General features: G+C 56.9%; 38 protein-coding genes and 3 pseudogenes. 7 read left to right on the top strand and 34 right to left on the bottom strand.

All coding sequences use genetic code 11. The annotated features are described in order from the left end of the window. From PSSD_RS13370 to PSSD_RS13245, 26 genes and pseudogenes are all read right to left on the bottom strand, one after another. A partial coding sequence (locus tag PSSD_RS13370) for a DUF4123 domain-containing protein (RefSeq protein ID WP_058972565.1) occupies positions 1 to 734 on the bottom strand: 734 nt, incomplete at its 3' end. Next, positions 731 to 3,055 (bottom strand): type VI secretion system Vgr family protein, encoded by a 2,325-nt coding sequence (locus PSSD_RS13365; protein ID WP_058972564.1) that lies wholly within the window; start codon positions 3,053 to 3,055, stop codon positions 731 to 733. The genes PSSD_RS13365 and PSSD_RS13370, both read right to left, overlap by 4 nt. Before the next feature lie 5 nt (positions 3,056 to 3,060). Next, positions 3,061 to 3,585, bottom strand: coding sequence for a type VI secretion system lipoprotein TssJ (gene tssJ / locus PSSD_RS13360; protein ID WP_058972563.1), 525 nt, complete (start codon positions 3,583 to 3,585; stop codon positions 3,061 to 3,063). Positions 3,586 to 3,607: 22 nt separating this feature from the next. After that, a pseudogene (gene tssG, locus PSSD_RS13355) lies at positions 3,608 to 4,689 on the bottom strand (type VI secretion system baseplate subunit TssG). Continuing rightward, positions 4,653 to 6,422, bottom strand: coding sequence for a type VI secretion system baseplate subunit TssF (gene tssF, locus PSSD_RS13350; protein ID WP_058972562.1), 1,770 nt, complete (start codon positions 6,420 to 6,422; stop codon positions 4,653 to 4,655). Before tssF ends, tssG begins: the two are co-directional and overlap by 37 nt. A 28-nt stretch (positions 6,423 to 6,450) precedes the next feature. Then, positions 6,451 to 8,013 carry a type VI secretion system protein TssA gene (gene tssA / locus PSSD_RS13345; protein WP_058972561.1) on the bottom strand — a complete coding sequence of 521 codons (1,563 nt, stop codon included), beginning with the start codon at positions 8,011 to 8,013 and terminating at the stop codon, positions 6,451 to 6,453. 67 nt (positions 8,014 to 8,080) lie between these two features. Beyond that, positions 8,081 to 11,472 (bottom strand): annotated as a pseudogene (locus PSSD_RS13340) (ImcF-related family protein). Continuing rightward, positions 11,465 to 12,670: a KPHS_23130 family T6SS system protein gene (locus PSSD_RS13335; protein WP_058972560.1), complete on the bottom strand. Its 1,206-nt coding sequence runs from the start codon at positions 12,668 to 12,670 to the stop codon at positions 11,465 to 11,467. The pseudogene PSSD_RS13340 and the gene PSSD_RS13335 overlap by 8 nt, the downstream one beginning before the upstream one ends. Positions 12,671 to 12,672: 2 nt before the next feature. Continuing rightward, complete coding sequence (locus tag PSSD_RS13330; RefSeq protein WP_058972559.1) at positions 12,673 to 12,936, bottom strand: PAAR domain-containing protein; 264 nt, start codon at positions 12,934 to 12,936, stop codon at positions 12,673 to 12,675. 59 nt (positions 12,937 to 12,995) lie between these two features. Next, on the bottom strand, positions 12,996 to 13,763 hold the full coding sequence (locus PSSD_RS13325) for a lysozyme inhibitor LprI family protein (protein WP_058972558.1): 768 nt from the start codon (positions 13,761 to 13,763) through the stop codon (positions 12,996 to 12,998). A gap of 249 nt (positions 13,764 to 14,012) precedes the next feature. Further along, positions 14,013 to 14,444, bottom strand: coding sequence for a hypothetical protein (locus PSSD_RS13320; RefSeq protein WP_058972557.1), 432 nt, complete (start codon positions 14,442 to 14,444; stop codon positions 14,013 to 14,015). 2 nt (positions 14,445 to 14,446) lie between these two features. Continuing rightward, positions 14,447 to 16,669 carry a glycoside hydrolase family 24 protein gene (locus tag PSSD_RS13315; RefSeq protein WP_201023816.1) on the bottom strand — a complete coding sequence of 741 codons (2,223 nt, stop codon included), beginning with the start codon at positions 16,667 to 16,669 and terminating at the stop codon, positions 14,447 to 14,449. Positions 16,670 to 16,678: 9 nt separating this feature from the next. After that, positions 16,679 to 19,033, bottom strand: a complete 2,355-nt coding sequence (locus tag PSSD_RS13310) for a type VI secretion system Vgr family protein (protein WP_058972556.1) — start codon at positions 19,031 to 19,033, stop codon at positions 16,679 to 16,681. Then, positions 19,026 to 21,659, bottom strand: coding sequence for a type VI secretion system ATPase TssH (tssH, locus tag PSSD_RS13305; protein WP_058972555.1), 2,634 nt, complete (start codon positions 21,657 to 21,659; stop codon positions 19,026 to 19,028). Before tssH ends, PSSD_RS13310 begins: the two co-directional genes overlap by 8 nt. 343 nt (positions 21,660 to 22,002) lie before the next feature. After that, positions 22,003 to 22,494 carry a type VI secretion system effector Hcp gene (gene hcp, locus PSSD_RS13300; RefSeq protein WP_058972554.1) on the bottom strand — a complete coding sequence of 164 codons (492 nt, stop codon included), beginning with the start codon at positions 22,492 to 22,494 and terminating at the stop codon, positions 22,003 to 22,005. Between the two features lie 3 nt (positions 22,495 to 22,497). Further along, positions 22,498 to 24,165, bottom strand: coding sequence for an OmpA family protein (locus tag PSSD_RS13295; protein ID WP_064511462.1), 1,668 nt, complete (start codon positions 24,163 to 24,165; stop codon positions 22,498 to 22,500). Continuing rightward, entirely contained in the window at positions 24,165 to 24,848 is a 684-nt protein-coding gene (gene tssL, locus PSSD_RS13290) for a type VI secretion system protein TssL, short form (protein WP_058972553.1), read from the bottom strand. The genes PSSD_RS13295 and tssL overlap by 1 nt, the downstream gene beginning before the upstream one ends. Then, positions 24,845 to 26,194 carry a type VI secretion system baseplate subunit TssK gene (gene tssK, locus PSSD_RS13285; protein ID WP_058972552.1) on the bottom strand — a complete coding sequence of 450 codons (1,350 nt, stop codon included), beginning with the start codon at positions 26,192 to 26,194 and terminating at the stop codon, positions 24,845 to 24,847. The genes tssL and tssK overlap by 4 nt, the downstream gene beginning before the upstream one ends. A 13-nt stretch (positions 26,195 to 26,207) precedes the next feature. After that, positions 26,208 to 27,755 (bottom strand): type VI secretion system contractile sheath large subunit, encoded by a 1,548-nt coding sequence (gene tssC, locus PSSD_RS13280; protein WP_058972551.1) that lies wholly within the window; start codon positions 27,753 to 27,755, stop codon positions 26,208 to 26,210. 32 nt (positions 27,756 to 27,787) lie between these two features. After that, positions 27,788 to 28,285 carry a type VI secretion system contractile sheath small subunit gene (gene tssB / locus PSSD_RS13275; protein ID WP_058972550.1) on the bottom strand — a complete coding sequence of 166 codons (498 nt, stop codon included), beginning with the start codon at positions 28,283 to 28,285 and terminating at the stop codon, positions 27,788 to 27,790. Between the two features lie 363 nt (positions 28,286 to 28,648). Further along, entirely contained in the window at positions 28,649 to 29,425 is a 777-nt protein-coding gene (locus tag PSSD_RS13270; protein WP_058972549.1) for an ABC transporter ATP-binding protein, read from the bottom strand. Then, a complete protein-coding gene (locus PSSD_RS13265) occupies positions 29,422 to 30,108 on the bottom strand; it encodes an ABC transporter permease (RefSeq protein WP_039330279.1) in 687 nt (228 codons plus the stop codon). Before PSSD_RS13265 ends, PSSD_RS13270 begins: the two co-directional genes overlap by 4 nt. A 9-nt stretch (positions 30,109 to 30,117) precedes the next feature. Beyond that, on the bottom strand, positions 30,118 to 30,837 hold the full coding sequence (locus PSSD_RS13260; RefSeq protein ID WP_039330277.1) for an ABC transporter permease: 720 nt from the start codon (positions 30,835 to 30,837) through the stop codon (positions 30,118 to 30,120). Positions 30,838 to 30,849: 12 nt separating this feature from the next. After that, on the bottom strand, positions 30,850 to 31,698 hold the full coding sequence (locus PSSD_RS13255) for a transporter substrate-binding domain-containing protein (RefSeq protein ID WP_235589232.1): 849 nt from the start codon (positions 31,696 to 31,698) through the stop codon (positions 30,850 to 30,852). Between the two features lie 22 nt (positions 31,699 to 31,720). Further along, entirely contained in the window at positions 31,721 to 32,908 is a 1,188-nt protein-coding gene (locus PSSD_RS13250) for a M20 metallopeptidase family protein (protein WP_082672313.1), read from the bottom strand. Positions 32,909 to 33,173: 265 nt separating this feature from the next. After that, positions 33,174 to 34,061: a LysR substrate-binding domain-containing protein gene (locus PSSD_RS13245; RefSeq protein WP_058972548.1), complete on the bottom strand. Its 888-nt coding sequence runs from the start codon at positions 34,059 to 34,061 to the stop codon at positions 33,174 to 33,176. A gap of 106 nt (positions 34,062 to 34,167) precedes the next feature. Between PSSD_RS13245 and PSSD_RS13240 the strand changes: the two genes are divergently transcribed. Further along, on the top strand, positions 34,168 to 34,872 hold the full coding sequence (locus PSSD_RS13240) for an SDR family oxidoreductase (protein ID WP_058972547.1): 705 nt from the start codon (positions 34,168 to 34,170) through the stop codon (positions 34,870 to 34,872). Positions 34,873 to 35,053: 181 nt separating this feature from the next. Further along, positions 35,054 to 35,185, top strand: a complete 132-nt coding sequence (locus PSSD_RS28365; protein ID WP_268810637.1) for a hypothetical protein — start codon at positions 35,054 to 35,056, stop codon at positions 35,183 to 35,185. Position 35,186: 1 nt separating this feature from the next. On the opposite strand, the gene PSSD_RS13235 is transcribed toward PSSD_RS28365, so the two are convergent. After that, positions 35,187 to 36,119: an AraC family transcriptional regulator gene (locus PSSD_RS13235; protein ID WP_058972546.1), complete on the bottom strand. Its 933-nt coding sequence runs from the start codon at positions 36,117 to 36,119 to the stop codon at positions 35,187 to 35,189. A gap of 155 nt (positions 36,120 to 36,274) precedes the next feature. On the opposite strand from PSSD_RS13235, the gene PSSD_RS13230 reads away from it, so the two are divergent. Then, entirely contained in the window at positions 36,275 to 37,006 is a 732-nt protein-coding gene (locus PSSD_RS13230; RefSeq protein ID WP_058972545.1) for an SDR family oxidoreductase, read from the top strand. A 21-nt stretch (positions 37,007 to 37,027) separates the two neighbouring features. Here PSSD_RS13230 and PSSD_RS13225 read toward each other — a convergent pair whose 3' ends face one another. Continuing rightward, positions 37,028 to 37,873, bottom strand: coding sequence for an AraC family transcriptional regulator (locus PSSD_RS13225; protein ID WP_235589231.1), 846 nt, complete (start codon positions 37,871 to 37,873; stop codon positions 37,028 to 37,030). A gap of 96 nt (positions 37,874 to 37,969) precedes the next feature. Here PSSD_RS13225 and PSSD_RS13220 point away from each other — a divergent pair, with 96 nt between their 5' ends. From PSSD_RS13220 to PSSD_RS13205, 4 genes are read left to right on the top strand one after another with little or no spacing between them, the layout of a single operon-like run. Then, on the top strand, positions 37,970 to 40,096 hold the full coding sequence (locus tag PSSD_RS13220; protein ID WP_058972544.1) for a TonB-dependent siderophore receptor: 2,127 nt from the start codon (positions 37,970 to 37,972) through the stop codon (positions 40,094 to 40,096). Continuing rightward, positions 40,090 to 40,962: an ABC transporter substrate-binding protein gene (locus PSSD_RS13215; protein ID WP_058972543.1), complete on the top strand. Its 873-nt coding sequence runs from the start codon at positions 40,090 to 40,092 to the stop codon at positions 40,960 to 40,962. The genes PSSD_RS13220 and PSSD_RS13215 overlap by 7 nt, the downstream gene beginning before the upstream one ends. Continuing rightward, positions 40,959 to 42,938: a Fe(3+)-hydroxamate ABC transporter permease FhuB gene (fhuB, locus tag PSSD_RS13210; protein ID WP_058972542.1), complete on the top strand. Its 1,980-nt coding sequence runs from the start codon at positions 40,959 to 40,961 to the stop codon at positions 42,936 to 42,938. The genes PSSD_RS13215 and fhuB overlap by 4 nt, the downstream gene beginning before the upstream one ends. Before the next feature lie 8 nt (positions 42,939 to 42,946). Beyond that, entirely contained in the window at positions 42,947 to 44,530 is a 1,584-nt protein-coding gene (locus tag PSSD_RS13205) for a cyclic peptide export ABC transporter (RefSeq protein WP_058972541.1), read from the top strand. Here the strand turns inward: PSSD_RS13205 and PSSD_RS13200 are convergent. From PSSD_RS13200 to PSSD_RS13175, 6 genes and pseudogenes are all read right to left on the bottom strand, one after another. Beyond that, a complete protein-coding gene (locus PSSD_RS13200; RefSeq protein ID WP_058972540.1) occupies positions 44,520 to 45,215 on the bottom strand; it encodes a DJ-1/PfpI family protein in 696 nt (231 codons plus the stop codon). The genes PSSD_RS13205 and PSSD_RS13200 overlap by 11 nt on opposite strands. A gap of 63 nt (positions 45,216 to 45,278) precedes the next feature. Further along, positions 45,279 to 46,805 (bottom strand): sodium:solute symporter family protein, encoded by a 1,527-nt coding sequence (locus PSSD_RS13195; RefSeq protein WP_058972539.1) that lies wholly within the window; start codon positions 46,803 to 46,805, stop codon positions 45,279 to 45,281. Next, positions 46,802 to 47,071 carry a hypothetical protein gene (locus tag PSSD_RS13190; protein ID WP_064511461.1) on the bottom strand — a complete coding sequence of 90 codons (270 nt, stop codon included), beginning with the start codon at positions 47,069 to 47,071 and terminating at the stop codon, positions 46,802 to 46,804. Before PSSD_RS13190 ends, PSSD_RS13195 begins: the two co-directional genes overlap by 4 nt. Positions 47,072 to 47,290: 219 nt before the next feature. Beyond that, positions 47,291 to 48,229, bottom strand: coding sequence for a choline kinase family protein (locus PSSD_RS13185; protein WP_058972538.1), 939 nt, complete (start codon positions 48,227 to 48,229; stop codon positions 47,291 to 47,293). Next, entirely contained in the window at positions 48,226 to 49,161 is a 936-nt protein-coding gene (locus tag PSSD_RS13180) for a phosphotransferase (RefSeq protein ID WP_058972537.1), read from the bottom strand. Before PSSD_RS13180 ends, PSSD_RS13185 begins: the two co-directional genes overlap by 4 nt. Further along, positions 49,155 to 49,351, bottom strand: a pseudogene (locus tag PSSD_RS13175) (Zn-dependent hydrolase); the annotation flags it as partial. The pseudogene PSSD_RS13175 and the gene PSSD_RS13180, both read right to left, overlap by 7 nt.

The following is a 49,351-nucleotide window of genomic DNA, read 5'->3' as shown; positions in this document are numbered from 1 at the left end:
AGCAACGCTTTTCCCCCGCCAAGATAACAAAGTGCATAAAACGTTCGGTCATAGCTTGTCAGCATTCCGGCTTCTTCGGCTTTATTTAGCGCTTTAATCACAAGCAAACGTTGCGTGCAGGATGAAAAACCCTGCGCTTCTGGTCGTTTCTGCCACTCCGCGAGCACGTTCTGAATGATGGGCGAATCCGAGATAGCATTCCAGGCACGCCTGTTTAAACGGACAGTCACAGGTAACCCGAGGTGTACATGTTGTGATGTGATATCTATCTGCTGCCACCCACTCAGACCGGGCATCCACCACAGGGCAATATCCTTGAACAATTCAGGATGCCAGTTGCTCTGTTTTTCTGCCGCCAGTACGGGTAATGCGTGGCTGGCATAAAAACGCACCAGCATAGCTTTATCATCAGGCGTCAGAATCACACACCCTCGTGATAGCTGGATGGCCAGCGATTCCAGGGGCCGTTCGGACACCAGCACCCCCTGACATGCGGACAAAGTAGACAGATGTTCGCGCAGTTGCTGCTTACTGGCTGTCTGTAGCAACCAAGGTCCATAATTTTGAAAAGGCACCAACTGCGGGTGCTGGTAAAGTGAGTAAAGGCTGGCGGCATGTTGTGCATAGAACCTGGCAAAAAGCTCTGGCTCCATGGCGCCAGCCTCAAACAGTATAAAGAGATGTTGCTTGGGGCAATCAGGCAAAGTGCTGAACATTAGCGTGTTATCAATCATCCAACCCCCTGTACAACGGCATCGTTAGCACGTATCGCATTTAGCAAACAAGGGAAGCAGACTTCCTGGCTCATTACTGGCTGAACCCTCGTTAACTCAGGTTGTTCACTTTGAATCCCACCCTTCATCACCGCCTTCACCTTGCCGATATACCGCCCGACGGTGCCGTACTCAATTTTCCCTGCCTCGATCTTCAGGTAGCTGCCGCCACCAATCAGCGTGATGCGCTTTTTCGCGGCAAAGAGCACGTCCTGCTCGGCACTCATGCTGAGTTTCTTCTCCGACAGCAACTGCATCGCCGCATTCTGCGCCTGCATCACCAGCGGCCCTTTACTTGCTATGAGGCTCAGTCTGCCGCTGCGGGCAAACAGTCCGGCACTTTCTCCGGCCATAAGGCTGACATCCTCCATCGCACCTGCGCTGATATCCCCGCCCGCGTTGATCGCCACATTCTCCGTTGCTGCCATCAGCAGATGTTCACCGCTGGCAAACGCCATACCCTCCGGCGCGGCAAAGTGGACAAGTTCATTGAGTGGCTTCAGACGTTCATTAAACATCGCCAACTGCGCACTGAGGTCCGCACGCAGCGCCTGCGCCTGCTGCATCGCCGTGTCCAGCTGTTTCATCAGTTCAAGGCACAGTTCGATTTCCCGCAGCGCGGCGTCCATCTCCAGCACCTCACCCACCGCTTTCTGCTGGCCGTCTGCGGTGACAAACAGCCCCTTTGCCACGCGGATCACGCCGTGCTCGTCGGTTCTCAGTTCAAAACCCGCACCGCGCTGTTTCCCCTGCGCATCCGTGATGTGCCCCTGGTTAAGCTGGGTTTTGCCGTATTCGGTGGAGAGCACTACGTGCTCGCTGCCGCGCTTGTCCTCCATACGCAGCTCATTACGCGCAGGGGTGCGCAGGATGTTCTGGCTGCGGTTGTCACGGCTGACAATGTCGGGATGTTCAGAGTCGTGGAGGGCGTGCGCAATATAAGGCCGGTCCGGGTCGCCGCCGTCAAAGGCGATGGCGACTTCTGTGCCCTGCACCAGCGGCGTATGCCAGCCGTGCGTATCACCGGCATAAGGTTTCGCCTGTCGCAGCCACAGGTAGCTGTAGCCGGACTCGCTGATGTCGCGGTCCATGTCGAGCTTCACCCTGTAGCGGCCTTGCGCATCCAGCCACGCGTAAATATCGTCCCCGTGACGGCTCTCAACGCGGGCGGGCAAGGTTCCGCTGATAACCGGGCGCGAAAGAGGTGCAGGCCGCATGACATACTGTTCGCTGTACGGAATGCCCCACAGCGATACCTGAAGCTTACGGTCACGCGCGCCGTGAAAGGTGGCAAGGCGAATCACCATGCCGTCGGCCAGTTCTCCGCTGCTATCATCGCTGACGTTCAGCAGTTGCCCCGGCGAAAGCGCGTCGCTGTTGCTGAACAAATGCAGGCGCGCGGCATGGTTCAGCGACCGCTCATGATGTAGCCGGGCGAAAAATGCACCGCTCTCGGGTTCTGCCGTAGCATCGTCGCCCGCCATCGCAAACGGCTCCGCGTAGCGATAGTGTTCGCCGGTAGTGATGGCGTGGCTGCGCACGGCGGCTTTTGCCTCGCCCGGTTCTGCCGCCTGACGGTAGTTATAATCCTTCACCGCCACGCCGCCGGTCACCACGTCATGCCAGCTGCGCAACCCCCACACTGCTTCCCGCCCGGCGTCATGCAGGCCGGACAACTCGCGGCACAGCAGCGTGACGCCTTCGGTATATCCCTGCTGGCTGTCGGAAAAAATCAGGGTTTCTGTTTCGGTGGCAGAATTCATCTCGCTGCGGAACCAGATGCCGGTTTCCGCCAGGATGCGGCGCAGAAAGTCGAGGTCGCTTTCGCGCCACTGGGTTATCAGTTCGCGCGTTGGCAGCGGCTGCGTCAGACGGAACTCGAATTCAGGACCCTCATAGCCGTGTTCGCGCAACAGTTGCTCCGCCAGCTCCGGCACGCTCAGGTTCTGAAACACGCGGCTGCGGCGGGTGCGGGACAGCAGCGCCAGACGGGATTCCAGCCGGATACGGTAGTGCGACTGGTCCACTGTAGTGGCAAGCCAGTCAAATCCGGTGATCACGCCGTACACCCGCTTGCCGCTGCGCATGCTGAAGCTGGCAAACTCCATCAGCACATCCTGCATCGCCATCGCCTGCGCGCAGGTAAACTCAATGTCCCAGCGGAACGGCTCGCTCAGGGCTTCACGCCCATAAAACTTCAGCACGTCCGGCTGAAGAGCACAGTTGTGAATGTCGAGGCGGTAAGGGTTCTGACGGGGGAACAACTCTGACCACGTTTCCATGTGCATTACTCCTTCACCGATAGCAGGCTCAGTGTCCCGCTGCCAAGCTCAATAACGCGCGGATAGTCGGGGTCGATGTCATTACGCTCCAGCACCAGTCGCCAGCGGTTGTTGACCAGGTCAGGCTGGTTAAACAGTGCAATCACCGCTATATACTTCGCCTCTTCATCCATCGGCACGTTGAGGCTGGCATGACCGCCCGGCATTACCAGCAGTGAACGTGACAGCAACACATCCTCTTTCAGCACCCGATCGCCATCGCGCAGCAGTGAGGCATAATCAGCTGCTTCAATCGCCTGTTTGTCTTTCAGCTGATAGACACGCACCATGGTAGCAAGCGGTGTCTGGCCGCCATCGGCGTTAACAGCAGCACGTGGCACGAAGTCGAGGTGTAGCACTTTGATCTTTTTGTAGAAGATCGATTTAGTCACGTTAACCGTTCCGTCAGTGACGGTCTGGGTCAGGCCACAACCCGCGAGCAGACCGCAGACAGAGAGCAGCAGAATGCGCCATCCGGAGCACACAAACATAGTCAGATTCCTTTCACAGGGGTTATTCGAAACGGTAATGACCGCTGGTAGCGGGCTGGCTCCTGGAGAGCAACATCCCTTCGTAGCATCCGAGGTTGATAGTCAGCTGCTCTGGCTGGTTATTCAGCCTGCCGGGTTTTAGCCCCAGAACGCTGGTTCGCCCGAGGATCAGGCGCTGTTTTCTGTCGAGGCGCGACTCGGGAAGCAGTGACCTCGGAATAGTCAGTTGCAGACGTGCGTCGCTGCGGTAACCCATATAGACACGCAGCAGCGCCAGCAGGTCGGTATGCAGATGATTTCCAGGTAGCCAGCCCTGCGCCTCAGCAGGGTCTTGAGTGAACAGTGAAATCCGCACCCGGCTGTTACCCTCACGGGCGGATTTGCCCAGCACCGCCCGTTGCGACAGTGACACCTGGTTTTTTTACTGAGGCCGCTGCGGTTATGCATCGGGATAATCACCGGATCGTGCTCAGAAATGCGAGCTTCCGTCGCTGGGGCCAGCAAACGGACCAGCGCCTGGATCCCCTCCGCGTTGCGCGTCGGCAGCCGCATGGTGCCGAGCAGTGCCAGAAAGCGCGACACCGGCGTGGCCACGTGCTGTGCAGTACCCGGTATACCGAGCCCCACCAGCCCCAGCAGGCACTGCGAGGTTTTATCCGTGCCGCCCGCTTCAAAGGAGGCCGGATAGGCGTATTTTCGCCAGATGCGGTAATACTGCGTGGTGATGCGGTGGCTGAAAATATCCAGAAACGCGGTGAGCGCCTCGTGCCCTTCGCGCCGCTGGGCAATATCATCGAGATAAGATCCCGGCAGCGGTGAGTCCACGCCATACATGCCGAGAAAGGTGGTGCGGACGGTCGACGGCAGGTCCCGGTTATCCTCATCCCACTCCACGGCCCGCATCTCGCTGACGGGAAAGCCCATCCTCGGCCAGGGTCGGAACCGAACCGGATCATGGCCCGGATGGCTACTCGCCCCCAGCAGCGGCTTGCCGGGATTCTCCTGCTCCAGTAACTGGCAGTAGCGGTAGAAATTGACCCGCCATATTTCTTTGCCCAACTTCGCCGTCAGCCCGGTATGTGCTGGCTGTGATTCTCCCGCCATTGCAGTCTCTTCCCTGTGGGTTGCAGAACCAGCGTAAGCTGATTAAAAAGATGGATATCGGCATACAGCGCGAAGAAGCGATGCAGCATTTCGCCGAACAGGTTGATGTCGCCTTCACCCGCGAAGTTGTCGGCGTTCAGCGTGACTTCAATATCCACGCCGCGCAGCATGAAGCCGCATTCAAAACGACGGATAAGCGTGTGCTTCACCGCCACAATCGCCTCCAGCCGACGCCGGTTCATCTCATCATCCGTCCAGTCGTAGAGCGCCAGCGTGCCGCGCAGCACCTCCGGGTTATCCATCATGCTGAGGAAGTTAGAGCCGAGATGGCTCATCACCCGCCAGTGAAATCGGTCGGCAGCCGGGGGATAGAGCGGCATGGTCGGCATGGTGAGGTTCATCACCGTCACCGGCACTTTGCCGGCCTTTACCACCCGGTCAAGCAGCGTGCTCTCCAGCGCCCGGCGCGGCAGCTGACCGTTGGTGCCGGTGATGCGCACGGAAAGCGACTCGGGCTTTTCAGTCAGCTTGTAGAGGTCGAACGCACTTCCGCCGAGGATCACCCATGTGTCCACCATGCCCGATGCACCGCGTTTAACGCGGGTGTGGAAATAGCGCTCCGGCGCGTCATGCCGCATCATGCCGCCCTTGTGACGAAAGCTGCTGAACGGCACGTAAGCCTGTTTGCCCTGCTTCATAGAGCCGTGGATTTCGTCCACGCTGTAAATCTCGGTGTGCCCGTCCTGTTGCCGCAGCGGGCGCAGCAGATACTCATTTTCCAGCGGGTCCAGCATCAGCGGGTCCGCTTCCAGGCCAAAGAGGTTGATCACCGGCGCGCAGTGCAGGCGAAAGTTTTCGGTTTCAAACGGCAGATCGGCTGACCAGGTTTCAGAGAGCACCACGTCCAGTTCAAACCAGGTGGACTCGCTGTTGAGTCCGATGCTCTCAAGTCCGCGCAGTTCCAGAAACATAAATTTTTGACGGAAGCTGAAATACTCCAGCAGCAGCTGATAGCCACTGAAAGCACTCTCACCTTTTGGCCACAGCCGGTCGGTATCGTCAAACCCCATCGGACGGAACCAGCCGTCAAACCGGGAGCGTTCGCCGTGAGTACCGGCGTGACTGACATAAACGGCCTGCACCTGGCGGGTCAGCGCCAGATGCAGCGCAGAAGCAACCGGCCCGTCGGCGCAGAGGTAGAGCGTAACCTTATCGATGCCGCACTTGGTCCAGTCCACACCCGGCGGGCAGGTGAAACGCAGACGGATCGCCGAACGACCATTGGTTTCGGTATGCAGACGTGCCTCACTCAGGTGGAGTGGCTGCAGCGCCATGTCGCGGGTCGTGCGGTACTGGCAGGCAGTACGATGCTCACCGACCGGACGTGACAGTACCGAAAAGCCAGACGGCAGTGTTTCCGCCTGGCGTAGCTGTTGCCATTGCGGCGTGAACGCCACCACCGAGAGAGAAGGAATGGTGCGCATGTAGTGCGGCCAGAGCAGACTGACCAGACCCTCAGTGAGCTCGGGCAAATCGTCATCCAGCTTTTCGCGCATCCGCCCCATCAGAAAGGCGAAGCCCTCAAACAGACGCTCGACGTAGGGGTCGCGCGCACCGGGCTTGTCCATATTGAGCATCGCTGCACGATCGGGGTGAGCGCGCGCGAACTCTTTTCCTGCTTCACGCAAATAGCGCATTTCGGCTTCGTAATAACGCAGGGTTAAATCATCCATGCTCAGACTCCTGGTGTCTTTATTTCTGTCAGTTGCAAAGGATCAGCGCTCGTGCGGGGTCCATCTTGATCATTATGGCCATCAATCGTTCCATCTCAGGCGCAAGTCGAAGCTTTTCCGGTTCGCTGCGCGCGGATTTGACGCGTAATAGCTTGAGGCGACGCGAGCAGACTTCAAACATCAGCGCAGGCTCCCACTCCGTGAGACTAAGCTGCGGGGCGCTGTCACTAAGTTCTGCCAGCAAGTGCAGCGCCATATCGTTGCGGCCAAATTGCTCGGCCACTCGCGCCATCAGCAGGCGCAGCAGCCAGCGGCTGCGAGGCGAGTGGGTACCCGGTCGGGTCTGTAACCATGTCAGCGCCGCTTCCGGTCCGTCGCTGTCACCTTTCGCCATCGCTTCCGCTTCCAGCGAGAGCACGTCATCCTGATCAGTACCCGATATAGCTACCGGCAGCTCAGTAAAGCTGGATATCCCCCCCTTCACCTGTTCATTAATCCAGTTTAGGGTGACCTCATCGGCAAACGGCGATCCGTCGTTCCAGGCAAGGGTTTCAAGCCCTGTAAGCCGCTCCAGCAGCAGCTTAAGGTCGGCAACCACGTAATCGGCATACTGTTCCCAGGGCTGCCCCGCGCGGGAGAGTCCCTGCCAGAGATACCACTGCACATCGAGGCTGAAGTGATTCACGCCCTCGCAGAAGATGTCCGTCGCGGCGTCCACCAGTTCCAGCCAGCTCTGCTGTACATACAGGCGTTTAAGCTGAGACCGGTAGTCGCCTTTTGGCGGCGGCAGGCGCGTCCGGTTGCTGGCATCCATCGGCGGTATTTCGCCGACGGTATCCCAGCGCACGCTTTTCATCAGCCGGTGGGCCGCCAGCCAGCCTGCGGGCTGATCGCTGAGCCACGCCGACAGCAGCTTTGCCTGGTCCAGCAGGTCGCGGCCCGACTTGACCGGGGCCAGCTGCAGGCTGGCGGGTGCCATGCTTTCAGCGGCGCGGCTGCTGTTCTGCGGCACCAGCGCACCGGCACCGCCGGAGCGGTCCAGCCGCTGACTCAGTGCGTTACGCAGTCCGGCCAGAGAAGGGTGTTCCTGCTCGTCAAAACGTGAAAACAGGTGTTCCAGCTGGTCGAGCGCCGCCGTGGTTAAGGCGGCGTCTTCACTGACCACTTCCGGCCAGCGCAACAGGACGTCGGTGAATTTGTCACCGTTTAGCCATTCGACAGCGGCTTTACGGGCCTGCGGCCTCAAGGGATGAAGCGCCGGACCAAAGCGGTCGACCATCGCGCACAGCAGGGTCAGCCCCTCGCCCAGCCCTTTCTCACCGTCGCGTGCCAGCCGTGCCAGCGTGTACCAGGTAACAGCGCGTATATCCTTTGCGCGGGTGGTCAGCACGCTCTCGGCAAGGTTACACAGCCTATCGGTATCCATCCCCGTCAGCTTGTTGATTTCTTCCCGCATCGCCTGGAAGTCATCGTCATAGGCGGGATCTTCGCCCGCAGGGAGCTGCGCGGATAAGGGTTTAAGCCAGTTTTCCCAGTGCAACATAAACTGCTGGATATCAGCGTTTGATGAGTCAGTTTCAGTACCGTTCATGGCGCTCCCTGCACGTCAGATTTATTGTTGAACACCACGGAATCTCGTTGATGATGCATCAAGCGCGTCATTCCGGCACCTCGTCATCCAGCGCCAGCGGGGCGGCATCCACGTCAAAGATGTTTTCCGGCAGCGTAAAGCCCCTGAGCCTGAGCAGCATCAATGGCCCCTCCCCCAGTTCACTGCGCAGGATAAATTTTAGGGTCTTCCCGTCCGTGGTCGTCCAGGTCAGCTGGGTACGGCTGCTGTCCAGCGCGGTGACCTGCGCTTTTTCCAGCAGGCGGATAAAGCCCCAGTTGCCCTTGTAATTGCTGTACAACTGCATACCGCCACTGGTGGTGCTCTGCCAGGTGAGGTTAGCGCCGGGATAGTACGTCTCACCCGGCCAGGTGAAGCTCTGCCAGCCCTCCATCTGGTTGAAGAAATCCAGATTCTGGCCGTCCAGCGCGAACTGGATACGGGCCACATCCTGTGACGGGCGCGCCATCAGCTCAAAGCGTAAACCGGCATCGCCTTTGGCAAAGACCACATCGGTCAGGGTGCCAAGCCGATTGATAGCGTCAAGAAATGCCGGACTGACGCGCATCCCCTGGCTGGCAGAAGGATCCACCACCCAGCGGCTCCCCTCCTGATGGAGGATTCCGCCGAGATTGGCCTTCAGGAAGGCGGTGATACGCCCGGTATCGCCACGTACAAACTGCGCCAGTAAAGGCAAGGAGGCATCGCTGCCGGTGGATTTGAACGGATAGCGTCCGGCGAACGCCGCATTCCACTGGCTGACAATGGTGTTCTGCCAGCGTGTATTCAGGCTGTCCGCCGCAGGCGACAGCACCTGACGCCACGCCAGATCCAGCGGCTGAACGAACAGCGCCTGACCAAATCCACTCCACTCCTGGCCCAGGCTGGCGGCGACCAGACTGCTGTAGTCACGGGTCTCGGTAATATCGATGGTTCGGCCTTCAAATACGGTCTGCGCCAACATCTGCGCCATCGCCTGAGGGTCGGGCGCGCTGGTTACCTGCTGCAACTTGAGGCGCACCTGCGTGACGCGCGCCAGCCAGGACTGGAAGCTGAGGTTGCCGTTGCTGCCGGTACCGTCTTTACCCTCCATCAGGCTGGTCAGCGGACCGAACACTGCATCCAGCGGCCCAGTCGGCCCCTGCGCCTGAGCGACCATCTGACGGGGCTTTTTCTCGCGCGTGAGCAATTGTTTAGCTGAGTCCACCAGGGTATCGGCGAGCGCACCGGACTTCTGTCCGGTTTTACCCTGCCAGGCCAGCGTGTTCATCAGCGCCACTAGCGGTGACTGCCGCACGTCAGCCAGCTGATTGAGCTGACCAATGGCCTCCGACAGCGAGCCCGCTTCCACCCACTGGATGCCGTTGATCATATTGAGCCAGACGTTGCCAAAGTCGGTGAAGTAGCGCTCGGTCAGCCTGGCTTTCAGGGCTTCCGGCGATATCTCGCTGCCGGGCTGGCGCGACTTGTCTGTCAGCACCCAGTCAATTTCGTCACGACGGGCACTCACCACCTCGTCAATCGCTTGCTCGACTTGCTCTTCCCAGGCCTGGCGGGTGAACATGCCCGGCACTACCTCCTCGGTGTAGAACAGCGGCGAAGCGTCGGTGTCACCGGTCATGTCGGCCAGCGATGCGTCCGGCCAGTTGCGTCCGACCTTTTTCAGCATCTCCTGATACAGGCCGGACTCCGCATTACGCTGACCAATCTGCTTGAGCAGGATCTGGCGCACGGTGCCAATCAGCTCTCTGTCAGGTTTGATTTTCCATTCAGGGTGCTGGGGCAGATTCTGCGCCTGGAATCCCAGCAGCTTCGGTGCCAGTAACTGCCAGCTTCCGGCGGATACGCCTTGGCGTGCAGGCCATAGAGTCGGCGTGTTCTGCGCCAGCCAGGCGGCATCGACATTGGCCGGGCGCGCCAGCATCAGATAGGCTTTCAGCCAGTCATAAGCCTGACGGGTCTTGTCCTGTCGCGCGCTGCTGGCGGGCGGCAGGCTGACAAACTTCTCTAACTGCGCATGCAGGTGCTGTGCCGCCGCATCGCGCATCAGTTGATTATTCACGGCAGTGTAAAGTGGCCAGAGTGATGCCAGCGTGGCAGCGTCCTGGTTCAGGCCGAAGCGGGTATACCAGGGCGCGCCAGTTGCCTGACGGTGCTGCAGTCGGTCAATCGTCTGCTGCAACTGAAGTTGATTCTGCAGGCGCTGCGCCAGCGGGGCACGGACGTCAGCAGCGATACGGGCCGTTTCGTGCGCCTGATAAATCTGCGTGCGGTTCACCGCCAGCGACAGCAGCGTGCCCGCGCACCACAGCACAAGCACACCTGCTAATGTTAAGCGGGTAACGCGCTGCCAGTCGGTGGTTAATTTACGTGGGCGAGCCACCGTGCAGCACTCTGCCAGGGTATCCCAGACCTCCTCACGCAACAGCACATGGGCATCGTTATCATCACCAGCGCGCGGCGGGCTGAAGAATATGCCGGGAATACGACAGGCGGAGGGCGCATCAGTCAACGACTGAAACGTGCTAATCAGCCGGTTGCCTGTGGCTCTCTCAAGTTCGGCCGCCAGAGAGATATGCCAGTCGTTGCGGTCGTCGGCAACCAGTCGGGCGGTCCCCACTTCGCGCAGCCGGGGGAGCAGCTCATGCAGCAGCGTAGCCAGGTCATTACGCCCGGCCTGCGCGCCCGCCGTAACGGCAACCGGCGCGCTGTTCACATCCTGCACCCAGCGGGTTGGTTGTACTGTCCAGAGCCAGACCGGCACCTGCCAGCCCAGCAGGTCGTCCGCTTTTTGTCGGGCCCGTGCGATGGCGTCGCAGGCGGCTTTCCCGGGCATCTCCTGGGCGTTCAGCACCATCAAAAACCCGTCCGCCGGACGGCTTGGACGCAACCGTTTCAGCTCGGCCAACAGTGTCTCATCCGGCTGCGCCTGCGGCTCACCTGCGTAGACCAGCACAAATCCTTCGCCTTCCAGCCAGCTGTCGCGGCTTAACCCGGGAAAAGCAGCATCGGTATCCGCAACGCTGCCCTGCACCAGCAGGATGCGCACCCGCTTTTGCCAGCGTCGCGTATAGCGAAAGCGCAGGTACGCGCTGACCTGCTCTGCGCTGAAGCGTTTTTCTTCGCGCTCTCGGGGGTATCTACGGTCTCAGAGGCCGTTGCCTGCAGCGCGGCCTTCTGCTTGTTTTTATTCCATCCTGCCAGCAGCCCCTGACTGCCCGCGCGACGACTCAGCGACTCCACCAGCCAGCCGGTGAGCAAAACAACGGCAGCCAGCGCCACCGCAACGGTAAGGATACGGATGCCGTCCAGCGGTGGCATGCCGACAGCAGCCTCAATGGCCTGCGGCCAGGCCCACAGAAGAAAGGCCGAGATAACAATCAGCAAGATAATAATGGCTGTGGTGATACCCACCAGCGAGCGGTTTTTTACATCAGACATTCCCTGTTATTCCTTCCTCTTTTGGTGCATGTTTCACCACCACGACCCAGATGGCATCCTCATCCGGCGTCTGGCTGGCTATGGCGAGTGACTGTCCGGCAGAGAGCGTAGACAGCGTCAGGGCGATACAGACCCAGGGCGCGGCCACACCCGCGTAGCCTGCGGTGTGGTCGGGGGTGTGCAAGGCGTCTGTCAGGCTGAAAGTCGCGCCGCTGGACTCCAGCGCGCCGTTCCAGGCTGAACCCTGCGTCACGGCCCGACCGGTCATCCATCCCCCGCTCAGCTTGTCTGCACCGACATCCGCCCAGAGCAGCGCACGCTTAAGCGTGCCGTCGAGGGTTTCAGTACTGCCCTGCTCCGGACGATGCAGCCTGAGAGCGTTGGGATAATGTTCAGAGGGGCGGTTCGCCAGCACCATCGTGGAGATGGCATCCGCCCCGCCTTCCTCACGGTGCGCGGGCAGATGAACTGCGACGCTGACCAGCACAGACGGCGAGTCTGCCGCGCCATCCAGCCAGCTGTCGAATCCGGCCATGCCCTGCAGGCTGATGCGGCTGAACACCCTGCCCGTTTGCGCCTCGAGCTGACGAAGGATGGCCATACAGGCTTCAGTCTGTTCCGGCAACTCGCTGTCAATCTGCAGCCAGCAGTGCAGGTCTTCCCGCAGCGGGGCAAGGATATCGGCAACCCAGGCCGTCACAGGGCCGATGAAATCAGGTCGCTCTGCGCTGCCCTCTGCAGCATAGTGCGGCAGCGCGGCGTAATGGACCGGCGTGGAATACGCAGACTGAGGCTGCATCTCCAGCACCGGGACCGCATGCTGCAGGGTGTCGTTGACCGATTCAGCATCCTGCCCGGCGCGCATTTCAATGCGGCTGCCCAGTACCCAGACGGGCTGCTGACCGCGCAGGGTTTCGCGTCTGATGAGTGCGGTCCGCTCCTGGTTCCAGGACGCCGCACCCACCTGCTCGGTTTTATAAGCGAAGCGACGCAGGCAGAAGAGTAATCCCCAACAACAGAGGGGCAGGCCGGTGAGCGTGAGCCAGAATACGATGCCCTCTCGCGGTCCCTGCCAGAACCAGGTGCCGACAACGACAACCGTGACAAGCATCACCAACAGGAATATCAGCCACCGGGACATGGCTGGACGAACAACCCTGGTCGCTTCGTCCGGAATGGCATCCAGCCAGACAGGCATAGTTACCCCACTTTCGCTGGTGCGAACGAGCTGATCAGCGAACAGCCGCAGCCACATTTGTGGCCGTGGAATGCCACCGGCACGCCGTGATCCAGATACTCCGGGTTACCTTCGACAATCGTGGTGGGGCCATGACCGGGCAACGGGCAAGAGACTTTGTCGCCCTTGCGTGCGACGCCAATGCCGCCAACGATCATGGTGTCAGAGCCGGTCTGCACCGAACCGCCGTGCGTGGTTTTGTCGCCTTTACGGATAAACTGAAACATGATTTATTTCCGTTCTGAAAAAATTAAGGCGGGTAATATAAAATTTCCCGCCAGCTTAATTAATCCAAGCTACCGCCCAGATACGTGATGCGCTCTTCAGTCATTTTGGTCTGGCATAACAATGTCTCAACCTTGGGTTTCATATCGCCAACATCAGACTTTGCGAATTCAATGGTTCCGCACTTCTTCGCTTTAGATTTCACCCATTCCTGCTGTTCAGACTTAATGGATGTCCTAAGGGAGGCAGGTAATGTTTTCCACAGTGCATTCAAATCCCCATCTCTGTACTCATAGATTCTCAGTGCGTTATCTCTCTTATATTTAACGTTGGAGTCCAGGATGTTTTCACTGTTAACGGAGTGTCGGGCATTATTGTATATTGCTTCAGGTATGCTATTGAGATTCTCAATAATGATATCTTTTTTGTTATCTGCTAATTGTGCCCGATATGAGTAACGCTTCCAGACAAGATTATTGTTGAGCAAAGTGCCACTACCAGATTTCAGCACCGCGAACTGATCTGGCATTTCTTTGGACAAGGTCAGTGCAGCAGGAGAAACCTTCACCGAAACCGTTGCAGTGCATTGGATCCCATTCGATGCGTCTGACGTAGTGATGTTGCTAACCGTGACTGAAGTCGCGTTGATTTCCTGCTGCAAAACTTCTTCAGGCTTATTGTAGAAGTAAGCGCTACCGGATGAAATGTACCTTGACTGAAGGATTTCGCTCGCATTGTCTTTCAGACTCTTTTGTAATGCCTGAATAGTATCATCACGACCACACTTGAAATCATCTGATGAGCTAAAAAAACCAGCATGCGCATTCATTGACGCTAAAGAAGTTACCAGCAGGCCTAACGGGATAATTCTTTTCAGTGCATTTCCTTATGAATATATATTAAATTAAAAGCACAAAACCTTAACCTATAAATATTGTTCAACATCTCATTAAAATGAGAGATTATTGCAACCGTTAAGTATAAGGCATGAAACAAGTTTCACGTAACACACAATAATAACCCTAGGCGAAGAGGAGGTTTTACTAAAAAAATAAATTAAGATTAATCACCAATTGGGTTAGTTACATTTATTTAAAGGAATCTTTCCACTCACCGATAAAGATCGCATAAAGTCAGGGTCTTTTATCCAAAAATATTTATCAATTTTTTCGTCATAAAACCCATACCAAGTGAGAAAACCTTTCCGTTCGTTAAAATTAATATCTGCGATCTTTCTAGCGGTGCTAACATTGTTCCAATTTAATCTCATCCCTCCTGCACCAAGATCTAATGTTTTGCTGAAAAAAATATCAGCCTTATCTTCTTCAACCATTTTGGACTGTACTAAAATAACAATCTGATTATCATTGATAACCAACGGACTTTGTGAGCTATCAACTTTAATCTCAAATGCATCAAAAGAATTACAGTCATTTGACCATACTCCATCATGTTTAGTAGCTAATGCCGGATATATAAACAACAACAGAAAACACAAAAAAAACCTCATAATTAACGCTCCGAAATCTCAGTGATATAACCTTGCTCCAAATGAAGATCGCTTATTCCTGAAACCTCTCCGGATAAATACTTATCATAAAGACTCAATGCCTGATCCATCGTTTTAGCTGGCTGTCCATATCGACCTGGAGGTAAACTTGCCCATTCATAGCTGAGTTTATCTAGTGCGCCTCTTATGTTTCCTGCCATAATTTCACTTAGCGACCCTTTCCTTTTGTATTTGAAAATTAGAACACAGAACCTATCTTGTGAAATTGGACTAAAATCTTGTATATTTTCCTTCTTTCTTAACAAAGTCATAAGTCTATCATCCCAAGTATATCCCATAACCTGATAAGCACCCGCAGCTGTTGATGACAATCCGCCGCGAGTAATTAGTATCTTGGGGTGATCATCAAAACTTTTAGAATAATCTTTGATGAACGATTGCCCACCAAACAAAATTTCATACCCTTTTTCACCTATGGTTCCCTCTCCAACTCTAAGCATTCTCATGAATGCTCTTACTCTGGCTTCCTGAATTGAGAGACCCCTTTCTTTTATAGAATTTAAAAAAAGAACAGGATGCATGTGCCAGGCAGGTTTCCCTGCCTTGAAGGCCTCAACCTGACTCATCCACTCCTGCCCGGACTGCCACTGCGTGCAATACGGTATCGACAGCTTATCCAGGATTTTATAAAAACCTTTCCAGCGCGCTTCAGAAGGGCCGCCTATCCACTCGCTGTGATGCTTCACCACCAGACGGTCTACAATATCCCTGATCGCCGGGGCGCGCCGTCCCAGGCCGCGCCGGACTTCATCTGCGCTGAGATTTCCATCGCCGTTTTCGTCCAGTCGTGCCATCAGAGAACGGTAATAGTCCGTCACACGACCAGCGGTCGGGCCGTCTTTATTTTTCTCCGTAAATTCCGCTATCCGGCCAAACAGTTCGGGTATCCAGCCTTCCAGAAAACTGTCCTGCATGTCGCCGTCGTTTTCTTCCACCATCGGATGAAAGCCCTGCTTCAGCAAATCATATTGCTCAATCTCTTCCACATCGCCCTGCGGCATCCAGCCGTGGTCTGAGACTTTAAACCACCATTTATCACTGGTATCTTTAAACGGTGTGGTGCTCTCACGACTGACCAGTGAACCGCTGTTGAGAGTGATGTCCGTCGCGGTGAATACCGGCGGCGTGGCCTCGCTGCGCAGCCAGATTTTTCGGCCGCTGAGCGTTCTAATCAGCTTGCCTGCAGTGGTAAACTTACCTGGATTTGACAGAAAACCCGGCATCCGGCTGTCTGTGCTCAGTACTTCAAGATGCACAAAGCGCTCCTGCTCTGTGGAGCCACCTGCTGTGCCGGGTACTTCATTAAGCCCCATAAAGCCCACCGGCGTACCGGCTTTGACCTGCCATGCCGCGCTGCCGTCAGTGTTCACCACGCTGTTGAACGTACCCCTTGCCTTTGCCTGATGCATCCATTCCGGCATCAGGTTATGCATCTCACCGTCCCGCTCTACCAGGTCCGGGTCCAGCGTTATCCAGTATTGCTCATCGGAGGCTTTACCCTCTTTCAGCAGGCGCGACAACCCAAACGTCAGCAGCGTGGGTTTATTGTTGCGGGTGACGTAAAAGCGTCCGGTGCGCGACACGACAAAGCGGTCCCCCTCGTTCACCACTTTGCTCCTTACGGCGGCTGGTGCATTCAGCGCGGCAGAATACGCTGGCTGACTTTCACCTTCGGCCAGGCAGTGCTGACCTTTCCTGTACTTCCTCAGCGAAATGCCCGTGCGCCCATCCGAAACTTTGTAGCAGGGAGATGTCGGATAATCCTCCATTGCAGCCAGGCGCATATACAGCGTGTAGAACTCCAGCCACGACGCCTCATTTTTGGGGTCCGGCTGACACAGGGATTTCACCAGCGCAAACGAAGAGCTGTAGCGCAGCGGCTTGCTGCAGTATGGCGCGGTCTGATATACGTCGTTCAGGCGGTAGGCCACAATTGTGCCGTCAGCCATAAACTGCAGCGGCACCGGGTCACCATAGTCCTGCGCACCGTTGTTCAGCGCAGAATGCGGCTGCGTGACATCGCTGATGTGAATGCCGCCGTGCCACATACCGTTGGCACCCAGCAGCCAGCCGCCGTGCGGCTCGCTGTTAATCAGGCTCATGACTTCATCCACCGAGGTGAACTCTTTACCATCCAGGTCCCGGATGGGAAAACAGATTTTCATAGTGCGTCCTTAGCGGGAAATCAGTCCTTTGCGTGCCGTCTGTACTGGTGCGGTTTCGGTCTGCTCAAAATGCTGCTCAGTGGTGTCAAGTTTGCTGCCCGTGCCCGGGATCAGGAACTGCGCCACGTTCATGCTCATCTTCCCTTCCGAGCCGTGCTCAATACCGGCACCGCTCAGTTTCAGATACGAGCCGCCGCCGTTCAGCGTCAGCGTTTTTGGCGTGCTGATGATGATGTCGTCATCCGTGCTGGTCACCGTCAGCTGCTGTGCCGCGTTAAGACTCAGGCTGTTGTGTTGCGCCTGTACCACCACGTCGCCCTGATTGGCTATCAGCGACATCTGCTGCTTATGGGCAAACAGCCCCAGCGCCTGCTCAGCGGCCAGCGACAGGTTCTTCATCGCCCCCGCGCTCAGGTTTTTACCGGCATTAATAAAAGTATGTTGGCCGCTGGTCAGCTGCAGATGCTCCCCTGCGGTCAGGGCAATCCCCCCTGGCGCGCTGGCCAGCAGCACGGCGGACTGCAATCCCTTCAGGCGGTTGGAGATCAGATTCAACTGGGCGGTGATGTCGGTGGTCAGCGCCTGGGCAGCACCCGCCGCATTGTTCAGCGCCTTCATCTGCTCGTTGGCGGCGCTGATGTTGCTGAGTGCGGGCTCCATCGCCAGCACCTCACCCTGCCCTTTTAGCTGTTCATCTGCCGTCAGGAACAGGCCGCTGCCCGCCCGGACCGCGCCGCGTTCGTCGGTTCTGAGCTCAAAACCCTGTCCGCGCGGTTTGCGCTGTGCGTCCACGATGTGACCAAGGTTTACCTGGCTTTTGCCGTACTCCGTCGCCAGCTTGATGTGCTCCTGCTGGCGCAGGTCTTCCATCCTCAGTTTATTGTTGGCGGGCGTCCGGAGCACGTTGCGGCTGTGGTTGTCACGGGTAACGTGATCTGCGCGTTCTGAGTCATGCTGCGCGTGAGCGATGTAAGGTCGGTCCGGGTCGCCTCCGTCAAAGGCTACAGAGACTTCCGTACCAGCCAGCAGGGGAGCGTGCCAGCCATAATCCGACCCTGCGTAGGGTTTGGCCAGTCGCAGCCACAGGTAACTGTATCCGGCTTCGCGTATGTTGCGGTCAAAATCAAGCCGAACACGATAGCGCCCGGTGTTGTCGAGCCAGGCATAGGGGTCACTGCTGTCGGTATTTTCGACGCGGGCGGGCAATGTTCCCGCAATGACCGGACGGTTAACCAGCGCCGGGCGCCAGCACAGCGTCTCGCTGTAGGGTATGCCATCGAAGTGCAGGCTGAAGCTGCTGCTGCGCGAGCCCCGGCTCCGTACGCGGGTGATAACAATGCCGTCGGCAAAGCCCACCGGGAGCGCATCGCCGCTCTCCAGCACCTGCCCCGGCGTCAGCTGTGGGCTGTTGCATTTACCGGCGGCCTGCTGCTGGCCGCTGAGCAGGCGCTCGTGCCGCAGTCGGGCAAAGAATGCCCCCGAATCCGCATCGTCCGCCTGGCCTTCTGACAGAAAGGGTTCAGCGTAGTGATACACCTCCCCGGTGGTGATACCTTCCTGACCTGTGACAGACTGCGTGCTGTCCTGCGGCACCAGAGCCTCACGGTAGTTATAATCCCTTGTGGCCACCTGGGCGCTCACCACGCGACAGTGCGTGTCAATGCGCTCAATGCTCTCCAGACCGCTGTTGGTCAGGCCCGAAGCCGGGCGTATTGGCAGTCGCGCGCCATGCTGGTAGTGCTGCTGAGAATCCAGGAATACCACCACGTCCTGGCCGAGACGGTCGTCCATTTCAAAGCGCCAGAAGATGCCGACCTCTGCGAGCAGGCGCTGTACAAACTGCAGGTCCGTCTCGCGCCACTGAGTGATGAGTTCGCGCTGCGGATACTCCCGCATCAGCCGGAAGTCGAAGTCCGGTCCCTCAAACTGATGCCCGCGCAGAATCTGCTCCACCACTTCCGGCACCGACATGTTGAGGTAAATCTCGCTGCGGCGGGTGTGACGCAGCATGGCCAGACGCGGCACCAGCGTCAGTCGGTAGCGGGTTTCATCTGCAGAGGTGGACAGCCGACGAAACGACTGCACCACGCCATATACCTGACGCACCGGCACCGCAGGCGCACCGGTAAAGACCAGCATCTGAAAGGTGAAGGTGGCGGGTTTCAGCAGCAGCGTCTCAGTGGCGACGGCTGCACTGTCGCACGTCACGGTGACCACGTAGCGCCACGGCTCGCTCAGTGCCTCTTCGGCGTGGAAGCTGAGCACATCAAGCGTGTGCGGGCAGTCCTGCACGCTGACCAGATAGCGTGAGTGCCCCAGCATCTGCGCCATTTTTTTGGCGGCGGATATCAGCATTTCAGACATGGCTGACCTCCGCTGCAGGCACATCAAATTCCATCACTACGCCCTCTTCCTCATCCCAGCCCAACTGCAGGGTCTGCGGGCGCTGGCTGGCGGCGAGGTACTGCAGCAGCTGCTGACTCAGTACCGGCAGGATCTGCTGATTCAGCAGGCTGTCAACGTTGCGCGCGCCGGTGTCCGGCAGCAGGCAGGCGGCAGTCAGTGCGTCATACAGCTCGTCGGTGATTTCCGTGCGCAGTCCGTAGTGGCGGTGCAGCCGCTGGCTTACCTGCTTCAGCTTCATCTCCACGATGATGCGCATCGCTTCCTGTGCCAGCGGGCGGTAAATCACCGTCTGAAAACGCGCCAGCAGTGCGGGCTGGAAGTGGTCACGCAGGATCGGACGCAGGCACCCCTGCAGGTCGGATTCGGTGGATTCCGGTGCCTCCTCCAGTTGCTGCATCAGCGCATCGCTGCCCAGGTTCGAGGTCATCAGGATGACAGTGTTGCGGAAGTCGATTTCACGCCCTTCGCCGTCGCGCATAAAGCCGCGGTCAAACACCTGGTAGAACAGGTTAATCACGTCTCGGTGTGCCTTCTCGACCTCATCGAGCAGCACCACGCTGTACGGGCGCTTGCGCACCGCTTCGGTAAGGATGCCGCCCTGACCGTAGCCGACGTAGCCCGGCGGGGAGCCCTTCAGTTGGCTGACGGTGTGCGCTTCCTGATACTCGCTGAGGTTAATGGTAATCAGCGACTTCTCGCCGCCGTACAGCAAATCGGCCAACGCCAGCGCGGTTTCGGTTTTGCCTGTGCCACTGGTGCCGACCAGCAGGAACGCGCCCTGCGGGCCGTTTTCAGCGGTGAGACCGGTTTTCGAGGCGCGCAGGCGCTGGGCAATGGCGCTGAGGGCGGTGTCCTGCCCGACTACGCGGGTGCTAAGCTGGTTTTCCAGCGCCAGCAGCTCTGCCTGCTCATCCTTCATTAATGAGGAGAGCGGTACGCCGGTCCAGTCGGCGATGACGCCCGCCACGACGCGCGCGTCCACGTCCAGCGTCAGCAGCGGCTCGCCCTGCTGCAGACTATTCAGCGCGCTTTGCAGCTCTGTGCGGCGGGCCTGCTGCGCGCGGTCGGTGCGGCTCGCCAGCAGCGTCTGCACCAGCTCGCGCTCGGCGGCGTAGCTCAGCTCCAGCTGCTCCAGCCGCTCATCGCCTTCCGCCAGCTCGCGCGTAATGTCGCTGATACGCTTGTCGTCCACCGCACCGCCCAGCTCCGCGTCATCCAGCAGCGCACGCTTTTCGGTGTTCAGCCCGTCCAGGCGGGCGCGCAGCAGCGTGATGCTCTCCGGCACCGTATCCTGGCTCATGCGCACGCGCGCGGCGGCGGTGTCGAGCAGGTCAACTGCCTTGTCGGGCAGCTGGCGTCCGGTGAGGTAGCGACGCGACAGCGTAACAGCGGCGCGCACCGCCGCATCGGTGATGTGCACGCCGTGGTGTTCGGCGTAGCGGGATTTGAGGCCTCTGAGCATCAGGCAGGCGGTGTCGTCGTCCGGCTCGTCAACTTTCACCATCTGGAAGCGGCGCTCCAGCGCGGCGTCCTTCTCAAAGTACTGCTTGTACTCGCTCCAGGTGGTCGCGGCGATGGTGCGCAGCTCGCCGCGCGCCAGCGCCGGTTTGAGCAGGTTGGCCGCGTCCGCCCCGCCCGCCTGGTTGCCCGCACCGATGATGGTGTGCGCTTCGTCGATAAACAACAGGACCGGATGGGCGGACTGCTGTACGTCGGTGATGATGTTCTTCAGGCGCTGTTCAAACTCGCCCTTCACGCCCGCGCCCGCCTGCAACATGCCGAGGTCGAGGGTGTGCACGCTCACCGGCTTGAGGCTGTCCGGCACGTTGCCTTCGGCAATCCGCAGCGCCAGGCCTTCGACCAGCGCGGTTTTTCCCACGCCCGGCTCGCCGACCAGAATCGGGTTATTTTTGCGGCGGCGCGACAGGATATCCACCATCTGGCGGATTTCGTTGTCGCGACCAAACACCGGGTCAATGTTGCCGCTGCGCGCGTCGGCGGTGACGTCGCGGGTGAAGCGCGCCAGGGCTTCGGCGGCTGAGATTTTGGTTTCCCCCACCGTTAAAGGATGATCGAGGGCACTCACCGACATTTGCGGCTGCAAAGCATCTGAACGCTCTTCCGACTGCGCGTCGAGCATAGGTTGTAAGCGATTGAGTTGGCTCATTCGCAGGCTTAACAGCGGCCATAATCCCTCACAACGCACCAGAGACGGTTGTTCAGCCAGTGCCATCAGCAGATGCACACTGCGGATCTGTGGATTGCTGTCAGCTGCGGAGGCAATCAGCCACGCCTGTTTCAGCAAGGATTCAAGTGAGGATGAGAGCTGCGGGCGCCCGCGCACTGTCCGCGGCTGCCGGTCAAGAAATGCAAGTAAATCCTGCCAGATGGCATCCATGTCCCATTCGTAACGACGGGCAAGCACGGTAATGTCGCCTTCCCCCTTTTCCATGAGCTTCAGCAACCAGTGCTCGGGCTGGATTTCCACGTGAGCACGGGTCTGACACAGCGAAGCGGCGGCTTCCAGCGCCTGCGCGCAGTACGGGTTAAGGCGACGCAACAGTACGGCTGAATGACTGTCCATAGCAAAGTTCTCCTGGGTTGGGCACGCTACCGCCCGTCGCCGTAAACCGAGGCGCATAAGGCAGGCAGGTTTAAATGTGAAGATGACTTGTGTTTTCACCCGATATGGATGAAGGCAAAAGGCATCTGGCTTGGTACGTTTGACGGCCGCCATAAATGGCAACCCTACGGATGCGGGCGGCCCGGATGGGCCGCCCCTGCGCCCTTTACTCGGAGCGATTACGTTAAATAGTTCGTGTCGCGGCAAGGCGGCAAGTGCGCGAGTCCCTGGGAGCATAGGTAACTATGTGACCGGGGTGAACGCACGCAGCCAACGCAACAGCGGCGCGAAATATGACGCGTAATCACGCGGTGGTGCGTTCGTTCCAGGAATCGGAATGAATGATGTTGCCGTCCTTGTAGGTCCAGGTGATTTTTTCGTAACGCAGCTCCAGCTGCTCCAGATGGTTATGCTTCTCTTTAGACGGGTCTTTAACGTCGTGCATCAATGGATTAACTTTCACCACCTTCACGTTTTCCAGTTTGGTGTTGAAATACTCCACTTCCTGACCGGCATCGTTGATCTTGTACCACTTGAATTCCGCCGACTTCAGCGTTTGACCAGTGGTCACCGCTTTATAGAGATAAGGGCTGGAAGAATCGATTTCCTTGGTGAACAGGAACGGCGTATGAATGCGCGTACCAGTTAGCTTGCCAGTGTTATTGTCAGTGGGGATGTACAGGCTATGCTCCTGCGCCACCACCTCGATGCTGCCTTCGCGATCCTTCACATCCACGGAACCTTTGATGTCCGCACCGCCGTCGTCTTTCAGCCACAGATATACTGGAATTGCCATGTGTTACTCCGTTTCTAAATGTTCGTCGGCATCATCCTGTGATGCCGACAGGGTTGTATCCGGCATCCGACAGGCATCGGCCTGCGGCACCAGACTGATTTCGACGCGCCGGTTGGCCGCACGGCCAGCCGGCGTATCGTTACTTTCAAGCGGTCGATCAGCCCCGTAGCCCTGTACCGCAAAACAGCTCTCCGGCACGTCTCCGGTGTCTCTCATCCAGTCCCGGACCGCCTGCGCACGCTGAAGGGAAAGTGTTTGGTTCAACTGTGCACTACCAGTGCTGTCGGTGTGGCCACTGACAACAATCAGCCAGCCAGGACGAGCCTTAATCCCGACCAGTGAATTGACCAGCATGCGAGTTGAGCTGGCTTTCAAATCGGATTTACCGGTGTCAAACAGTGACATGCTGTCAAGACGCACGATCTTCGGTGCTGCGACAGGAGTCTGCTTGGATGGCGGTACATAGCTGTCTATCGCCTGCTGCAGGGTGAGCCACAGTCGTGGTCCTGAATAAAAGCCAAGCCCATAACGCAGTGGCTCGCCCTGACGATGCCAGCGCTCAAGTAGCAGTGCGTCCTGTTGCAGATCCGACAATGCGGCAGCTCTGACAGCCAGGCTTTCCGCCGGAATGGCGTACCAGCGCTGTAATGCCATTCCCGTGCGTTCAATCAACGCGCGGTTGTTCAGCACCGAGCAGGCGATAGCCACCAGCATGCAAAAAAGCAGGATGCCGGTGACGCGACGTGCCGTACGTCCACCCTGAACGGCAAAGGTCAGAGGGGCCAGCGCGGCAAACAACGGTTCAGTGAATGAACGCGCCGGCATGGTGTCAGGTATGGATGTGCGGTAGCGCATAACGGCGTAACGTGTCAGCCATTCGCTCCAGAGCGAATCTTGGCTTAAAGCGGCTGCTCCGAGACGTAAAGAGAGTGCCACTGGATGAATTCCAGGACTGAGGCGGTCAGGCTTCTGCAGTTCATCGAGAATGACATGGCGGGCAAATGCCGCCGCCTGGCGGATAGCGGGAATATGACCGATGTTGCCAGCCTGCCGCTGCCAGTCATCAATTGACTGCTGATTACCCTCATCGTCGGTCAGCGTTGTGATATCACCACAATTGAGAAACCACGGTGTGGTCGGACCGGAAAGCTGACACTGCACCGTGAGCGGCAACGCCGCCCCGCTTATCTCGGCCAGGCTGCCGAGTAGTTGGCGCATTGAGCGAATACCCGCTCTGAATTCACCCTCGTCGTTGATCTGATCCGGCAGACAGGTGAAAAGCACAGACAGGCGTCCAGCCTGGCCAGGCGCGTGCTGCCAGATTTGTTCAACGCTCTCGCGCAGAGACGCCAGGCTGTCGATTCTGTGCAGGCTACCCGTCGCGCTTTTACGCACCGGCTTATCGCCAAACAGCGCATCAAGTCCTTTTCCCATCACCAGCACGACCGGTCCATCAGGGAGATCGGTTAACAACGTTTCACTGGCCGACGCACTGGTGGCAAAACGTCCCCAGACTGAGCGCAATACCCCTGCAGCAACCGCCAATCCCATTAGCGTTATCAGCCATTTGAGGGGCAGCGACAGTGGCAGAAAATTCCACAGCAACCACAGCAGCGCGAATGCAGCAATAGCCACAGGCAATAGCATGGATAATGTAAAGGAACGGCGCATCAGGAGCACAACTCCGGCAACTGGGCAGAAAGAAGAGACTGAAGCCACAGATGGCCACCCCACCACACCAGCCCGGTTACGATCAACGCGACGCCAGCCCAAAACCAGGCAGAACGAAACCAGCGGAAGTGACGAAGCCGGGTTTTACTTACCACCAGCGATAATTCAGGATCCAGAGGAGAGACGCGCTCATTCAGCAAGTCCAGCGCCTGCTGGCGCAGCGCAGGATTTGCCGCCGCGGTGCCGTACACGCCCTGAAAGCCCAGCGACAGCACCCGCTGATAGCAGGTCAACACTTCCTGCCGGGGCGCAGGTTGGCGCAGGATTTCCGCTACCCGGTCCCAAAGTGCTTCACCCGCGCGTAGCGAACCAAAGAAGCGGGCCTGCAACGGCACACTGCGCCACTCAGCATGCGCAATCAGGGTGTCATCAGCATTCGCCCCTTCGCCCGCGGTACGGTTCAGAACGGTTTCGTCCAGTAACGCGCACTGCGCATAGCTGATGTGAGCAATGCTCTCTTCGTCTAAGCCCGCCTCTTTCAACGCGGTACGGACGCTTTCTACCTGCGCCACACAGTTGCGATACAGAAGTTTTCCATCCGCAATGCTGGTAGCGTGTTTCAGCATCGAAACCGTCAGCCAAGTGTCCGCCAGCAATTTGTCTATATTGATGTCGTTATTCATGAGCGCATTACCGCGAAGAGTTCCAGTTCAAGATTGCCCAGCAGTGACGGCACGTAGAACAGGCACACGCCCTGCTCCAGCATGGTGGCGGCAGCAGGACTGGACATGTCCAACGCAAAATACTGGTTCTCCATCCGTACCGACAGCGCGGCAGGCACGCGACTGATGGTGATAAACGGAATGCCGTTCAGTGCACTGCTGGATATCGCATTAACATCATCCGGTGCACCCGCTTTACACAGCTCAGGGAAGCGTTCAGCAACCTGCCAGGCCGGCACGTCGGAGCGGACTGATAGATAAAAGTCCGCGTCTTCACGCAGGCGCAGATCGTGCAGCGAGGCTTTCCACGTCTGGCTGTCGGGCCGCGACATATCCAGCGCCACCACACGTGAGGGCAAGCTGGCTTCCAGCAGCGAGGCAATCAGATCAAACAGCGGCGGGAAGGTCTGTGCAGGCGCGTCGTGCTGATAGAGCGGGATCGCCTCGATATCATGATCCAGTGAAAAGGTCATGATGCTGCCCGCAAGGCGTGCCAGTTCAGCCCAGACCTGCTCCGGATGGCGACCTGGCGCACGCTCATATTCGCTGAGCACGCGGGCGTGCGAGTTGAGCGCATTCAGCAGCCAGAACAGCGACACGTCTGCCACGGCAAAATCGGCCAGCCGTTCGTTGCTCTCACGGCGCATCGACATTAGTCGCTGGCGACGTGAACGTAGCTGGCGGTTCAGCAGCACTAACCGCTCCTGCAGCGCCGGACTTGCTGACCAGCGTGCCAGCGCCGGGATGAAGGTCGGGTCGGTCCGCCATCCGCCTTGCCCGTCCTTGATCAGGCGACAGAGCGTGCAGGTTTCCCAGGCTTCATTGCTCTCGTGAGTAAAGCGCAGCGCCAGACTGAATCGCGCCACCGCCATCGACTCCACCTCTGATGCGAAAGTATCCTGCACGCTGACCCACTCTTCACGGAATCGCTGAGGGCGCTCAGCCACTTCGCTTCCAGTACTGACGTTACCGCCACCGGGCTGCATCAGCGGCAGCGCCAGTACCACGGTCACGCTGTCAGTGCCCGCAGCTATATCGAGGTTCAAATCGCGCGGCGCCGGTGCTTGATCGGCCTGCTGCGTGTCAATCAGTGTGCCATCCGGCAACCAGGCCCTGAGCGCCTGAATGCGCACCCGGCCAGAAGCGAGCTGGGACTCGTCGAGTTCCAGCATTTCAATGCCCCACGGATGAGGTGAGGTCAGCGCTGCGAGGCCCGCATTGGTGAAGGCCTCCCAGGCGGATTGCTGCTGGAATTGTTGAGGGGACAGCAGCGCCCCCTCGTTCCACAGCGGACGATAGATTTTCATCCCTGTCTCCGCCTTACGCCTTGGCCTTCGGCATCTGCGATACCAGCGACAGGTTCACGTCCATGCCTTCCACCTGGAAGTGCGGCACTGCGAAAAGGCGCACGCGGAAGAAGCCCGGGTTATCCTCGATATCTTCGACCACTACCTTCGCGTCGCGCAGCGGGTGTGAGGCCTGCAGCTCGTCGCCCGGATCGGTCATCTCGGTCACCAGACCGCGTACCCAGGTGTTCAGTTCCAGTTCCAGCAGGCGGCGATCCTTGGTAGTGCCGATGTTTTCGCGCTGAATAAGCTTCAGGTAATGGGCGATGCGTGACAGCAGGAAAATGTACGGCAGGCGCGCGTTGATGCGGCTGTTAGCGGTCGCGTCGGCGGTGTCATACAGCGCCGGTTTCTGCGTGGAGTTGGCTGAGAAGAAGCAGGCATAGTCGCGGTTTTTGTAGTACGACAGCGGGATGAAGCCGAGGTTGGCGAACTCAAACTCACGGGTTTCCGGGATCATCACCTCAGACGGGATTTTCACCTGGTTGCCGGTACCGAGGTCGTACAGGTGGATCGGTAAGTCTTCTACCGCGCCGCCCGCCTGCGGGCCACGGATCTGCACGCACCAGCCGTTGCTGATAAAGCTCTTCACCATGTTGGCGGCGAAGGCAAACGCGGCGTTGGTCCACAGGTATTTATCGTGGTCCGGGCCTTTGACTTCCTCAACGTAGTTGAAGCTGCGCACTGGCACGGTGTCCGGGCCGTACGGCAGACGACCCAGCACGCGTGGCATGGTCAGGCCGATGTAGCGTGAGTCGTCGGTTTCGCGGAAGGACTTCCACTTGATGTATTCGGCACGGTCAAAGTAGTTGCCGATATCTTTGATGGCCGCCACCTCTTCCATCGAATCCTTCAGGAAGAACGCCGGGCCCGCCGAGCCGATAAACGGCATGTGTGCCGACGCCGCCACTTTGGAGATATTGCGTAGCAGCGCCACGTCCTGCGCGGAGGCATCAAATTCATAAGCGGAAATGACTGCGCCAATCGGCTCGCCACCCGGCGTGTCGTATTCAGCTACGTAGGTCTGCAGGTAGAGGCCGCTCTGGATGATTTCAGGTGCGTCTTCAAAGTCCTGGCGCAGGTCTTCTTTCGACACATCCAGCACTTCCAGCTTCACGTTCTGGCGGAAATCGGTTTTATCCACCAGCGACTTCAGGCCGCGCCACACCGACTCCACTTTCTGGAATTCGTCGTGATGCATCACCGCATCCAACTGGCGGCTGATCTGATAATCCAGCTCGGCGATATGGTGATCCAGCAGGGTTTTATCCAGCTTCTCCACCTTCGCACCGCTGATTTTCAGACGCGTCAGGAATACCTGCATCGCAGCGGTCACGCGCTCATCTGCGGAGGCATCCGACATCGCCTGGTTGTCCTGCCAGACGTTAAGCTCGCTCAGCGTCTTGACCGGGCTCAGGTTAATTTTTTCAAACAGGGAAGCGTACACGCCCTCTGCAGCCGGGCGCTCCAGCACGGTGGTTTCACCGGCAGTCTGGTTTTCATTCTGAACTGACATCAGCATGGTCTCTCGTATTAGTCCGTTAAAGGGGATGTTCAGCCGTTGTCGCTGGCGAGGGCAGAAAGTTCGCTACGCAGCTCATCGCTGAGCGCAGGATCTTTGAGGATGGCTTCCAGCTCTTTGCGGAAAGTCACGTTGTCGAGCAGGTTGGATTTGAGGTCGCGCAGCAGATTGCGCATCGCCAGCATCGCTTTGAGTTGGGGGATCTGGCGTGCGACCTGCTCCGGTTCGAAGTCTTTCATATTGCTGAAGGTCAGGTTAACCGCCTGCTCGCTGCCATCGCCTGCCAGGGTGTCCGGCACGGTGAGACGTACAGCGGGAGAGAAATCTGCCAGCACGCTGTCGAAGTTATTTTTGTTAACGTTGACCTTCTCGCGCTCGGAAATCACGCGATCTTCCTGGCCGTTGCTGAAATCACCGGTGACCAGCAGCTTGAGAGGCAGCTCCATTTTGCGGGCTGCACCGCCGGTGTGTACGTCAAGTTTGATATTGACGCGCGCCTTGGGGATTTCATTTTGATAAGAATTACTCATATAAACTCCTGTAAGAAAAGCGCGGAAAGCGCGCTTCAAGCACACTTTCCTTGTGTGATTCGGCGCGAATATAGCTCAGGGCGATTTGAGTTAGCAACAGGCAATGTTGATCTTTATGATCTGATTTATATAAGAAATTTCTGAGGTGTGGTTTTAAGTCGTTGAAGTTAATCTGGGATTTTGATTAGGAACACTCCGAAAATAAATTTTTTCGTTGAACACAATTACGACTTCACCTTAAGAATAATCGCAAGAAACATCCTAAATACTAATGTATTTACCAGAGAAACAGTCCCTATTAAAAATCATTCGGCAGGCGATTTTCAGGCAGAAAAAAACCCGCAGGATGCGGGTTTGAAAGGGTCAGCCATTACGCTGTAAATGGCTACTGACAAAGGCTCGACAACGCTCCGACAGCGGATCATTAAACACCTGCTGTGGCGGGCCGGACTCCTCGATTTTCCCTTGATGCAGAAACACCGCTTTGTTGGACACGTCGCGCGCAAAACCCATTTCATGGGTGACGATAATCATCGTGCGCCCCTCTTCCGCCAGGCTGCGAATAACCCGCAGCACTTCTCCCACCAACTCCGGATCGAGCGCTGATGTAGGCTCGTCAAACAGAATGGCCTTGGGCTGCTGTGCCAACGCGCGCGCAATCGCCACGCGCTGTTGCTGCCCACCCGAAAGCTGCGAAGGCCACGCGTTGCGCTTTTCATACAGCCCGACACGCTGTAATAAAGCTTCGGCTTCTTCAATTGCTTCCTTGTTGCTGCGCTTCTGCACATGAACCGGCGCTTCAATGATGTTCTGCAATACCGTTTTATGCGGCCAGAGATTAAAACTCTGGAACACAAAGCCGAGCTGCATACGCATCAACTTGATGCGGCGTTGCTGCTCACGAGACAGTTTCTCATCGGGGTTATCGATGGTCACCACCTCATCCCCGACCGCGATTTCCCCGCCCTGCGGCACTTCCAGGAAAGGAATACAGCGCAGCAGCGTGCTTTTGCCGGAACCGCTGGCACCGATAAGCGATATCACATCGCCGTCATGCGCGGTCAGGCTAATGTCATGTAGCACTTCATGCCCGCTATAACTTTTTCTGAGATGGCTCAGGGCGATAGTGGGTTTACTCATTGTCGTGCTCCAACATGATAAGGGGACAAACGGCGCTCAAGCAGCGCCACTGCTTTGCTCACCAGTACGGTCAGCAGCAGGTAAATAATAGCCGCGCTGATAAACACCTCCAGCGCGCGGAAGGTTTCCGAAACGATTGAATCCGCAATACCGGTCATCTCCATCAGGCTGATGGTACTGACCAGAGAAGTGGATTTAATCATCGAGATAATCTCATTGCTGTATGCGGGTAGCGCCTGACGCACGGCCAGCGGCAAAGTAATCCGGCGCAAAGTGGTGAAGCGCGACATGCCGCACACCTTCGCCGCCTCCAGCGACTGAACGCTGACAGCATTCAGCCCGCCACGCAGAATCTCCGAGGTGTAAGCCGCATCGTTCAGCACCAGCGCAATCAAACCGCACCAGTAAGGGTCGCGCAGCAGCGGCCATAACACGCTTTCGCGCACAGCGGGTAAGCTACCAAGTCCGTAATAAATCATGAAGATCTGGATCAGCAGCGGTGTACCGCGAAACAGCCAGACGTAGAAGCGTGCGAACACACTGCCGAATCGATTCTGTCGCAACAGATTCAGCAATAATGCCAGTATTCCTCCGCCCAGCAGCGACAAAACGGCCAGATTCAGCGTGAGCGGCAAACCACGCAGCAACGCGCTCAGCGTATGCTGTAAGAACGTGAAATCCATGGTGGCTCCTTACAACCGCGCGCGTTGTTGCCCGCGCATGGCCACTTTTTCCACATAGCGGAAAACAAAATCGGAACAGGTGGTGATGATCAGGTAGATCACCGCGCCGACGCTGTAAAAGAAGAACGGCATTTGTGTGGAGTTGGAGGCGGTGGAAATCTGGTTCATGGTTTCCACCAGGCCGGTCACTGAAACCAGCGCAGACTCCTTAATCACGGATTGCCACTGATTCCCCATGCCGGGCAGTGCCGTACGCAGCGCTTGCGGCACAATCATGCGGCGGAACAGCATCAGCCGTCCCATACCGGTGACGGTTGCCGCTTCCAGCGTACCCTTTGGGATAGCGTAAAACGCACCGCGAAACACACCACTTTGATAGGCGCCAGAGATTAAGCCAATCGCGATGGCGCCCGCGACAAAACCGTTCACATCGAACGGTCCCTGCATGCCAAGCGTTTCACCGACGAAAGACACCACCTGGCGTCCACCAAAATAAAACAGGTAGATCACCAGCAGCTCAGGCACGCCACGGAACAGCGTAATGTAGCCATTGGCGAGGCGCTGCTGCCAGCGCGCGCCACCAATCTGCATCCAACAGAGCAGGCTGCCAAGCACTGCGCCCAACAGCCATGCACACAATGAAACGGTGACGGTCACCGTGGCGGCGTTAAGCAACACGCCGCCCCAGCCTTCATCACCAAAACCTAACAGTTGCCAGTCAATAGTCATAAGCGCTTAGCATTACTCCACAGGCGCGACGTTCTCGCCGAACCATTTTTCTGACAGTTGTTTCAGCGTGCCATCTTTGATCATCGAAATTAACGCGGTATCCAGTGCTGCTTTCAGCTCAGGATTGTTTTTCTGAATGGCAATAGCGGAGCCCTGCCCTAACACACCGCCGGAGAAGCCATAGCCGGTGCTGTTCACGGTATCAGCATGTTTTTTCACGTAGGCATTCAGGTTGGTGCGTGAAGCCATCACCGCATCTACGCGTCCGTTAAGCAGATCGGCGAAGGTTTCCGGACCGGCCTGATAAGTACGAATGGTGGCCACATCAGCCAGGTATTTGTTGAGGAAATCAGCCTGGATGGTTGCCACCTGAACGGCGATAGTTTTGCCTTTGAACTTGGCTTTCAGTGCATCAATGGCTTTGGTCATACCTGCATCATCACCGGCCTGCACCACTTCACCGTTACCAGGCAATGTATCAACGGCGCTGCCTTTCAGGGTCACGAAACCAGAAACGCTCACGGTGTATTGATGGGTGAAATCCACCACTTCTTCACGCTTTGGCGTCACGGTGACTGCATCAATTACCGCGTCGTATTTTCCATCGACCAGACCTGGGATCATACCCGACCATTTTTGCGCCACGATTTCGTATTTGAAGCCCGCGCGTTTTGCCAGTTCAGCCACCATATCTGGCTCATAACCCACGATCTTGCCGCTTGGCGTAGATTGGTTAAACGGAGGATAAGCCGCCTCAGTGGCGAATTTCAGGGTGCCAAAATCTTTCGCCTGTACCAGTGCAGAAGCAGCCAACAGCAACATGCCTGCGGAAGCGGTGAAAAGCCCTTTACGCATCATCATAAAACCTCAGTGTTCATTATTTTTAGGAGAGTAAATCGATGGCTAAACGGGCTAATGCCTGAGTGCCTGCGTGAATACTGCGTTCGTCGGGTTGGTAATCCGAATTATGCAGATGGTCATCGCGCCCTGGGGCACCGGAGCCAATGTGTATCTGACAGCCCGGCGCACGTTCGGTAAACAGCGAGAAATCTTCCGCGCCGAAACTGGCGCTGGGTTTGCCGATAATCGGCTTACCAAACTGGTGCGACAAAATCGCTTCTAATGCATCAATCAGCGCATCATCATTCATTAACGGCGGTACACCGCGTTGATAATTGACGTCGATTCGCGTGTTGAGCGACAGCGCAACGCCGGCACAGATGCGTTTGAACGCCGTTTCGATATGCGCACGTGCCTCTGGCGATTTCGCCCGCACCGTGCCCTGAATGAGACAGCTGTCGGAAATGATGTTGTGTGTCGTGCCACCATGAATGTGGCCGATGGTTAACACTGCCGAGTTAGCCGGATCGAGTTCACGCGAAATGATGGTTTGCAGTTGGCTAACCAGATTAACCGCCGCAATGATTGGATCGGTGCCCATATGCGGACGTGCCGCATGGGTCGATTTACCGTGCACCACCACATCAAATTCATCACTGGATGCGGTACTGGCACCGCGCGTCAGGCCAATCTCGCCCGCCGCCAGTTCGGGTTTGTTATGTAGCGTGATAGCCAGATCAACCCCTTCCGCTGCCCCATCAGCGATCATCGCTTCGGCGCCGCTGTCGGGTGTCTCTTCGGCAGGCTGGAAAATCAGGCGTACGGTACCTTTTAACTGGGCACGGTATTGCGGCAAGATCGCGGCTACGCCCAGCAGGGTGGCGGTGTGAATGTCGTGGCCGCAGGCATGCATTTTACCCGGATAGGTGCTGCTAAAGGGTAAACCTGTTTGTTCGTGAATGGGCAATGCATCCATATCGGCACGCAGCAGGATTGTTTTCCCAGGCTGGTCACCGACGATATCGACCATCACCCCCGTTCTGCCCACGCCGGTTTTTGGCTGCAGGCCAAGGCGCAGCAACTCACGTTCCACGAGGCTCGCAGTACGGATGGTGTCGAAACCGAGTTCAGGGTGTGCGTGAATATCACGGCGGATGGCGATGAGGTGCGCCTCTAAACTTTCACTTCTGGCGCTGATATCCCTGGCTAAAGCATCTTTAAGGTCGGTCATGTTTGCAGTGATCTTTTCAGGCGGGTGCCTGGCCTTTATGGCATTTTTATTAAGCTTGGCCTCGTATTTATTCACAGCCCCCATCAGATTGCAACGCGCAATACCATGGGTTACTTGCTGAATTTTCGTGATATTTCCTAATACACTGCCTGAGCAGGATAAAACACTGCCACTGCATCAGCAGTCAGTTATAACATTCATGATCCAGCCAGGATCATCAGTATTACTGATTTTGATATTGAACAAAAAATCGCAGCATTCCTCCTCACTTCACTTGCGCCATTAACCACTCACGCACCGCCCAAACCGTGGCTTGTTCCTTGGGGCGACGTGGAGAAACCAGATACCAACCTGCATCCACTGTCATTTGCTGGTTAAATGCCGACACTAAGCGCCCGCTGGCGAGATCGTTTTGCACGAACTCTGGGCTGGTGAGCGCAATACCTTGCCCATTGATGGCCGCCTCCAGTGCCAGCGCTGTTTGGTTAAAGCGCAGATGATGTTGATGTTGCATAGTGCCATCCGGGAAAACGAAAGACAGAAACGCAGGCCAGAGATGGTGCCCGTCATGCAGCAAGGCATAGCGCAGGCAATGATCACGCACCAGCGGATCGCCCGATTCCGCTAGCAAAGCTGGGCTGACAACCGCCATAACATTTTGACTAAACAACAGTGTGGCATCCAGGCCGGCGCCAAACGGCGGGCGGCCGTATCGCACCGCCAAATCTACCCCCTCGTGATGAAACTGCACCAATCGTTCTGAAGCCAGCACGCGCAGATCGATATCCGGCCAGGCTGCAGTAAATGCCGGTAAACGAGGCAGCATCCAGCGGCTGGCAAAAGTGGGCATGACACTCAAGGTCAGGTGATTGGGTTCGGGCCGTAGAGCGCGTGTTGCCTCATCAATCAACTCAAAAGCCTGGCGTACACTCACGGCGTAACCTGCACCCGCGCCGGTTAACGCCAGCGTGCGGGGCAAGCGATCAAACAGCTTCAAGCCCAGACTGCTTTCCAGCCCACGGATCTGTTGCGCCACCGCTCCTTGGGTCACACCGAGTTCTTCCGCCGCTAAGCGAAAGTTAAGATGCCGTGTCACTGCTTCAAAAACCTTCAGCGCGTTGAGCGGTGGCAGCGTAGTGAATCCATGGCTCATCCTGTAGTTTTCCTATCGTCAATTGCGAACCAGACTGACTCTCTCATGATGCTAACAACCACTATACTGCGTGATATCAGCCATAAGTAACAAAGGAATCATCACTATGACAGTAGAAAAAGTAGCAGTCATCATTGCAGGTGGCAGCGGTATGGGTGCGGCAGCGGCAGAAACACTGGCGAGGGAAGGATTTAAGGTCGCCATTCTCTCCTCCTCGGGTAAGGGAGAAGCGCTGGCTCATCGTTTAGGTGGCTTGGGCATCACCGGTTCAAATCAGTCTGTTGACGATCTGACAAAACTGGTTGAGGCAACCCTGGCACGTTGGGGCCGCATTGATGTGCTGGTGAACAGTGCAGGCCACGGCCCGCGCGCCCCGATTTTGGAACTGAGCGATGATGACTGGCAGCGCGGCATGGAAACCTATTTCCTGAATGTGGTGCGCGCTGCGCGCCTGGTCACGCCCTTTATGCAAAAACAGGGGGGCGGCAGCATCATCAACATCTCTTCAGCCTGGACGTTCGAACCTACCGATATGTTCCCAACCTCTGCTGTCTTCCGCGCCGGCTTGGCCTCATTCACCAAGATCTTCGCTGACACCTACGCGGTGGACAACATCCGCATGAACAATGTGTTACCGGGATGGATCGATAGCCTGCCGAAAACCGATGAGCGTCGTGATAGCGTGCCATTGCAACGCTACGGGACATCTGAAGAGGTGGCCGCCACCATCGCCTTCCTGGCGTCACCGGGCGCGGCTTACATCACCGCGCAAAACATTCGCGTTGATGGCGGGGTAACGCGCAGCGTGTAATGCGTCGTCAATACTGCACAATCTTCTGAGCAGCATAACCATAACGTCCTCACAGTCGGAAAACCAAGACTGGTCTCGTCGATAGGTGTTTAAAAAACAGTCAGAATAGTCTTATTCGCAGCGGCTACCCGTTAACGGCAGCCACTGGCTATTTCTTTAAACTTTCTGACTTGAGGTCGTTATGCAAATGATTTTACGTGCGCGCCTGAATGCGCTTTTCAACCCTGAACGTCACCAAATCTGGCAATGGATGCTAAGCGGCTGTGCGCTGTTCTGGATCTTAGTCGTCGTTGCCGTGATGGGTCTTCGTTGATTCAGTGTGGTTGTAGCCGTGCGGAAAGTTGTTCCGGCGGTAGCAGCTCAAACGCTTTTTTCATCACCCGCGCTTCTTCCGCCGGACTGCGACCAAACATGCGTTTAAATTCCCGATTAAACTGAGAGTCACTTTCATAGCCCACTCGTGCCGCCGCACCCGCCGCGGTCAGGTTATCCTGGATCATCATCAATCGAGCCTGATGCAAGCGCAGTGACTTGAGATACTGAATCGGCGATGTCTGGGTGACAGTTTTAAAATGCAGATGGAAACGCGCTACGCTCATCCCTGCTTCGTTCGCCAGGTGCGGCACATCCAAAGGCTGTTTCCAGTCAGCATGAATACGCAGTAACGCCCGCGCAATACGACCAAAGTGCCCCTGATATGTCAGTGCAGCACGCACCGCCACACCCTGCTCACCCATTAATACCCGAAAGCAAATCTCCTCAACGCGTGCCGGCCCCAACACTTTCGCCTCAAGCGGATCACTCAGCGCTTGCAACAAGCGTAAGGTGCTTTCCGCCAGAGCATCATTGACAGGGGTTGAGACAATCCCGGCTGGAGGTTCAGTCACCGCCTTTTCAACATCGGCCAGTTGTGCCACCAAACGTGCCACCATGGTCGCATCCAGACGAATGGCAATACCGAGCAAAGGCTCTTCCGAGGTCGCTTCGGTCTCGGCAGAGAAAGGCAGCGGCACCGACAGCACCAGATAATGCTGCGCGTCGTAGCGATACATCTTATCGGCAAGAAAGGCCCGCTTTGAACCCTGACAAATAATGATGATGCTGGGCTCATACAATACTGGCGTTCGTGACCATTGTTGGTCGGCGCGCATAAAACGCACGCTCTCCAGCAACGACTCGGTATAGCCTTCCTGACGCGCCAACTGACGCAGCAGATGGCAAGTTTGCTGTTGCACGCTGTTCGACATAAGGGGTTTCCTGAGAGGTTCAGGCAAAGCATAGCCTTGAAGTTTTCATTAGCACAATCGCGACGAGAGAATCAGGCAAAGATGCACCACTTTCCGGTCTATTGCGCCAACACGTTTTTTTCAACAATGCCTCCTCACCCAAAGGAGAAGCCACCATGACCCCTAATGCAAAAGTGATTATTCTGACCGGTGCCAGCAGCGGTATCGGCGAAGGGATTGCCCGTTACCTGGCACAGCAAGGCCACACCTTGGTACTTGGCGCCCGACGTACCGAACGTCTCGCGACGCTGTGTGATGAATTGCGTAGCCAAGGCGCACTCGTCGATTATCTTGCCACGGACGTCACCCAACGCAGTGATACGCAAAAGCTGGCGAATTTTGCACTGGAAAAATATGGCCGCATCGATGTGATGATCAATAACGCGGGCGTGATGCCGCTTTCGCCGATGAGTTCCATGAAAGTCGAGGAGTGGGATGCGATGCTGGACGTCAATATTCGTGGCGTGCTGTACGGGATAGCGGCGGTGTTGCCAACGATGCAGACCCAACGCGCCGGGCACATTATCAACATCGCCTCGGTAGGGGCGCTGACGGTGTCACCGACCGCCGCCGTCTATTGCGCGACAAAGTTTGCCGTGCGCGCCATCTCAGATGGTTTACGCCAGGAATCACGTGAACTGCGTGTCACGGTGATCAACCCTGGCGTGGTGGAGTCTGAACTCGCTGATAGCATCAGCGATAGCGTGGCGCGCGAAGCGATGAAAAGCTATCGTCAGATTGCACTCAAGCCCGAAGCGATTGCTAAAGCCGTCGGCTGGGCCATCGATCAGCCTGGCGAAGTTGATGTCAACGAAATCACCGTGCGCCCTACTGCCAGCGGGCATTGAGGCTAAATAAGCGTGGCGATTTCAGGCTGAAATTCGTAAAAAACGCTGCGGCGTTTCGCCCATTAACCGACGAAACATGGAGATAAAAGCGCTGGGGCTCTGATAACCGAGTTGATTGGCAGTACGCAACACGGTTTGCCCCTGCGCCAGTTGCACCAGCGCTTCTGAGAGTCGCAGTTGCTGACGCCATTGGGTAAAGGTAATGCCGGTTTGCTCGCGGAACAGTCGCGCCAGCGTGCGTGAACTGGCACCCACCCGCTGCCCCCACTCCTCCAGCGTATCGCTGCTGGCCGGGCTTGCCAGTAACTGCTGGCAAATATTGAGCAAGCGACGGTCACTCGGCAGCGGTAAATTGCACACCGGGCCATCAGCAGCGCGATGGATCTCATCCAGCAACAAAGGTGAAATCAACGCTACCCGATCCAGTTCGGGCTGCGGCTGCAATTCGATGTCCACTAGCGCTTGAATCAACGCCTGCAGCAACGGCGAGATCAACATACTGCGCGCCTGTGGCCAGAAAGCGCGGGCCAGCTTGGGATCGAGATATAAACTGGTGCTGCGGATATCGCTCAGCGCCGTCAAGGCATGCGGTAACGTCCCCGGCAGCCAGAGTGCACGACCCGGCGTTAAGGTCCAGGAAGCCGTTTGCGTTTGTACCCGCATCACTCCTTGCGTGCAAAGCACCAACTGCGCCACTTCATGCGCGTGCCAGCGTTCCTCACGACCCGCGTGATAATGCATCTCGCGCGTGGCGAGTAAAGGCTGTGGTGGCGTCATCTCCGCCGCAAGTGGTTTCTGCAACACCCTTTCACCCAATCCCGTTAATTTGCCGTTTGATGTCTGCTCTGCGTGATTCGTGGTAAACACCGCGTGAATCCGCCAGCAGGACGCTATCAAATAAAATAGTAATGATTATCATTTGTATCACTAATTGGGGCCATTGGAACATATCGGGGAAAATAAATGCCGGGTCATCGCACCTTTAAGCGCAAGCCATTAAGCGCGTTGCTGCTGATAGTGATCAGCAGCGCGCCGGGCTGGGCCGCTGATAATAATAATTCAAACAATACACTGACCGTGACGGCCAACAGTGTCGATAGTGACAGTGGCGATGCCGACAGCTGGAATCAGGTGGCTAAGAAAGCTGATTCTGTCACGAAAAGTACGCGGCCGATTATCGAAACGCCACAAAGCATCGCCGTCATTACGCAGGCACAAATGGCCTCACAGGCGGCGTTGAATGTTCCGCAGGCCTTGCGCTATAACGCCGGGATTGGTGCGGAAGGCGGTGGTGCGGATTACCGTTTTGACGATATCTACATCCGTGGTTTTTCCGCTGACGAGTACCTGGATGGCCTACGCTTACCTACCGTCACCTATTGGTCACGTCCGAATTACGACACTTTCCTGTTGGATCGCGTTGAAGTGGTCAAAGGCCCAAGCTCGGTGACATTCGGACAAGCCAGTCCTGGCGGCGTGATTAACCTGATGAGCAAACGCCCGACGGCGGAGCCGATTCATCAGATATTCGTCAGTACCGGTAGCCACAATCTGTTTGAAACCGGCCTCGATCTCTCGGGCGCATTGGATAACGATGAACACTGGCTGGGCCGCATCACCGGCACCTGGTCACGCAATGATACTCAGGTCGATTACACCAAATATAAGCACTATGACATCGCCCCTGCGCTGACATGGCAACCCAATGACGACACGCGCCTGACATTACTCGGTCAGTTCCGCAAAGATCCCTATACCGGTTTCTATAACCAGATGCCGCTGGAAGGTAGCCTGATCAAACTGGCTCAAGGCAATTACTCAGACAGTTTCTATGGGGGTCAACCGGGCTTCGATTATTACCGTCGCGAGCAGGCCAGCATCGGCTATGACTTTATGCACAAATTTGATGACGTCTGGAGTGTGCATCAGAACCTGCGTTATCTGCACACCAGCAGCGACTATCAGATGGTGTATCCAACGGCCACGATAACCGATGGTTCGGCCACGGTGAGCCGCGACAGCATGCGGGTGATCGAATCGTTCAACGCCTTTGATGTCGATACTAATCTGCAAGGCAATGTGGATACCGGTGCGGTCAATCATGCGCTGACGCTGGGCTTCGATTTTGTACATGACGATCTGCGCCAAAACAGCGGTTATGGTAGCGCATCGGACATCAGTTACCTCAATCCAGACTACAGCACGCCGGTTGAGTCGCCGTCGATCGATTATCACAGCCGCTCGTTCATGACTCAGCAAGGTATCTACCTGCAGGACAGCATGAAGTGGAACAACTGGGTGCTGAATCTGGGTGGACGTTATGACAAAGCGCAAACCCGCAGCCAGAACTGGGTCAGCGGTGCACGCACCGAGTTGAATGATTACGCCACCACTGGCCGTGCCGGGTTGTTGTATCACTTTGATAACGGCATCGCGCCTTATATCAGTTACGGCACCTCGTTCCAGCCGCAGGCGGGTACCTCATTTGGCGGCGATCCGTTTAAGCCGACCAAAGGTAAGCAGTCTGAGGTGGGTGTGAAGTATCAACCCAACGGCTTTAACGCCCTGTTCAGTGCGGCGCTGTATGACCTGCGTCAGACCAACGTCTTAACCGCCGACCCGGATCACGCCAACTACTCGGTGCAAACCGGCGAGATTCGCTCACAGGGCCTGGAGTTGGATGCCAAAGCGAATATCACGTCACGCTGGTTGGTTAATGCGTCATATGCGCTGACCAATCCGAAAGTGCTCTCGGCCAACGACGATACCCAAGGCAAACAGCCGGTGGCCATCGCGCGTCAGACGGCAGCACTGTGGACCGAATATGCCTTACCGGGCGTGCTGGACGGCGTGACTATTGGCGGTGGCGGACGCTACGTCGGCACCAGCTATGCCACCACGGACAACAGCCTGAAAGTCCCGGCCGCGATGATCTACGATGCGATGATGCGCTACCGCTGGCAAGACTGGCAGTTGGGGCTGAACTTGCAAAACCTGACCGACAAACAGTACATCAGCAACTGTAACGATCTCGGCTGCCACTTCGGCCTGCGGCGTCAGCTGATCGCGACGGTCAGTTATCAGTGGTGATACGTCGTCGAACACTGATTAAGGGGGCGCTGGCAGGCGCTGCCCTTTTTTCATTTCCGGCATGGGCACAGCCTGCGCCGCGCTGGGTGATCCTCGACTGGGGGTTAACCGAAATGGCGCTGCTGTTGGGCATCACACCGGTAGGTGTGGCAGCACCGGATTGGTATCGCCGTCTGTTCAGCCAGCCTGCTTTACCCTCCCAGGTTGCTGACGTGGGTTTGCTGTTTCAACCGAATTACGAAACGCTGTTTGAACTGCGCCCAACTCAATTGCTGGTCACGCCCGCACACCGTATGGCGGAAGCACAGCTTTCCCGCATTGCGCCACTCTCCTATTTTGCCACCAGCGGCCCGAGTCCGTGGCAACTGGCACAGCAGAACTTGCAAAAGCTGGCACAGCTTGCCGATAGTCGTGTTCAGGCCGACAACGTGATGGCCAGCCTGCAACAGCGCCTGGTGGTGGCGCGTCAACAAGCCGCGCGCTTCAAAAAGCAGCCCATCTACTTGCTGCATCCGCTGGATACTTTGCACGTGCTGGCCCTTGGCGCGGGCAGTCTGTTTGTGGATGTGTTGGCACTCCTGGACCTGCAGCACAGTATGCCGTTTGCCGTCGGCGCACAAGGTTACGCGACCCTGGAATTAGAAACACTGACTCAGCTCGCGCCCGGTTGGTTAGTGCTGCTCCCCTCTTGGCCCGAGATCGATATGACGCCCGTTTTGCAATCACCCTTATGGCATACGCTGACACGCCCCAAGGGTCATCGGCTACTGCTGATGCCGGACGGCCTCTCAACCGAGGGTGGCGTGCTGACTGCCGTGCGATTTGCGGAAGCCCTGGTCAATGCGCTGCAGGAGGCAAATCCTTGAGTCGCCATCCCGCTTCACTCACCTTACTGCTGTTTGCGATGGCCCTCATATTGTGCCTGGAGCAATTGGCGCACCAACTGCCTTGGCACGAGGCTTGGCAAGCACTGCGCGGTACGACACGCCCGACTCTTGCTCAACAGGTGTTTACCCTGATGTGGTTGCCGCGTCAGGGTATGGCAATCCTGTGCGGCCTGGCACTGGGCTTTACCGGCGTGGTGATGCAGCAGGCATTGCGTAATCCGCTGGCAGAACCCATGACGCTGGGCATCGCATCCGGCGCAACTTTAGCACTCTCTTTGGTGACGCTGATGGCGCCCGCCTGGCTGTTGATTGGCCGGGAATGGATTGCCCTGAGCGGTGCATTCGTCGCCTTTGCCTTGGTGATTTTACTCAGCCTTCGCCAGGGGTTTACCCCACTGGCGTTAACCCTGGCCGGTATGCTGGTGAACCTGTACTGCGGTGCCGCCAATCTGCTGTTATCGATCATTTACGACCGTTCACTCTCAGCCGTGTTTATCTGGGGCGGTGGCTCGCTGACGCAAGAGAATGCGCACGCACTCTGGTGGCTGCTGCCGCGCTTGCTGATGGCTGCCCTTCCGGTGCTATTGATTTTGCGCCCCTTGCGTCTGCTGGCACTGGATGAGCGGGTCACGCGCGCGATCGGTCTGCCCGCAGGATGGGTCCGTGCTATTGCGATTGCGTCAGCTCTGCTGATTAGCAGCCTGGTGATCAGCGTGGTGGGGGTGATTGGCTTTATCGCGCTGGCGGCACCGCATCTGGCCGCGTTAGCAGGCGCAAAACAGCTGCGGCATAAACTTATCTGGTCGCCGCTGTTAGCTGCCGGATTGCTGTGGCTGACCGATCAAGGAGTCAGTCGGCTTAATGGCATCGATGGCCTGCTGCTTCCCACCGGCATGATGACTGCCCTGGCTGGTGCGCCGCTGCTACTGTGGTTTTTGCCGCGCCTGCGCCATATTTTTCAGCCCGATATTAACGAGCCTCAGACCTCGCCTTTTCCCGCTCGCCGTTTTGCGTTGCTTCCGGTAGTCATGCTTTTCCTGATTATGCTGGCCGTTGCACTTGGATTTGCGCATGGGGTGAATGGCTGGCACTGGAATTCACTCAACGAAATGCGCGTGATGTTGCCGTTTCGGCTGCCGCGCCTGCTGGCGGCGATTGCGGCGGGTGTGTTGCTGGCAGCCGCGGGGGTGATTTTGCAGCGTATCAGCCGCAATCCTATGGCAAGCCCTGAACTGCTGGGGATTGGTGCCGGTGCATCGCTGGGCATCACGGTGCAGTTGTTGCTGTGGCCAATGGCGGGGATGTCAGGAATGTTAGTCAGCAGCGCCGTCGGTGCCCTGCTGACGTTGGGGCTGACGCTGTGGCAAGCGCGTCACTATGCCCTCAACCCTCAACGTATGTTGCTAAGTGGATTGGCGATCACTGCGCTGTTCCAGTCGGTTGCCGCAATTGTGATCAGCAATAACGGTATGGCGGCCGCGATGCTGCGCCAGCTGATGACCGGCTCCACCTATTACGTCAGCACACCGATTGCCGCCATCGCGTTTTCCCTGGCACTGGTGCTACTGGCAATCACGCCGCTGCTGCGCCGCGCCTTAGTACTGCTGCCGCTGCATCAAATCCCGTCGTCCCTGGGTCTCAACATCACCCAATCCCGGCTGTTGCTGATGCTACTGGCGGCAACCATGACTGGCGTTGCCACCCTGATTGTCGGACCGCTGTCATTTATTGGCCTGCTCGGCCCCCAGCTGGCTCGCCAGCTTGGCGCGCGCAGGCCGATGGGACAACTGATGCTCGCCTCGCTGATTGCGGCTTTGCTGATGATGCTGGCCGACTGGGCAGGCAGCAATTTGCTCTATCCGCGTCAGATTCCGGCAGGACTGATGGCAACACTAATGGGTGGTCCATGGCTGGCGCTATTGCTGTGGCGACCGCTGAATAGCTCAAACTCATAGGAGATGAGGTGGCGATTTATTTGATGTTACTGCGCACCACCGGTGTGTTGTTCTTTGTCGCGCTGGCGTGCAGCGTGATTGGCGGGTTAAGCAATGCGGCACTGTTGGCGGTGATTAATCAGGGTTTAGGCGCCAGTGATGCGCAGCGCTGGCACTTAGCGTGGCAGTTCGCGCTGCTGGCCCTCCTGATGCTTGGCACGCGTACGCTTAGCCAGTCACTGTTTATGGCAATGGGTCAGCGCTGCAAAGCCGAGTTGCGCCGCAAGCTGGTACAACAGGTGGCAGATGCCGGATACGCCCAGCTGGAACGGCACGGCATGCCGCGCGCGCTCAGCATCCTGACGCAAGATCTCGATCAGGTGGTGGTGTTTTTTATCGCCTTACCCAGCTTTGTCATGTCGCTGGCGGTGATTCTGGGCTGCATGGGGTATCTCGGCTATCTCTCGCTGACGGTGATGGTGATTGCGCTAGTGACCGTGCTGGTCGGCTCACTCGGCTATCACTGGGTTCACGGCCGCGCGTTGCAGTTGATGCGCCAGTCACGCCAGCGTGAAGAGACGCTCACGGGCGAAGTCAGTGCACTGTTTAGTGGAGCGAAAGAGCTTCGCCTGCACGCACCGCGCAAGCAGGCATTCCTGCACAACAAACTGTTTCACACCATTGAACAAGTGCGGGTCGAGCGCACGCGTGGCTATGTGCTGTATGCCCTCGCTAACATTTGGGCCAGCGTATTTTTCTTTGCATTTATCGGCGTGGTGATGTTTTTACTGGCAGACAGGCTCAATGTGCAAGGTGCCGTAATGTCAGGCTTCGCCATGGTGTTTCTCTACATGATCGTGCCGATTGAAAATGCGCTCTCCGCCCTGCCCGGCCTGACCATGACGCAGGTGGCACTCAAGCGTATCAACGCCATGCAACAGCAACTGCCACCCGAGCACACCCACTTTGACACACCACCGTTCAGCTTCCAGCGCCTGGAACTACGTGCTGTCACCTATCGCCACGATTCGTTTCAGCTTGGACCGATTACGCTGCAGTTTCAGCCCGGTGAGTTGGTGTTTCTCACAGGAGGCAACGGCAGCGGAAAAACCACGCTCGCCAGACTACTGACGGGCTTGTATCCGGCTGATAGCGGCCAACTGCTGCTGGACGGCAAAGAGATAAACGCATCCAACCGGGCGGGTTATCGCCAGCTGTTCTCTGCGGTATTCAATGATTTTCACTTATTTGAAGATTTGCAGGGTATTAATAGCGCACGCTGGAATGATGACGCTCAGGCACTGCTGGCGGCGTTGCAATTAACGCAAAAGGTGACGCTGGAGGAGGGAAAATTCTCGACGTTGGCACTCTCCACCGGGCAGCGTAAGCGCCTCGCGTTGCTGGTGGCCTGGCTGGAGGACCGTCCATTCTATCTGTTTGATGAATGGGCCGCCGACCAGGACCCTGCCTTTCGCGAGGTGTTTTACCACCAGCTGCTACCCGCGCTGACCGCTAGGGGTAAAGCAGTGGTGGTCATCACCCATGACGATCGCTATTTCCACCTCGCGGATCGCTATTTAAAACTGGAATGGGGTCAGTTGGTTAACGCTTAAGTCTGGCGGCCGCCGCTTCTGTTGCCACACGGCGGCGGGCAATAAAATCCTGCATCTGCGTTTGCGCCTGTGAAAGACGTTCGGGTGACGCGCTGCGTGGCGACCCGGCGTGGAATGGCGGTGCCGGATCATACTCCATCTGCAGCTGAATATTTTCTGCCACCTCGCGACCAAACAACTCTTCCGACACAGTCAACGCAAAATCGATCCCCGAGGTCACACCCGCTCCGGTGATGCGGTTACGGTCTCGCACCACACGCTCCGCAACTGGCGTCGCCCCCAGCAGACTCAGCTGATCAAGCGAGCCCCAATGGGAAGTGGCGCGATATCCTTGCAACAATCCCGCGGCACCCAACACCAGTGAGCCAGTGCACACCGACGTCACCCATTGTGCGTGTTGCGCTGTGCGCCGCACAAAATCCAGCGTCTCCTCGTCATCCATCAGCGCAATTTGCCCTGGACCACCGGGAATGCAGATCAAATCGAGTGGCGGACAGTCGGCAAAGGTGGTGGTCGGCACGATAGCCAGGCCGCGATCGGACATCACCGGTTGGCGATCTTTCCAGATAAGGTAGTTATTCACACCGGGCATGCGGGCAAAAACTTCCCACGGGCCAGTCAGATCGAGTTGTGTCAGATTGGGGAACAACAGCAGACCAATGTTCAACGGCGAGGAAGCGGCCATGATAGGCTCCAGAGGGGAATCAGAGCGTTATCATGGCCTTGTTGCTAAAACGATTGCAATACGTTAGTTCAGTATCGGTTTTGCTAACGGCTGTTTTACGCCATCGGCCAGGGCAAACAGCGCCTCCACACGGGCTTTCTCTTTGTCATCGACAGGGATCAGCACACCGCACAGCACAAACACTGCGACGTTACCGGCCAGTCCAACAATCCCGCTGGTGAGAGAACCGAGCGCCGGGATGTCATCTGGGAAGAATACCGTCAGCACAATGGCGATAATGATGCCGGTCATCATGCCCATCAACGCGCCTTGCTTGTTACCAAAGCGGCTAAAGATGCCAAAGAACAGCGGGACCGCCAGCTGGATAATGCCCTGATACGAGATCTGTGCCAGCAACTGCAAACGTGAATAGTTAAAGGTGAAGTAAGCCAGCAGTGCCGCAGCCACGATAAACACCACCATGCCCGATTTGGCCAGCACCGTCAGTTGGCGATCGCTACGGGGTTTATTCCAGGTGGCAAGGTCGTTGGCAAACTGGGTGCCGCACACCTGCACACAACCGTCCACGTGGCCTATACTCGCCGCCAGTACGATGACCAGCGCCAACGCCAGCAGCCAAGGACCGCCTTGATCAAACAGCGCAGTAAAGAAGCCGTTTTGTGGATTGGCCTGAACATTAGGGTCCTGGCTCACTGCCGTGGCAAACAGCATCAGGATGGCGTAAAAACCGCCCACCAGCATAATGGTCAGCAAGGTGCCTTTCTTCACTGCGCGAATACCACTGGCGGTATAGATGCGCTGGAAGCTCATTGGCCAGCACATCGAACCAATCACACCGGTAAAGATCAGGCTGAACATATACCACGGACCATAATGCGATCCTTCAGCGCCGGGGATCTGCAACATCGCTGGCGGCAGTGAGGCCAGTTGCCCAAAGCCATGGTCACCGCCAAACAGCAGCGCGACACAGACTAATGCACCCAAGCCATAAGCGATGATGCCCTGATACATATCGGTCATGATCAGACCGCGCATCCCCATGCTCACCGTCCAGTATTGACGGACCAGAATCAGCAGCACGCCGGCGATCAAGCAGGTGGTGACGCCCCAGCGTCCAAAGCTGGCGAACTCCACCAATAGTGCCAGTGCCTGAATGCCCATCACCACCCACGGGAACACGCAAATGATGCCGATAATCGAGGCCACTCGTTTTACCGCCGGGCTGTTAAAGCGCATGCCGAGCAAATCGGGTTGCGTGGTGAGGTTGAAATGCTGCCCCCACTTCCATGCGCGTCGAGCCATCAGGTACATCGCGGTGACACCCAGCGTGGAGTAAACCGCACCGTAAAAACCAATCACGCCGCTGACTGACAATGAAAAGAACGCGGTGAAGGTTGCACCCGGCCACCACGAGTTGGTGTAACTCATGGCGATGTACCACGGGCCATAAGATCGACCGCCCACCGCATAATCAGAAAACGAGGTGCTTTTACGGTTGGTGGCGTACAACACTGCAATCATGATCGCCAGAAACAGGCCAATCATGCCAAAGGTGATCAAATAATGGGGTTCTGCTGCGCTAATGTTCATGCTACTTCCTCGTCATCTGGAATCTCGCCAAAGGCACATTCCGCCAGATACATCACCCATAATCCCACACCGAGAAATACCGCTATTGCCAGCCAGTAAATAATCGGCAGTGGGATCCCCATAAATAACGCACTGTTACCGCTCACGCTTAAATAGAGTGGCGGGCACAGTGCCAGCAGTAATAATGCTGCCAGGTATAAGGCAAATATTTTATTTTTAATACTAATGCGGGCGCGCAATTGCTGCGCCATGACCATCGAACTCATAACAACCTCCGAATATTACAATGACGATGAGCGCACTCCTTTACCTGCTGAAAAACAGCATTTCCCCGTTGGTGCTATTTAAAATTCTTTTAAAACAATCCTACGCCCTGAATCATTCGCGGCACAGCAAGGCGACAAGGGAGCCCATCCCCATGAAGTCAGTGACTGAGGTGGACATCCACAGCCAACGCTGCTGTGACTCGAAGTTTGACGGGCAAATTAGACAGCGCGCAGCCAGTTCTCCCAGTCCGGATGATTCAACACGCTGCGCGCGCGTAAGTTCTTCCACGCCCCATATTTAGAAAAGTCAAAATCAATATCCGCCACGTGATGCTGAATAATAGCCCAGGTAGACCACTTCATATCGGCAAGATATTTATGAATTTGCACGCGGGCAAATAAGGCGTTATCGACTTTGCCGAAATAATCCTCCAGTAATTCCAGCTCAATTTGGGGCGTAAAGAACATTTCGCCAAACCACAGCGCCAGTTCATAGCAGCGATCATTATTCGAAGCGTATTCAAAATCCACCAGCCGAATATCATCGCTATCATTAAGCATGAAATTACCCGCGAGAGTGTCATTCATGCAGGGCACCAAATCCAGCCCTCCGGCCTCTAATGCGCGCTGCGCACGCTTGGCCTGTTTGTGCAACCAGGCGGCATCGGCGGAGAACGGTACGTTCAGCGCCGTCACCTGTTCAATGTGCTCATCCAGCATGTCGAACACGGTTTTATTCTGTTTGAGCAGCGGCTGATCGTTGAAACTCTTCAACCCCTGTAACGCACGATGGCGAATGGCCCGCTGCTGAAAATCGAGGTTCGAGGAGGCGCGCCAGCCGTCAATAAATTCAAAGATCTCAACGCCCAGGTCGCGCAGATAAGCCACCACCGGCACGCCATAACCGGTTTGTGCCGCTTTCAGACTGGCTTCATGCGCGGTATCACGATTGATGAAACGTTCTGTACCTTCACCCGGAATCTTCACAAAGTAGGCACAAGGCGCACCCTCCACCGCAACGTGCCAGTTTGCGTTGGAGATCCCGCCACTGACCGGACGATAGTGCACTGCCCTACCCTGCCATTCCGGCATCGCTGCAATCGCTTGTTCAACCCGCTGCTCTTGCCAGCTCTGCGCTTCACCCAAGGATTTACTCATTTCGCCTTCTCCGCAGTCAGGTTCAACCAACGTTCAAAACGGGGATCGCTCACACTCTGGCGACAACGCAACAACTGCCATTGCCCGAGTTTGGCAAACTCCAGCCCACGCGGGCTGGTCGCGCCGTTTAGCATGCCCCACAGCGTCCAGTGATAATCATCAACGAAGGCATACAACCGGCAGCGTGCCACATCGGCTTCACTGCAACTGCCGCGCCACGTCCGGATGGCATCACGCCAGCGATCGTCAGTGGGCAGCTGTTCATGGATTAACGTGGCAATATCGTGCCAGGCATCACCTTGTGCAGCGTAATCAAAATCGAGTAAACGCCATTCACCTTGTGGGTTCACTACCCAGTTGCTGGCGATGTTGTCCCCGTGGATCAGCACCGGCTCAAAAGGGGTGGCATTGATTGCCTGCCAGGCGAGATCGACACACTCCCCCAGCCACAGCATCTCATCAGGCAGCACCAGCGCCGCCTGCTCCGCTAACCCGCGCAGCCGCAGCATATCTTGCTGACGAGAGTGTGAGGGCAACGGCAATCCGGATTGATGCAGTCTGTCCAGGGTGCGCGTCAACGCGGCAAAATGTTGCGGGTCACGCAATTGTTCCAGCCTGGCCCAGTGAAAATCAGTATCCAGTGCCGTAAAGATCAACACGCCTGCAGCTGAATCGACATGACATAACGTTGGCGAGATACCGAGTTCGCCTGCCTGTCGACTGATTTCAGCGCTGCGTTGAATATCAATCAGTGCCTGTTGGTCATCAAATAACACTTTGGCGTAATAGTGCTGACCGTTCGAGGTCAGACGAAATCCTGCCCACTCCGTCGCTAAACGATGCGGTGAAGCAACTCCCGCCGTTCCCGGCTGAATATCAAACTCAAGTGCTGGCTGCCAGCCCGCCAGCGCCTGCTGCAAACGCGTCAACATGGGGTGCCCTCGCTGGTTAGACAGAGTTGACTCAACAACGCCATCAGTAAATCGAGACCCGTATGCAGGTCAGCCGTGGCGGTAAATTCGTGCTCGTTGTGGGAAAGCCCACCGGCACTGGGTACGAACAGCAGCGCACTGGGGCAGTGATAGCTGAGGCTGATAGCATCGTGCCCCGCCACCGATCGCA

The organism is Type-D symbiont of Plautia stali, from assembly GCF_001485335.1.
GTDB lineage: Bacteria > Pseudomonadota > Gammaproteobacteria > Enterobacterales > Enterobacteriaceae > Pantoea > Pantoea vagans_C.
Note: the sequence above shows the minus strand (reverse complement) of the source record. Positions and strands in the feature narration are given on the sequence as shown.

Excerpts from the sequence above, each read along its gene's own strand:
- PSSD_RS13365 (WP_058972564.1), bottom strand. The coding sequence starts at position 3,055 with ATGGAAACGTGGTCAGAGTTGTTCCCCCGTCAGAACCCTTACCGCCTC.
- tssJ (WP_058972563.1), bottom strand. The coding sequence starts at position 3,585 with ATGTTTGTGTGCTCCGGATGGCGCATTCTGCTGCTCTCTGTCTGCGGT.
- tssF (WP_058972562.1), bottom strand. The coding sequence starts at position 6,422 with ATGGATGATTTAACCCTGCGTTATTACGAAGCCGAAATGCGCTATTTG.
- tssA (WP_058972561.1), bottom strand. The coding sequence starts at position 8,013 with ATGAACGGTACTGAAACTGACTCATCAAACGCTGATATCCAGCAGTTT.
- PSSD_RS13335 (WP_058972560.1), bottom strand. The coding sequence starts at position 12,670 with ATGCCTGTCTGGCTGGATGCCATTCCGGACGAAGCGACCAGGGTTGTT.
- PSSD_RS13330 (WP_058972559.1), bottom strand. The coding sequence starts at position 12,936 with ATGTTTCAGTTTATCCGTAAAGGCGACAAAACCACGCACGGCGGTTCG.
- PSSD_RS13325 (WP_058972558.1), bottom strand. The coding sequence starts at position 13,763 with ATGAATGCGCATGCTGGTTTTTTTAGCTCATCAGATGATTTCAAGTGT.
- PSSD_RS13320 (WP_058972557.1), bottom strand. The coding sequence starts at position 14,444 with ATGAGGTTTTTTTTGTGTTTTCTGTTGTTGTTTATATATCCGGCATTA.
- PSSD_RS13315 (WP_201023816.1), bottom strand. The coding sequence starts at position 16,669 with ATGAAAATCTGTTTTCCCATCCGGGACCTGGATGGTAAAGAGTTCACC.
- PSSD_RS13310 (WP_058972556.1), bottom strand. The coding sequence starts at position 19,033 with ATGTCTGAAATGCTGATATCCGCCGCCAAAAAAATGGCGCAGATGCTG.
- tssH (WP_058972555.1), bottom strand. The coding sequence starts at position 21,659 with ATGGACAGTCATTCAGCCGTACTGTTGCGTCGCCTTAACCCGTACTGC.
- hcp (WP_058972554.1), bottom strand. The coding sequence starts at position 22,494 with ATGGCAATTCCAGTATATCTGTGGCTGAAAGACGACGGCGGTGCGGAC.
- PSSD_RS13295 (WP_064511462.1), bottom strand. The coding sequence starts at position 24,165 with ATGCGCCGTTCCTTTACATTATCCATGCTATTGCCTGTGGCTATTGCT.
- tssL (WP_058972553.1), bottom strand. The coding sequence starts at position 24,848 with ATGAATAACGACATCAATATAGACAAATTGCTGGCGGACACTTGGCTG.
- tssK (WP_058972552.1), bottom strand. The coding sequence starts at position 26,194 with ATGAAAATCTATCGTCCGCTGTGGAACGAGGGGGCGCTGCTGTCCCCT.
- tssC (WP_058972551.1), bottom strand. The coding sequence starts at position 27,755 with ATGCTGATGTCAGTTCAGAATGAAAACCAGACTGCCGGTGAAACCACC.
- tssB (WP_058972550.1), bottom strand. The coding sequence starts at position 28,285 with ATGAGTAATTCTTATCAAAATGAAATCCCCAAGGCGCGCGTCAATATC.
- PSSD_RS13270 (WP_058972549.1), bottom strand. The coding sequence starts at position 29,425 with ATGAGTAAACCCACTATCGCCCTGAGCCATCTCAGAAAAAGTTATAGC.
- PSSD_RS13265 (WP_039330279.1), bottom strand. The coding sequence starts at position 30,108 with ATGGATTTCACGTTCTTACAGCATACGCTGAGCGCGTTGCTGCGTGGT.
- PSSD_RS13260 (WP_039330277.1), bottom strand. The coding sequence starts at position 30,837 with ATGACTATTGACTGGCAACTGTTAGGTTTTGGTGATGAAGGCTGGGGC.
- PSSD_RS13255 (WP_235589232.1), bottom strand. The coding sequence starts at position 31,698 with ATGATGATGCGTAAAGGGCTTTTCACCGCTTCCGCAGGCATGTTGCTG.
- PSSD_RS13250 (WP_082672313.1), bottom strand. The coding sequence starts at position 32,908 with ATGACCGACCTTAAAGATGCTTTAGCCAGGGATATCAGCGCCAGAAGT.
- PSSD_RS13245 (WP_058972548.1), bottom strand. The coding sequence starts at position 34,061 with ATGAGCCATGGATTCACTACGCTGCCACCGCTCAACGCGCTGAAGGTT.
- PSSD_RS13240 (WP_058972547.1), top strand. The coding sequence starts at position 34,168 with ATGACAGTAGAAAAAGTAGCAGTCATCATTGCAGGTGGCAGCGGTATG.
- PSSD_RS28365 (WP_268810637.1), top strand. The coding sequence starts at position 35,054 with ATGCAAATGATTTTACGTGCGCGCCTGAATGCGCTTTTCAACCCTGAA.
- PSSD_RS13235 (WP_058972546.1), bottom strand. The coding sequence starts at position 36,119 with ATGTCGAACAGCGTGCAACAGCAAACTTGCCATCTGCTGCGTCAGTTG.
- PSSD_RS13230 (WP_058972545.1), top strand. The coding sequence starts at position 36,275 with ATGACCCCTAATGCAAAAGTGATTATTCTGACCGGTGCCAGCAGCGGT.
- PSSD_RS13220 (WP_058972544.1), top strand. The coding sequence starts at position 37,970 with ATGCCGGGTCATCGCACCTTTAAGCGCAAGCCATTAAGCGCGTTGCTG.
- PSSD_RS13200 (WP_058972540.1), bottom strand. The coding sequence starts at position 45,215 with ATGGCCGCTTCCTCGCCGTTGAACATTGGTCTGCTGTTGTTCCCCAAT.
- PSSD_RS13195 (WP_058972539.1), bottom strand. The coding sequence starts at position 46,805 with ATGAACATTAGCGCAGCAGAACCCCATTATTTGATCACCTTTGGCATG.
- PSSD_RS13190 (WP_064511461.1), bottom strand. The coding sequence starts at position 47,071 with ATGAGTTCGATGGTCATGGCGCAGCAATTGCGCGCCCGCATTAGTATT.
- PSSD_RS13185 (WP_058972538.1), bottom strand. The coding sequence starts at position 48,229 with ATGAGTAAATCCTTGGGTGAAGCGCAGAGCTGGCAAGAGCAGCGGGTT.
- PSSD_RS13180 (WP_058972537.1), bottom strand. The coding sequence starts at position 49,161 with ATGTTGACGCGTTTGCAGCAGGCGCTGGCGGGCTGGCAGCCAGCACTT.